The organism is Saccharothrix sp. BKS2, assembly GCF_047689505.1.
GTDB lineage: Bacteria > Actinomycetota > Actinomycetes > Mycobacteriales > Pseudonocardiaceae > Actinosynnema > Actinosynnema lopnurensis.
In genome coordinates this window covers 57333-115003 of the sequence record NZ_JAUQOL010000016.1, presented here as the reverse complement: position 1 = coordinate 115003, position 57671 = coordinate 57333, and the positions used below count along the sequence as shown (strand labels likewise).

Genomic DNA, 57671 nt, shown 5'->3' with positions numbered 1-57671 from the left:
ACCCGCCGGTCGCGCCGGGCCAGCTCCGACAGCAGCGGCCCGAGGACGGCCTCGTTGTGCACCACCAGCCCGGTCACCGGGGGTCGGCGGGCGAACAGGTCGTCCAGGCAGTCGCGCAGCCCGTCGTAGGTGGGCACGCAGGCCAGCGCGGTGGTCAGCGCGCCCCGGTCGGCCGCCTCCCGCTCGAAGCCGCGCAGGAACCGGCCCGCGTAGCTGGTGCCCCGCCGGTAGACGGCGGGGGAGGGGCCGATCAGGGCGACGTGCCGGTGACCGAGGTCGGCCAGGTGCGCCACGCAGGCCGCGCCCGCCGCGGTGAAGTCCAGGTCCACGCAGGTCAGGCCGGCGCAGTCGTCCGGCACCCCGATGAGCACCGCGGGCCGCTCCAGCGCGCGCAGCACCGGCACCCGCGGTTCGCTCGCCTCCACGTCCATCACCAGGATCGCGTCGGCCAGGGCGGAGGCCGCGACCCGGTCGAGCCCCTCCGCGCCCTCGTCCGCGGTCAGCAGCAGCACGTCGTGGTCGTGGGCGCGGGCCGCGGCGGCGGTGGCGCCGACGAACTGCATCACCACGGGCACGTTCAGGTCGGTGCGCAGGGGCGCGACGAGGGCGAGCACGTTGGTGCGGCTGCTGGCCAGCGCCCGCGCGCCCGCGTTGGGGCGGTAGCCGAGCTTGCGGATGCTGCGGTGCACCTTGCGCCGGGTCGTCTCCGAGATCGTGCGCTTGCCGGACAGCACGTAGGACACGGTGCTGGGCGAGACGCCCGCCGCGCGCGCCACATCGGCGATGGTGACCACCTGTGGATCATAGGTGGCCGATGGTGCCGCACGGGCTTCACGCCACCGGCAGGTCGAGGTCCACGGTGCGGCGCTGGGGGGTCACCACCACGTCGGTGGCGTGGGCGACGTCGGAGCCCGGCGGCAGCACGGTGAGGACGTAGCCGCCCAGCGGGGGCAGCGGCAGGGCGTAGCGGCCCTGCGGGTCGGTGCGCGCGTGCTCGGCGGTCTCGCCGGCCGGGCTGGTGAGGGTGACCAGGGCGTCGGCGACCGCGATCCCGTCGTGGCGCACCACTCCGACCAGTTCCCGCCGGTCGCACAGCACGATCCGCTGCGGTCGGTCGGTGCGCAGGTCGAGCACCCCGGAGCGGGGCGACCAGCCGTCGGCCGAGCACACCACCAGGTGGCGGCCCTGGCCCGGCAGCACCGCCGACCACCTGCCGGTGTGGTCGGTGCGCGCCCAGTCGGTCCGCTCGCCGCGCAGGGTCAGCACGGTGACCACGGCCAGGCGCACGGGGTGGCCGTCGGGCGCGACGACCTCGCCGCGCACCACGACCTCCTCGGCCCGGTCGCGGGCCGGCAGGGGGACCTCGGTCACCTCCCGACCGGGCAGGGCGGTGGCCAGCAGGGCGGCCAGCACCGCCGCCGCGGCGGCGATCCAGGAGACCGCGGCGAACGCGGCGGGGGTCGGCACGGCGAGGCCGGCGGCGGTGACCGTGCCGGCGGTGAGCACGGCGGCGACCACGGCGCTGGAGGTGGACGTGCCGATCGAGCGGACCAGGGTGTTGAGGCCGTTGGCGGCGGCGGTCTCGGTGATCGGGACGAAGCGCATCACCAGGATCGGCATGGCGGCGAACGCGATGGCCGTGCCGATCGAGATGATCGTGGTCCCGGCGACGAGCTGCCACAGCTGCCCGGTGAGCAGCGCGCGCACGGCGTAGCCGCCCGCCATCACCAGCGACCCGACCACCAGGGTGGCCCGGGCCCCGTGGCGGCGGGTGACCGCGGCCGAGACCGGCGCCAGCAGCACCATGACCAGGCCGCCGGGGAGCATGGCGAGCCCGGCCGCGGTGGGCGACAGGCCGAAGCCGACGCCGGTGGCCTCGGGCAGTTGGAGCTCCTGCGTGCCGACCAGCAGGTTGGCGTACATGGCGAAGCCCGCGAGCAGGGACGCCACGTTGGTCAGCAGCACCGGGCGGCGGGCCGAGGTGCGCAGGTCGACCAGCGGGTTGCCCACCCGCAGCTCCCACGGCGCGGCCGCGGCGAACGCCAGCACGGCCACCGCCAGGCACAGCAGGGTGGCGCGGCTGGTCCAGCCCCACGCCGCGCCCTTCGAGACGGCCAGCAGCAGGCTGGTCAGCGCCACCGACAGCAGCACCGCGCCCACCAGGTCGAAGCGCCCCGGGCTGCGCACCGCGGACTCCGGCACGACCAGCAGCACGGCGGCCAGCATCACCGCGCCCATCCCGGCCGAGACCCAGAACAGCGAGTGCCAGTCCAGCGCGCTGGCGATCACCCCGCCCAGCGGCAGCCCCGCCGCCGCGCCGATGCCCAGGGTGGCGCTCATCAGCGCCACGGCCGCGCCGACGCGCTCCTTGGGCAGCTCGTCGCGCATGATGCTGATGCCGACGGGGATGAGGGCGGGGGCGAAGCCCTGGAGGGCCCGGCCGACCATCACCCCGCCCAGCGAACCGCTCAGCGCGCACACCACCGAGCCGACGATCAGCACGCCGAGCGCGATGGCCATCACCAGCCGCTTGCCGACCATGTCGGCGACCTTGGACAGGATCGGGGTGGCCACCGCGCTGGTCAGCAGCGTGATCGTGACCAGCCACGAGGCGTTGTCGGCGGTGGTGCCCAGCAGGGTGGGCAGCTCGGGCAGCAGCGGGATGACGAGCGTCTGCATGAGCGACACGACGGTCCCGCACAGGCTGAGCACGGCGATGACGAGTCCGACGGGGCGTTTCACGCCGAGAACATTAGCGTAGCGAACTAACTTCGGCTGCCGGTGGACCGATCGCGCCGCACCCCTGCCCCGGACGGTCGTCGGTCGAACGACCCATCCCGCAGCGTCACCGCACCACTACCTTCCGTGGGAACGACTTCACCCGGGAGGCGGCCGATGGACAACGGCGGCGGCATCACCAGGAGGACCCTCCTGTCCGGCGCGGGGCTCGTCGTCGCCGGTGGCCTGGTCACGATGGGCAACGCGAGCGCCGCGGCGTTCTACCACCCGTTCACCGCCTACCGGATCACCGGCACCTGGGAGCAGCACCGCTCACGCGGGTCGCTGGGCGGCATCGACTACGGCATGGCCGTGGGCACCCGCCTGCCCGCCGCGGGCGGCGGCGTGGTCACCAACACCCCCGACAACGGCACCGGCGGCCACACCGTGACCATCCGGCACGACAACGGCTACCGGACCCAGTACATGCACCTGTCGCGGTTCCTGCTGACCAACGGCACCCGGGTGGACGTGGGCGGAGTCGTCGGCCTGTCCGGCGGCCAACCCGGCGCGCCGGGGTCGGGCTCGTCCACCGGCCCGCACGTCCACTGGCACATGATCGACCCGGGCGGCACCCGCATCAACCCGCTCACCTACCTCGCCGGCATCGGCGGCGGCCTGCCCAAGACCGGCACCGAGCAGGACGGCGTGCCCGGGACCGTGTTCTGGCAGCGGGCGCAGAACTGGCTGCGGCTGGAGGCCGGCTACACCGGTCCGATCGACGGCGCGCCGGGCGCGAACACCTACGCGGCCCTGCAACGCGCCCTGCGGGCCCACGGGTACACCGGTCCGATCGACGGGGTGCCGGGCGCCAACACCTGGGCCGCCGCGCAGCGCCTGGCCGCCCGGTGGGGTTACACCGGGCCGATCGACGGGGTGATGGGGCCCAACTCGTGGCGCGGTCTCGCCCGCTTCCTCAACCAGGACAGGTACGACTGAGCCGCCGCGGCGCCCCCGACGCCACTCCGTTCTGCGGACCGGGGAGCACGTCAAGTACGTTGGTTGCCGTGCGCGACGAGCGGCCGAACGGGCGATGCGGCGGCCGGAACGCCAGGACCAGGGTGTTGCTGGTGTTCACGGCCGTCGGCGCGGTGCTCGCGGCCCTGCTGCACGACCCCGGCGCCCCGGTGGCCGGCCGCCCCGTGGCCGTGCCCGCCCCGTCCGCGGCGTCCCCGGCGTCCTCTTCGGAGCGCCCGACGCGCACCGCCGAGCCCGCCCCCGCCCCCGACCCGTGCGCGGTGAGGGCCGCGGCGCTGCCGCTGCGCGCCCGGCTGGCCCAGCTGCTCATGGTCGGCGTCGACCCGCGCGGCACGGCGGACGCGCTGCGGGTCGTGCAGGCCGAGCAGGTGGGCGGCATCTTCATCGGCGGCGAGGACACCGGCCTGCTGACCGGCGGCCTGGCGGCGGTGCGCGCGGCGGCGGCGGTGCCGCTGGTGGTCGCCGTGGACGACGAGGGCGGCCGGGTGCAGCGGGTGGAGGCGCTGGACGGCCCCCTGCCCAGCGCGCGGCGGATGGCCGCGGACATGTCCCCGGAGCAGGTGCGCGCGGTGGCCCGCGACCGGGCGCTGGCGCTGCGCGGGCGGGGCGTGAGCATGGACCTCGCGCCCGTCGTGGACACCAGCGGCCAACCCGACCGCACGGTCATCGGCGACCGCTCCTTCAGCCCCGACCCGGCGGTCACCGCGGCCTACGCCCAGGCGTTCGCCCAGGGGCTGCACGAGGCGGGCGTCACCCCGGTGCTCAAGCACTTCCCCGGCCACGGCAACACCAACGGCGACTCGCACCGCGGCGCGGTCACCTCCCCGCCGCTGGAGGCGCTGCGGCGGACGGACCTGGTGCCCTACCACGACATCGGCCGCTACGGGCGGGTCGTGGTGATGCTGGGCCACATCGACGTCCCCGGCCTGACCGGCGGCCGCCCGGCGACGCTGAGCGCGGAGGCGTACGCCCTGCTGCGCGGCGAGTTCGGCTTCACCGGCCCGGCGATGACCGACGACCTGGGCGCGATGCGCGCGGTGACCGACCTGGTCGACCTGCCCGAGGCGGTGCGGCAGGCGCTGGCCGCCGGCGCGGACATCGCCCTGTGGTCCTCCGGCGGGCGCACGGGCGAGGTGCTCGACCACCTGGAGGCGTCGGTGGCCTCGGGCGCGCTGCCCCTCGCCCGGGTCGACGAGGCCGCGCGGCGGGTGCTGGGCGCGAAGGACGCCTGCTGACCGACCGGCCGTTCCGGACGCCCCTCGGGCGGCTCTCGCGGGGAGCGTGACGAACCGCTTACCTACTCGTTGGTAGGTCGATACCGCCGACGGAAGGGGCAGGGCATGGTGACCGAGCGGTTGCTGCTGGAGGACGGGGCCGAGCTGAACGTGGTGCGCGTCGGCCCGCCCGAGGCCGAGCTGACCGCCGTGCTGGCGCACGGCTACGCGCTGGACCACCGCAGCTGGCACCGCGTGGTGGCGGCGCTGCCCGGCTCGGTGCAGGTCGTCGCCTACGACCACCGGGGGCACGGCGAGTCCTCGCCCGCCGACAAGTCGACCGCGACGATCGAGCAGCTGGGCGACGACCTCGGTCAGCTGATCGAGCGGCTGGTGCCGCACGGCCGGGTGGTGGTCGTCGGTCACTCGATGGGCGGGATGGCGGCCATGGCGCTGGCCGAGCGCCGACCCCGGCTGTACCGGCAGCGGGTGGCGGGCGTGGTGTTCGTGTCCACCGCCTCGACCGGGCTGGCCGAGACGTCGCTGGCGTGGCCGAAGGCGCTGGGCAAGCTGGTGCGCGAGCTGGAGCGGGCGTTCGGGCCGCTGGTGCGCACCATCCGGGAGAAGATCGAGCCCGCCAAGACCGCGGGGCTGCGCTGGTGGCTGTTCGGCGACGAGCCGCGGCCCGAGGACGTCGACCTGACCGCCGACATGGTGTGGGGGCACTGGCCGGAGACCATCGCGCTGTTCCGCCCGGCCGTGGACCGCTACGACCGGGAGGCGGCGCTGACCGTGGCGGGGGAGCGGCCGGTGATCGCCATCGTGGGCGACGAGGACCGGCTGGTGCCCGAGTCCAATGCCGAGGAGCTGGCCGCGGTGGTGGGCGGGGAGTCGGTGGTGGTGGAGAACGCCGGGCACATGCTGCCGCTGGAGGCGCCGGAGGCGGTGGCCGCGCAGGTGGTGGCGCTGGGGTCGTGAGGCGTGGCGCTCGGGCCGGGGGGCGCCCGACCCGAGCGCGGACGGCGCCCCGCAGCAGTCCACCGCAGCAGTCCACCGCGACGACGGGGAACCTTGACCCGTGCCGGCGACGGCTGCCACGATGCGGCCACGGGCCGAGAGGCGCTGCGACGGACCAGGTCCGCCACGCTCGGTCCGGCTCCTCCCGCGGTAAGGGCGCCTCCGATCCCCTGGAGGCGTGGTGGTCGTGGTCGGTCGGGTGGTCGCCCTGTACCGGTACCCGGTGAAGTCGATGGCGGGCCAGGAGCTGGACCACGCCGACGTGTCGTGGCACGGGTTGGCCGACGACCGGCGGTGGGGGTTCGTGCGCGAGGGCCGGGAGCGGGACGGGTTCCCGTGGTTGACGCTGCGGCAGCGCCCGGACCTCGTCCTGCACCGGCCGCGCCCGGTGGGGCGGACGGTGGTGGTGCGCGCGCCGGACGGGCAGGAGCACGACGTGGCCGACCCCGCCCTGGCGGCGTCGCTGGGCGCCCGGCCGATGAGGCTGGACCGGGGCGCGTTCGACTCCGCGCCGGTCTCGTTGCTGACCGCGCAGAGCGTCGCGGCCGCGGGCGCGGTCGACGCGCGCCGGTTCCGGCCCAACGTGCTGGTCGAGTCGGCGGGGGAGTTCCCTGCCGGGGGGTTCCCTGCCGGGGGGTTCCCGGAGGACGCCTGGGTCGGGGGGACCGTGGCGGTGGGCGGGGCGGTGCTGCGGGTGGACCGGCCGGATCGGCGGTGCGCGGTGGTGGGTGTCGACCCGGACACCGGTCAGCGGGACCGGGAGGTGTTGCGCGCCATCGCGCTGGGGCACGGCATGACCCTGGGCGTCTACGCCTCGGTGGTCGTGCCCGGTCGCGTCGCCGTCGGTGACACCGTCGTGCTGGACCACCCGGTCACGGCGCCGGAGGCGACGCCGAGCAGCCACGCCGTGCGCGGCGGGCGGTGAGGCCCGCGACCTCGCGGGGGTGCGCTCGGCGGTGCCCGGTGGCTACCCGCCCTTGGCGAACCGGTCGTTGAGCCGCACCGCCAGGCCCGGGGTGAGGCCCCCGGCCGGCAGCGGGTGGCCCAGCGCGGTGGCCAGCACGTCCAGGTGGGTGTCCACGGTCGCCTCGATCAGCACGGCCAGGGCGTCGGCCGCCGTGCGGGCCCGGCGCCAGCCCACGACCGCCACCACCGCGCCGACCACCGCCGCCGGGTACCAGCGCGGGCCCAGGGCCGCGTACAGCACGCCCCAGCCGGTCAGGGTGGTGGCGCTGTGGAACCTGATCTCGGCCGCCTGCACGGGCAGCCGCGCGGGTTCGGGCACCAGCAGCCACAGGCGCGGCCACAGCGGGCCCAGGCGCAGGCCCTGGTACTGGGCCGCGATCCTGGTGTCCAGCAACCGGAAGCGCTCCCCGATCCAGGTGGCGCGCCGAGGGCGGTACGCCGGGACCGGGTCCACGCCGGCCCTGGCGGCGGCCCGGTCGAACCGCCACCGGCGCACCGCGACCACCGGCCGCGCCACCCAGGCCGCCGGCCCGCGCCAGGGCTTGACCCACACCGCCTCCGCCAGCGCGCCCAGCGCCTGGGCGGCCACGACCGCGGCGGCGGCGCCGAGCAGCAGGCCGATCGCCGCCACCGCGACGGGCAGGCGGGGGAACGCCGCGACGACCTCGTTGCCCAGCCGGACGACGTCCAGGGCGTCGCGGTGGCCGAGCCGGACCGCGCACACCGCGGCGGCCACGAACAGCGCGCCCGGCAGCACCAGGGTGGCCACCCACCGCTCCGCGAGCTTGCCGCCCAGCGACGACAGGAACGGGTTCACGCCGGCGACCCGGTCGGCCGCATCGGCTCGCCGTCGAACAGCGCGCAGACCGGCGGCCTGCCCTCCTCGTCGCGGCGGTCGTGCCGGTCGCACACCCCGCGCGGGCACCGGTAGTCGCCGCGGCCGGTGCCGGGCGGGCGCGGGCCGCGCGGGTCGGGGTAGGCGGAGGAGACGCCGGGGGGCTCGCCGACGCCCCGCGTCGGCTCCTCGGGGTCGTCGTCGGCGATGAGCTCGAACCGCCGGCACGCGTCGAGCGCCGAACCGCCGTCGCGCACCCGCGCGGCCGCGCGCTCCAGCCGGTCGGACCAGCGGCCGGTGGCCGCGGCCCGGCGCAACCCCGGTAACAGCAGGCACCACAGCACCAGTGCCTGCCCTTCGTCGATCTCCACCGCCACGCCGTTCCTCCGTGTGCCACGCTGGGTCGTTGATCGAACCGTAACGGTGCGCCCCGCCGGGCAGGCGGGGTTCGACGCGAGAGCGGGGTGCGGCATCTCCTTGGACGAACGGATCACGCTCGCCGTCCGCGACGGCGACCCGGCCGCCGCCGTCGCTCCCGACGCCCTGGTGGAGGCCGCCCGGCTGGCCCGGCCCGCCGTCGACGGCCCGGCGGACCCGCGGGTGCTGGCCCTGCTGGCCTCGCTGCACTGGGTGCGCCACCACGCCCTGCCGCCGGAGGAGGCCGGGGCCGACCTCGACGTGTGCCTGAACCTGTCCGGTCCCCTCACGCTGGTGGCGCCGGGGTCGGTGCCGCGGCCCGTGCTCGACTGGTTCGCGGCCAACCCCGCCGTGCCGGTGCTCGCGCTCGACGTGGTCGGGCGCTACTACGCCACCGTGATCACGCGGGCCGCGCTGGCGATGGGCGACCCGGAGCTGGTGGACGCCGGGGCCGAGCTGTGCCGGGCGGCCGTCCGGCACGGTGCCGAGCGCGGTGACGAGGACGTGGACGCGCACCGGCTCAACCTGCTCGTCCTGCTGCGCGTGCGGCACGAGCAGCGCGGCGAGCCGGCCGACCTGGACGAGGCCGTCGAGACCGGCCGGGCGGTCCGCGTGCCCGCCGACCACCCGCTGGCCCTGCCCGTGGCGCTGAACCTGGGCCTGGCCCTTCAGTACCGGTTCGAGGCCGCCGGGCAGGTGGCGGACCTGGACGGGGCCGCGGACCTGCTGCGTCGCGCCAGGTCGCTGCCGCCGGAGGACACCGACCGGCTGTCGTGCCTGTTCGCGCTCGGCGCGGCGCTGGCCGCCCGGTGCGGTCGCGGCGCGCCGTTGACCGAGGTGGAGGAGTGCGTCGAGGTCGCCCGGGAGGTCGCGGCGGCCTGTGGACCGGACCAGCCCGGCCGCCGCGCCGTGCTGCTGCTGCTCGGTGAGGCGCTGAGGATCAGGTTCGTGCGGACCGGCGAGGCCGCCGACGTGGCGGACGTCGACGAGAGCGCCCGGTGCGCGGCGGAGGCGCTGGCGATCGGCGGCGCGACCGAGGAGGAGCACGTCACGGCGCTGCTCAGGCTCGCCACCGCGCTGGTGCTCCGGTTCGCGCACGCCCGCGCCTTCGGCCGGCCCGACGAGGAGGGCCTGATCGGGGCAGACCTGGCCGGGGCGGACCTGGTCGAGGCGACCCGGCTCTCCGCGCTCGCGGACGACGCGGTCCCCGCCGGCCACCCGCTGCGGCCCGAGGTGGACGCCGTGCTGTCGACCGTGCGGCGCGCGGGGCGGCGCGACCCGGCCGGCGCGGAGCAGGCGGCACGGGCGGCCCTGGCCGCGTCGACCGGCTCGCCGGCGGACCGCGTCGGCCTGGTGTTCTCCCTGGCCGACGCGCTGCTGATGCGCTACGACGACACCGGGAACCCGGTCCTGCTGCACGAGGCGGCGGACCTGCTGCGACGGGCCGCGGCGGACGCGGACGACCGCGTGCCGGCGCCGGTCCTGCTGACCCTGGCGAAGGTGGCGCGGGAGCGGTTCGGGCTCTCCGGGGCCGAGGACGACCTCGACGAGGCGGTGGAGGCGATGCGCGCGGCCGCCCTGGTCGCGCCGGACGACGTCCTGCGGGGCCACCACCTGGGTGAGCTGACGCACCTGCTGGGGCTGAGGCACGACCGCACCGGGCGACGGGCCGACCTCGACGAGCGGATCCGGGCGCTGCGCTCGCTCACCCACCTGGCCGCCGACGATCTCGTCCGCGCGGAGTGCCTGCACCGGTTGGCCACCGCGCTGACCCGCCGGGCCGAGCTGACCGGGGACCGGGCCGACCTGGACGGCGCGGTCGACGCGGCGGACCGCGCCGCCGACCTGCTGCCCGACGACCACCCGGCGCTGCCGCGCGTGCTGACCGCGGGTTCGGTGGTCCGGCACCTGCGCGCCGATGTCGGGGATGAGCCGGGTGCCGGGGATGAGCCGGACAGCCGGGTGGTGCTGGACAGCCCGGTGGGGGCGGACCACCCGGCGGTGCCGGACGACATCACCGCAGCGGTCGCCCTCGCGCGCCGCGCCCTCGACCTGTGCCCGGCCGACGACCCGCACTTCCCCTTCGCCCAGGTCGCCCTCGCCGCCGTGCTCGGCGCCCGAGCCCGCGCGAGGCACGACCCGGACGGCACGACCGAATCCATCGCCCTGTGCCGCGAGGTGCTGGCGCACGACGACGGGCCCACCGCGTTCGCGGTGATCACCCTGGGCCGGGTGCTGGTCGGGCGCTACGCCCACACCCGGGCCGCGGCGGAGCTGGACGAGGCCGTCGAGGACACCGTCCGGGCCGCCGAACGCGTGCTGGCCGAGCTGCCGCCGGGGCACCGCCACGTCGCCGGCCTGGCCGTGAACACCGCCGCCCTGCTCGCCGGCCGGTACGAGCGCGAACGCGATCCGGCCGACCTGGACCGGGCGGTCACCCTGCTGCGGTCCGCTCCGATCGGCGCCCGACCCGACCACCCCGCGCCGCCCGAGGTGCGGCTCAACCTCGGCGTGGTCCTGCTCCTGCGCTTCCAGCGCACCACCGAGGCGACCGACCTCGACGAGGCGATCGCCTCCCTGCGCGCCGCGGCGGCCGGCGGCGGGCGCGGGTCCGACCTGGTGGTGCTCCAGCTGGGGGCGGCACTGCTGGCGCGCGCCCAGTGGTCCCCGACCCCGGAGGCGCACGAGGAGGCCGTCGCCCTGCTGCGCCACGCCCGCACCCGCTTCCGCCGGGGGACCCCGGCCCACCTCATGGCGCTGGTGCACCTGGGCACCGCGTTGCAGCTGCGCTACAACGACACCGGCGACCCCGCCGCGCTCGCCGAGGCGGTCGAGGTCGCCCGGACCGCGGTCCGGACCGGCCCACCGGACTTCGCCTACCGGGTCGGGATGCTGACGCTGCTCGGCACGGTGCTCACCCAGCTGTTCGAGCGGACCGACGACCCCGCCGCCCTGGCCGAGGCCGTCGAGGCGCACCGCGAGGCCGTCGCCACGCCGGCGGCGAACCCGGCGGCGTCGGCCACGGCCCTGGCCGAGCTGTCGAACTCCCTGCGCGCCCGCCACCACCGCCTCACCGACCCGGCCGACCTCGACGAGGCCATCGCGGTGGCGCGGCGCGCGGCGGAGCTGCCGGGCCTGACCGGGGTCGAGCGGGCGTCCACCACCGCGACCCTGGCCGACGGCCTGCTGGCCCGAGGCCGGCGCACCGGCGCGCCGGCCGACCTGTCCGCCGCCGTCGACCTGAGCCGGACCGCCGTGGCCGGGGTGCCCACCGGCTACTTCCTGGCCCCGGCCCACCTGACCACGCTGGGCGTCGCGCTGTGGACCAGGTTCGAGCGGACCGGTTCGCTCGCCGACCTGCACGAGGCGATCGACGTCCTGGGCGCCGCCGCGACCAACCGGGCGGCGGGCTCGCTGCGGTCGCTGACGCTGTCCAACCTGAGCAACGCGCTGCGGGCCAGGGCGGGCCTGCTCGGTTCCTCGGGCGACCTCGACGCCGCCGTGGACACCGGCCGGGCGGCGGTCGCCGACGCCACACCCGCGTCCGCCGTGGCGTGCCTGCTCAACCTCTCCGTCGCCCTGCACGTCCGCGCCGCGGAGCGCCAGGACCCCGCCGACCTCGACGCCGCGATCCCGGTCGCCGCCCGCGCCGTCGAGCACTGCCCGGAAGAGCACCCGCACCGGCCGCAGGTCCTGTCGAACCTGGCCGGGCTGCTGCGCACCCGGGCCGAGTCGCACCCGCGCCCCGGGGACCTGGACCGCGCGGTCGAGCTGCTGCGGGAAGCGGTCGCGCGCACCGACCCGGCACACGCCACCGCGCCCGTCCACCGGCTCAACCTGTCGGTCGCGCTGCGCGCCCGCTACGCCGACAGGGGGCGGGAGGAGGACGCGGCGGAGGCCGTGGACCTGGCCCGCCGGGCGGTCGAGGCGCTCCCGGTCGACGACCCCCGCCGGGCGGTGGTGTGGACCAACCTCGGCTGGGTGCTGCGCCTGCGGCACCGACGCCGCCGCGACCGCGACCGGTCCGATCACGCCGCCACTACCGCCACCGATCGCTCCACCGGTCACGCCGCCGCTGCGGCCGACTACTCCGCCGCCGGTCACACCGCCGCTACCGCCACCGGTCACGCTGCCGCCGACCACACCGCTGCCACTACCGCCGCCGCCACCACCGACCCCCTCGCGGCCAACCACGCCGCTGCCGCCGGCCATGCCACCGCCGACCACATTGCCGCCACCGCTGCTGCCGCGGCTGACCGCACCGCCGCCGCTACCGCTGCCACGGACCACGCCGCCGCCACCGCCGCCTACCGAGCCGCCGCCCAGTTCACCGCGGCCCCGGCCCTGGTGCGGGTGCCCGCCGCCGCGGGCTGGGCCCTGCTGTCGGCCGACCGCGCCGACTGGGCGTCGGCGGTGGAGGGGTTCGGCACGGTGGTGGCGCTGCTGCCGCAGCTGGCCTGGCACGGCGCCGAGCGCGGCGCCCGCGAGCGGCGGCTGGGTCGCTGGCAGGGCCTGGCGGCGGCGGGCGCGGCCGCGGCGGTGGAGGCGGGCGACCCGGACCGCGCGGTGGAGCTGCTGGAGCAGGGCCGCTCGGTCCTGTGGGCGCAGGTCCTCCAGACCCGCACCGACATGTCGGTGCTCCACGAGCGGGACCCGGCCCTGCACGACCGGCTGCGGGCCGTGGCGGCGGAGCTGGCGGACGCGGACGCCCCGGACGGACCGACCGGCCTGTCCCCGGTCCTGGCCCCCGGCTTCCCGCACGACGACGCCCGGCACGAGCAGGCGCACCGCATCCGGCTGGCCGGGGAGTGGGACCGGCTGCTCGCGCGGGCGCGGGCGCTGCCCGGGTTGGCGCACCTGCTGCGCGTCCCACCACTGGCCGACCTGCGCGACGGCCTGCCCGACGGGCCTGTGGTCCTGCTCAACCTGCACGAGAGGAGGTGCGACGCGCTGGTGGTGCACCGGGACCGGCCGGTGGCGCACGTCCCGCTGCCCGACCTCTCCCTGTCGGAGGCCACCGAGCGGACCAACGCCTACCTGCACGCGCTGCGGGTGCTCGACGCCCCGAACTCCCCGGGCGGTCGCGCCGGCGCCAGGCAGACCCTGCCGGCCACCCTGGAGTGGCTGTGGGACGCGGTGGCCGAGCCGGTGCTCGACCACCTGGGCCCGACCGGCGGGGAGTTCCGGCTGTGGTGGTGCCCCACGGGACCGCTGACGCTGCTGCCGCTGCACGCCGCCGGCTACCACGACCCGGCCGACACCCCGGCCGGGCGCACCGTGCTCGACCGCGTCGTCTCGTCCTACACCCCGACGCTGCGCGCGCTGGCCCGCGCCGGCACGACCGGGCCACCCACCACCGCGGACCGGCGGGTCCTGGTGGTCAGCCTGCCCGAAACGCCGCCCACGCCCGGGACCGAGGCGCTGAGCCCGCTGCCGGGGGCCCGCGCGGAGGCCGAGTTCTTCCGGCGCGTGCTGCCCGGGGCGCACACCCCGCGTGTGGGGGAGGAGGCCACGCGCGCGAACGTCACCGCCGACCTGAAGACCCACGCGTACGCGCACTTCGCCTGCCACGGGGGACAGGACCTGCGCGACCCGTCCACCGGCGCGCTGTACCTGCGGGACGGGCCGCTGACCGTGCTCGACGTGGCCGGGCTGGACCTCGCGCACGCCCAGCTGGCCTACCTGTCGGCCTGCCGCACCGCCGTCGGCGGCACCACCCTGCCCGACGAGTCCATCCACCTGGCCGCGGCGCTCCAGCTGGCCGGGTACCGGCACGTGATCGCCACGCTGTGGACGGTGGCCGACCGGACCGCGGTCGAGGTGGCCACGGCGGTGTACTCCGCGCTGCTCGGCGACGCGGGTCCCCACGGTGCCGGTGCCGGTGCCGGAGCCGGTCCCCGCGCCGCGGACCTCGACCTGACCGACACCGCGCACGTGCTGCACCGGACCGTGCGGGCCCTGCGCGACGCCGCGCCCCGCGACCCGACGAGGTGGGCGCCCTACGTCCACTCCGGGCCGTGATCGGACGGCGCCACGCCCGCGCGCAGGCCGAGAACCGGGCCGGGTACGACGGCTTCACGGGCACGGCACCGACGGCCGGTTCGCGCGGACGTGCTCGGCCACCGCCGTGCGCGAGGGCGAGCGCAGCTTGTCCAGCACCCTGGACACGTGCGACTGCACGGTCCGCCGGGGCAGGGCCAGCTCGCCCGCGATGTCCGGGTTGGACAGGCCCTCCGCGACCAGGCGCGCGACGCGCACCTCCAGCGGCGACAGGGCCTGCCAGCCCGACCGGGGCCGGCCGGTCGCCTGCGGCGCGTCGCCCCGGACGCCGCAGGCCCGCCGGAGCCGTTCCGCGCGCCGCACGTCCCACCGCGCCGACAGGCCGGTGAACAGCTCCAGCGCCTCGCCGAACGCCGAGGTCACCTCCTGCGGCGACCCCGCGCCGCGGGCCAGCAGGACACCGGCGTCCACCAGCGCGGAGGCCAGCTCCAGCGGCCGTCCCACCGCGCGGTAGTGCGCGGCCGCGGTCAGCACGGCACCCGGGTCGCCGTGCACCAGGCCCCGGCAGTGCGCGGCGGCGGCGTGCGCGCGGGCCGGCCGCACCTCCTTGGCCGCCTCCTCCTCGCACACCTCCAGCGCCGTGCGCGCCACCTCCCGGTTCCCGGAGTCCAGCGCCAGGCGCGCGGCGTGGGGCAGCCACTGGTGGCGCAACATCATCCGGGCGAAGTCCGGTCGCAGCACCGGCCCGAGCAGCCGCAGCGCCTCGTCGGGCGCGCCCCGCTGCTCGGCCGCCAGCGCCGCCGCCACCAGGTAGAAGTCGCAGCTCTCCCGTTCGGCGCTGGTGGTCGGCGCGTGGGACTCGGCCGCGCGCAGGTGGGCGGCCGCCGCCCCGCGGTCGTCGCGGCGGCCCGCGATCAGCGCGGCCACGCCGTGCAGCAGCAGGGCGGCCGGTCCCGGCTCGCGCATCCCGAAGAAGGTGATGGCCGGGCCGTCCTCGGTCACCGTGTCCAGCTCCACCAGGGCCTCGTCCCAGCGCCCGGTCCAGTAGTGGTGCACCGCGGTGGACACCTGGAGGCCGGTGGGCAGGTCGTGGCGGGCGGCCACCACCCGCGCCGAGTCCAGCGCCTGCTCGGCCTCGGCCAGCCGGTCGAGGTTCTGGAGGGTGAACACCCTGTTGTCCAGCAGGTCGAAGCGCAGCTCGGCCAGGTCGGTGCGGTCGCCGACGATCACCAGCGCGTCGTCCACGTGGCGCAGCGCCCGCTCGTGGTCGCGGCGGATCGAGTCGAGCAGCCACAGCGTCTGCGAGACGTGCGCGACGGGGTAGGGCTCGCCCTCGGCCACCGACTCGGCGCGCACCCGGTGCGCGGTCCGCTCGGCCTCGTCGAGGTCGGCCAGGTCGCCGCGGCGGAAGTCGGCCAGCAGCGACAGGTGGCGGGTGCGCCAGATCGCCGGCAGGTCGGGCACCTCCAGGCCCTCGCGCAGCAGCGCGATCGCGGCCGCGGTGTCGCCGCGCCGGCGCCGCACGGCCGCCAGCAGGTGCCGCACCTCCGCGCGGTCGTCCGGGTCGGTGGCCAGCGCCAGCGCCTGCTCCGCCTCGCGCTCGGGGTTGCGCTCCAACCGGAACAGCACCCTGACCAGGGCGGTCAGCAGGCTCGCCCGCTGCGGCCCGGTGGGCAGCGGGCTGTCCACGGCCTGCCGCAGCAGGTCGACGGCGATCAGCGGCGCGCGGTTGGCCACGGTGGCGTGGTGGCGGACCAGCCAGCCCACCACCCACTCGTCGGGCGGCACCGGTTCGGCGGCCAGGTGCTCGGCCACCCGCTCGACCGGCGCGCCGATGCCGGCCAGCGCCTCGGCGGCGTGCCGGTGCAGCGCGGCCCGCACCGGTCGGGCGATCCCCTCGTACAGCGCCTGCCGCAGGTAGGGGTGGCGGAACGCCAGCTCGTCACCGGCCTCGACCAGCACGGTGGCGCTCACCGCCTCGTCGAGCACGCCCACCAGGTCCAGCGCCGACCGCCCGGTGACCGCGCACAGCGCGTCGACGCCGAACGCCGCGCCCAGCAGCGCGGCCGACCGGAGCACCTCGCGGGTGGCCGGGGACACGGGGGCCAGCGTGCGGTCCACCGCGCCCAGCAGCGACGACGGCACCTGGTCGATGGCGGCCCGGTCGACCTCGGCCACGCCGTCCACCACGCGCACGGCCCGGTTGCGGACCAGGGCGTGCGCGACCTCGTGGGTGTAGAGCGGGTTGCCCCCGGTGCGGCGGGCCACCTCGCGCAGCACCGCGTCGGGCCGGGCCCCCACCACGCGCCCGATCAGCTCCTCGGTCTCCCGCACCGCCAGCGGCTCCAGCAGGAGCACGTGCCCGCGCCGGGTCTCCACGCCGCGCCGCAGCTGGGCCAGCTCCCGCCGACCCGGGTCGGGGCGCGTCGCGGCCACCAGCAGCAGGGGTAACTGGCGGGTGGCTGCGGCCAGCCGGTGCCACATCAGCACGCTGGCCTCGTCGGCCCAGTGCAGGTCGTCGATGACCAGCAGCAGGGGGCCGCCCGCGCAGACCCGGTCCACCAGGGCCAGCAGCCGGTCGACCGCGACCGGCACCGGGTCGGCGGGGCCCCAGCCGCCGTGCGCGGGCTCGCTGCGCAGCCGCACGGCCGGGTCGGCGCGGTGCCGGTCCGGGGAGGTCGGGCTGACGTCGAGGCAGTCCATGATCACCTGGAGCGGGAACCGCCTGCCCGGCTCGTCGGCGACGGCCCACCCCACCTGGCAGCCGAGCCGAGCCGCGTCCGCGAGCGCCACGGTCAGCAGCTCGGACTTGCCGATCCCGGCCTCGCCCTCGACCCACACCGGCGCGCCCCGGCCGGCCAGCACCTCGGCGACCAGGTCGCGCAGCAGCGCGGTCTCCTCGGCGCGGCCGACGAACGCCTCCGGCGAGACCCCGTCGCGCAGCACGCGCGCCACGTGCGGTGGTACCGAGAACAGGCGGCGGGGCGCGTCCGCGTCGCCGGCCCGGGAACCGCGCGACGGCTCGGGCCCGCCGGCGGGCCAGGGCTCGCCCGCTGACCGGGGCTCATCGGCTGCCCGGACCCCCGCAGCCGTGGCGGACGGGCGCGGCCGCTCCGACGAGCCGGTCACGATCCGCTGGTGCAGGTCCCGCAGCGCGGGCCCCGGCTCGACGCCCTGCCCGTCCACCAGCGCCCGGCGCGCGTCCCGGAACGCCTCCAGCGCCTCCGCGTGCCGCCCGGAGCGGTCCAGCGCCAGCATCAGCACCTCCCACAGCGACTCGTGCCACGGGTGCTCGCCCACCAGCCCGGTCAGCTCGGCCACCACCTCCCGGTGCGCGCCCAGCTCCAGCGCCGCGCGGGCCCGCATCTCCAGGGCGCTGAGCCGCAGCTCGTCCAACCGCCGCCGCTCGACCTCGGCGAAGGGCCCCGGCACCCCGGAGTACGCCTCGCCCCGCCACCGGTCCAGCGCCTCGTCCAGCGCGACCCGGGCGGCGTGGTGGTCGCCGGAGTCCACCAGCAGCCGGGCGCGGGACCGGGCCCGGTCGAACACCTCGGCGTCCACCGCGCCCCCGGCCAGCCGCAGCGAGTACCCGGAGGTCTGCGACACCAGCGCGTCCCGCGCCGGGCCCAGCGCCCGCCGCAGCCCCGACACGTAGGTGTGCAGGCTGCCGACCGCGCTGGCCGGCGGGGCGTCGCCCCACAGCCCGTCGATCAGCTCGTGCCGGGAGACGACCCGGTTGGCCCTGGCCGCGAGCAGCGCCAGCACCGCCCGCTGCCGGGCCGGGCCCAGCGACAGCTCGTCCTCGTCGAGCCAGGCGCGCACCGGTCCCAGCACGCTCACCCGCACCCCGCCACCAGAAGTGGTCGACATCCCGATCCCCGATCCACCGCGATCCGCTCGTCAGCCCCTTGCACGAGGCCCGTCCCGAGTTGGTTCAAATTTCAAGGGTTCGTTCACCCGGCCGGCGGACACGATTCGTCGCCCTCGTTGTCGCGCGAGGGCAGAACAGGGGTAAGGACGGGCAGAACCGAGCGCCCGGTCTTCTCCCACCGCGCGAGGCGTGGTGGGGTCGGGGGACATCCCCGGTACCGGGGCGAACCTGGGGGGCTGGGACCCACGCGGTGCCGGTCCCCACGCGGAGGGTGCGATGGACGTGCGGTCCGATGGCGAGACGGGTGGCCTGGGGCGCACCTCCCCCCCGGAGCGCTTCGCCGGCGACCTGTTCCTCCAGCTGGCCCGGCGCGGCTGGCTGGTGCTGGAGCCCGTCCAGGCCCAGGGGGTGATCGGCGAGCTGGAACGCACCCTCGACGAGGTGCGGTCGCGGCTGCGCAAGCTGGACCTCTCGCGCAAGCTGCGCGACGCCTCGGGGGACGACGTCGCGCCCGACGTGGACCGGCTGGTGGTCGACGCGGTGTTCGCCGGACAGCTCAACTCCGACAGCTGGGAACGGGCGCTGGTCGAGCTGCCGAAGTACATCGAGGCCCTGCGGATCGCGGGGCGCAACTCCGGGAGGCGGCGGTGACCCCTCCGGAGCCCTTGCTGCCCGAACCACCCGTGCCCGAGCCGGTGGTCCCGCTGCCGGCCGTGCCCGGCACCGCGCTGCCCGGCGCCGAACCGGCCCGGGTCGACCTGGGCCGGGTCGACCTGGGCGTCGAGCTGGCGGACGCGCGCGCCGAGCTGCGCGACCACCTGGCGTGCGGCGACCACGAGATGGCCGACCTGCTCGGCGCCTGGATCGACGCGCTGCTCGACGAGTGGAACCGCCGCCGCTGCTGAGGTGTCCCTTCGGGCGTCGCCGGCACTGCCGGCGCGGCCGGGACGGTCGTTCGGGAGTGCTGTTGGCGGTGGTGGGCGACCGGTTCGCCGAGCGGGTCCTCGACGCCGACTTCGCCGATTCCGCGGGCACGATCTACGCCGCCGTGCTGAACCAGGCCCGGGAGAACTGCTTCGCCGAGGCCGACGACTCCTTCATGGGCGGCACCAACCCCACCGTGCGGCGGGCGTTCGGGATCGCGGGCTCCGTGGGCGCCAAGGGGCGAACCGCGCGGGTCGCCCGTTCACCCCGGACTGGGACGTGGCCGTCGACCAGGGCCGCTTCGCCGCCACCACCTGCCCGGTAGCGGCGGCAACTGGGGCGGCTCCCACCTGGTGGCGCCCGCACAGGGCGGCCACCAGCGGGAGGCGTACCGGGTAGCCGAGTGGCTGACCGCGCCCGAGCAGCAGAAGAGGCTGTTCGTCGACGACGGCATCCTGCCCACTACCGGGGACTGCGCGACGCCGAGGTGCGACCGGTGTTCGGCGTGTTCGGGCCCTACCCGGCGGCGCACACCGCGTGGCTGTCGCTGCACGACTGGGACCTGCTCGACGGGCCCACGGCGTTCATCGGGTGGGCCAACTACGCGGCGCTGTTCACCGACCCCGGCTTCTACAACGCGCTGGGCAACACGGTGAGCATCCTCGTGGTCGCCACCGTGCCGCAGCTGCTGGGCGCGCTGGCCGTCGCCGTGCTGCTGGACCGGCCGCTGCGCGGCAGCGCGGTGTGGCGCGCGGTGGTGCTGCTGCCCAACGTGGTGCCGGTGGTGGCGGTTGCGCTGGTGTTCACCCAGCTGTTCGGCCGGGACCAGGGCCTGGTCAACTGGGCGCTGGCCGGTCTCGGCTACGCGGCCGCGGTGTCGTGGGTGCTGTTCGTGCTGTGCGCGGTGCTCTCGCTGGTCAGCGCCGCGCTGCTGCGCCGCGTCGTGCGGGCGGGGTGCGCTCCAACGGGGCTCGTGCCACCAGGTCCTGTGCCGGCCGGGTCCGGCGGGGGCCGCTCCACCGCGCCCTGGCCCTGGCGGCGCTGCTGGTCGTCGTGGCGGCCTCGGGGTCCCCGCTGTACTGGTCGGTGGCGGTGGCCTCGCACGACAACGCCGCCATCTCCGGCCGCGTCCCGCCGCTGCTGCCCGGCGGCGAGTTCGCCCGCAACGCGCGCGAGGTGTTCGAGGCGGTGGACTTCTGGCCGGCGCTGCGCAACTCCGCGCTCGTGGCCTGCACGGTCACCGCCTCCAACGGGCTGCTGTCGACCCTGGCCGGCTTCGCCTTCGCCCACCTGCCGTTCCGGGGCCGCGACGCGCTGTTCGCCGTGGTGGTGGGTTCGGTGCTGGTGCCGGTGCAGCTGACCGGCGCGGTGCTGGGCACGCTGCCCGTGGTGCCGCTGTTCGTGCCGACGGCGGGACGCATCGTGGGCGGGGTCGTGCGGGGCGCGGTCAACGGTTGACCGCGCCCGGCGGGCGGAGCGGTTCGCGGCAGTCGGGACGGTGCCGCCGCGCGCCGCGCCGGGCGCACCCCCGCCCGCTCAGCGCGGCACGTCCGCGAGCGCGCCGCTGACGTTGAGCAGCTGGAGGCAGTTCGGCGCCTGCCGCCCGCTGGCCGGGGTCCCCGGCCTGGCGCAGGTGACCGTCGCGCTGACGGCGCTGTTCTCCGGCACGTCGATCGGCGTCACCCAGTGGTAGTCCTGGTTGCGGATGGTCTCCAGCGCGATGGTGGTCACCGTGCGCTCGCCGAAGACGATGGTCAGCACCCCCTCGTCACCCTGGTGGTTGGCCAGCACGAGGTCGGTGATGCGGAAGACCTTCCCGGCGGGCACGACGTAGCTGCCGGTGCCCTGGTCGCCGGTGTTGGTGCGGATCTCGATGGTGTTGGACATCTGCTCGCCGACGCCGGTGGCGTCGCCCTGGCCGGGCTGCTCCTGCTGCTGACCGCCCGGCGGCTGCTCGCCGGCCTGCTGCCCGGCCTGCTGCTGCCCGGCGGGCGGCTCCTGGGCCGCGGCCTGCTGCTCACCGGCCTCGACCAGCTCCGCGGCCCGGTCGTCGGCGGCCTCGCGGGCGGCGCTCCGCACGGCCGGGCGGACCAGCAGCAGCCACGCCAGCAGCAGGGCGAGCAGCAGCGCCAGCAACGCCAGCAGCCATTTCGGGAACACCGGCAGCTGGAGGAACTCGCCCTCCAGCTCCTCTGCCTGCGCGGCCTCGGCCGAGGCGGGCAGGGCGGTGGGCGTCGTGGACCCGGCGGTCAACCGCACCGGCCACGGCACCGGCGCGCCGAACCACAGCACCTTGCCGACGCGCACCCGCACCGGCAGCTCCACCAGCGTCCCCGGCTCGACGGGCTCGGGCCGCGCGGGCACGGTGGCGCGCAGCTGGTCGTCGGACTCGGCCGCGACCAGGGCGACCGCGATCGGGGTGTTGCCCTCGTTGCGCACTTCGACGTGGTAGCGCGCGCTGCGCCAGGCGCGGCGTCGCTCGGGCACCAGTTCCGCGCGCTGCTCCAGGAACGGCTCGACGACGACGGTGGTCTCGCTGACCACCACCGACTCCGGGCGCTCCGCCGGCAGCACGCGCACGCCCAGCGGCACCTCGCCCGCGCGCACCTCCGGCGACCTCGGCGGCCGGAGCAGGACGGTCACCTGCTCGGAGGTGCCGGGGTAGAGCGAGAGCCGCGCGGGCTCGACCGAGGTCCACGGTGCGCACTCGCCCACCACCTGGAACTCGTACGCCTCGACTATGTCGCTGTCGTTGCGCACCGTCAGCTTCGTGCTCGCCTCCGAACCGGGCGTGACAACCACGGTCGGGAGACCGAATTCGGTCGTTGTGGTCACCGGTCGAACGGTAGGCAGGGCCCAACCCCCCGCGTCAGGGAGGAAAGGGCACACCGCGGGCAAACAAGTGCACCGGCGACCTCCGCGTCCCCCGCGGTCCGCGCCGGGTGCGCAGGATGGCGGCACGAGGACCGCCGGGGCGGTCCCGCTCTCGCCAGGGAGGCGGTCATGACGAGGATCCCGGTCGCGGTGTACGCCGAGGACCCGGTGCTGCGCACGGGTGTCACGCACCAGTTGCGCCCGCGACCGGAGGTCGAGGTGCTCGACCCGCGCGAGCACGAACGCGCGCAGGTGTCGTTGGTCGTGGTCGACGAGGTCGACGACGCGGCGGCGTCGCTGCTGCGCCGCCTGCGGCGCTCGTCGGGCACGCGCACCGGGGTCGTGGTCGGCCGCTTCGACCAGGACGCCCTCCAGACCACCATCGACTGCGGCGTGGTGGCGGTGGTCCGCCGCGCCGAGGCCGACCAGGACCGCCTGGTGGCCACCGCGGTGGCCCTGGCCCGGGGCGAGGCGGTGCTGCCGGGCGACCTGCTGGGCAGGCTGCTGGACCACGTGAGCCGGTTGCAGCGCGGCGTGCTCGACCCCAACGGGCCGACACTGTCCACTTTGACCACTCGCGAGGCGGACATGCTGCGGTTGGTGTCGGAGGGGTACGACACCGCCGAGATCGCGACGCGGATGTCGTTCTCCGAGCGCACGGTGAAGAACGTGCTGCACGAGGTGACCACCCGCCTCCAGCTGCGCAACCGGGCCCACGCCGTGGGTTACGTGATGCGCCAGGGCCTGATCTGAGCCCTCCCGGAACCGCCGCCCACAGAACCGCCGCCCCAACCGAACCTCGTTGCCCGAACAGCCCAGGGGTCTTCCCGGACCCTGCCCGACCGGACCTCCCCGGCGCCCGCCGCCCGCGGCGACGATCGCCTGCGACAGGCCCGCAACCGGAGGTGGAACCTTGTCCAGAAGGGCGCGTACCCGCACCCTCGCCGCGGTCGCGGCGGCCCTGGTGGCGTGCGGGGGGATCGCGGTGGTGCGTGGTGTCACCGACCCCCTCGAAGCGTCCGGCCAGCCGGGTGAGCCGGTGTCCGGCCGCATCGCCTACGCGGGCACCGGGCACCGCAGCCTCGGCTACGCGGTCGACCCGCAACCCGACCGGCTCGGCCCGACCGAACCCGTGACGGGCGAGGGGCCGGCCCACCAGGACGACCACGTGTCCGCCCGGGGCGACCTGCTGGTGTTCACCAGCCTGCGCGACGAGCCGCGACCCCAGGTGTACGTGCGCGCCGCGGACGGCGGCGTGCGCAGGCTGACCGAGGGCCACGACGCGGCGCACCCGCAGCTCTCGCCCGACCTGCGGACCGTGGTGTTCGGCTCGCGCGGCGACCTGTGGCTGGTCGGCGTGGACGGCGGCGAGCCGCGGCAGCTCACCGACACCGGCTCGGACGAGTCGTGGCCGACGTTCTCCCCGGACGGCACGGAGGTCGCCTACTCCGGCGACCGCGACGGCGGGCGCGAGGTCTACCGGGTGCCGGTGACCGGCGGGACCGGCGCCAGGGTCACCGACGAGCCCACCGGTGACGCCGGCGAGCCCGCGTGGAACCCCGTCGACGGCCGCATCGCCTACACGCTGTGGGTGGGTGACGTGCCGCAGGTCCGGGTGCTGACCGGGACCGGGGTCGGCACCCCGCTGCTGGGCGGCGACCAGGCCGCGTGGCGCGGGCACTGGCCCGCCTGGCTGCCGGACGGCTCGCGCCTGCTGTTCCTGAGCCTCGACCAGACCTGCTCCTGCCCGGCCGACCCCAACGCGGTGAAGGTCTACCGGGCCGACACGGCACCGGGACTGCCGCTCACCGCCCCACCCGACCTCCTGCTGGGGGAGAACCGGCACCTGAGCTCGCCGAGCTGGCAGGTCGACGGCCCCGCACCCCGGCTGCTGGTCTCCCGCACCAGCGCCCCGACCTGGTTCACCGCCACCCTCCAGGACATCCGCCCGGACGGGTCCGACCCGCGCGACCTGGGCGTGGCGGTGCTGCGCGAGGACCCCGGGGCGGTCGACGACCCGAACCTGCTGTTCCACCCCGGGCCCGGCTTCGACCCGTGGGCGCACCGCCAGTCCTACTCGCCGGACGGGCGGCGGATCCTGCTGAGCCGGTTCGAGGACGAGGGCGGACTGCGGGTGCAGCGCCTGTGGCTGGTCGATGCCGACGGGGGCAACCCGCGCCGGGTGCCGGTGGCCGACCGGCAGCCCGCCGACTGGGAGTTCGACGCCACCTTCTCGCCGGACGGCCGGTTCATCGCCTTCGCGCGCCGCTCGCCCGGCGGGGTGCGGCCGGAGGGCTCCGCGAGCCGGATCGTGGTCGTCGACGCGACCACGGGCGCGGTGGCCGGTGTGCTGCGACCGCCGCCCGAGGTCGCGGAGCGCGAGGACACCCAGCCCTCCTGGTCGCCCGACGGGACCACGATCGCGTTCACCAGGGGCACCACCACCGACGGCCCGACCGGCGAGGTCCGCGACAACCACATCTGGACCACCCGGGCGGGCGCGCTGGACCGGCAGCGCGACCTGAGCGCGCTGGTGTGCGGCGGCGACTGCCGGGTCACCGACGACAGCCCGGCGTTCAGCCCGGACGGGCGCGAACTGGTGTTCAACCGGGAGTTCGACGGCCTGCTGCGGGTGACGCCGGCTGACCTCGGCTGCGAGGTGCTGCTCGGCGGCGGCTCGTGCGCCGGGCCGGTGAACGACCCGGCCGGGCCGTTCCAGCCGCGCGACGCCGCGTTCGCCCCGGACGGCCGGATCGTGCTGACCACCCGGCGGCAGGGCGACGCCCGCTCGCCGGAGGAGCTGGCCGTGCTCGATCCCGGCACCGGGGTGCTGGAGCGCGTCGCCACCGACCTGCCCGGCCGGCAGAAGGAGCCCACCTGGCAGCAGTCGGTCGACCTCGCGGTGGACGCGCCGCCGACGGCGTCGGTCGACGCGGGCGGGACCGCCTCGATCCCGGTGATCGTGCGGAACCGCGGCCCGGCGGCCTCGCCCGGCACCGCGCTGACCGCGGCCGTGCCCACGGGGCTGCGGCTGGTCGGGCTGCGCACGTCGGGCGGCGGGTGCGCGGCCGGCGAACCGCGCTGCGACCTCGGCGTGCTGGACCCCGGCGCGTCGGTCGAGGTGGTCGCCGACGTGGTGGGCGTGGTGCCGGGAGCGCACCGGCTGGGCTGGTCGGTCGCCGGCGCCGTGCTCGACGCGCTGCCCTCGGACAACGCCGACGACACCGTGCTGACCGTCGGCGAGCCGCCGATGACCACGACGACGCCCCCGTCCACGACCACCACGACCACCACCACGGCCACGCTGCCGCCGCCCCCGCCCGTCCCCGCGGCCGGTCCCGCCCTGACCGTCGCGGTGCAGCCCGACCCGTCCTACGTGGGCGGCCGGGCGGTGGTGACCTACACCGTGCGCAACGGGGGCGGCGCCCTGGCCACCGGCCTGCGGCTGGACCTCCTGCTGCCCGCGCGGGTGCCGGTGGCGACCCCGCCGCCGGGGTGCGCGCCGACCAGTTGCGCGCTGCCCGACCTCCCGGTGGGCACCACGCAGGTCGTGCGGGTGGTGCTCGCGCCCGACGCGGCGGTGCGGACCGAGGTGCGCGGCGTGCTGCGGACCACCGGCACCGACGCGAACCCCGCCGACAACACCGCGGCCGCGCCGATGACCGTGCTCCGGCCGAGGATCGTGGCGGTGCCGCCGATCGGCGAGCCCGGGTTCGTCACCTCGGTGCGCGGCGAGGACTTCCCGCCCGGCACGCCGGTCCGGCTGGACTGGTCGCCCGGCATCACCGCGGCGGCGGCGCCGGCGGTCCCGCGCGCGGACGGCCGGTTCACCGCGCAGCTGCTGATCCTCGCCAAGGACCGGACCGGGCCGCGCACCATCACCGCGACCGGCCCCGGCTTCAGCCCGGCCACCACGCCGTTCCTGGTGGTCGCCGGGTCCATCGGACCGCCGGACATGGTGTCGCGCCGGTGAGCCCCACGACGAGCAGGAGGTGATCGTGATCCACGAGGTGGACGAGGCGATCCGGCGGATGCTGACCGCTGCGGGCGTGCCCGGCGGCGGGGGCGAGCTGTCGTTCGACGCGCCGACCAAGGACTGGTCCGCGCGGCGCAACGCGCCCACGGTCAACGTGTTCCTGCACGACATCCGCGAGGACGTGATGCGCCGCCACGCGGGCGGCGCGGAGGTCCACGACGACGAGGGCGTGCTGACCGGGTGGCGCGGCCCGGCGCGGTGGTTCGAACTGGCCTACCTGGTCACGGCGTGGACCAACCGGCCGCAGGACGAGCACCGGCTGCTGTCGGAGGTGCTGGCGTGCCTGGTGCGCGTCGAGCGGATGGCGAACGACTGGCTCACCGGCACGCTGGCGGAGCTGGGGCTGGGCGTCATCCTCAACTCCGCCCAGCCGCCGGACGGGCGGGCGACCTCGGAGATGTGGTCGGCGCTGGGCGGCGAGCTCAAGCCGTCCATCGACCTCAAGGTCATCGCGCCGCTGGCCGGCGAGTGGACGCAGGCCGGGCCGCCGGTCACCGAGGGCGTGGTGCTGGAGGCGGCGGCGCAGGCCGGCGAGCGCTCGCGCCGGTTGCGCTACGAGGGGCCGTCCACCGCGGCGGGCGACGGGTTCGCCGCCACCCGTCCCCGGCCCGTGCCGGGCCCGCGGCGGCGTCGCGGCGGGGCGATCCGGTGACCGGGCTGGTCGTCGACCCGGCGCTGTCCGGGGACGCCGCGCTCGCCGGGAACGCCGTGCACGCCGGTGAGGCCGTGCCTGCCGGGGACGCGGGGGACGCCGTGCCTGCCGGGGGCGCCGTGCCTCCCAGGGACGCCGCGCCTGCCGGTGGCGCCCCGACCCCCGGGAACGCCGTGCCCGCCGGGGACACCCAGCCCCCCTGTGACGCCGCGCCCGCGGCCCCGGAGAGCGCGGACCTGGTCTACCTGTGGGCGCGGTTGAGCGCGGTCGAGTGGCGGGTGCGGCGGGCGGTCGAGGCGCGGCGCGCCACCGACCCCGCGCCCGACGACCCCTACCGCGGTCTCTACCTCACCCCCGAGGCCGTCCAGGCGGTGCTGGCCGCGCCGCGGCAGCCGCCGCTCCAGGCGCCCCGACCCGACCCGGAGCTGGACGCCCTGGCCGCGCTCGTGCCCCACCCCGGACCCCGGCTCACCGCGCTGGCCCGGGACTTCGGCCTCGACCCGGTCGACGTGGAGTTCCTGCTCGTGGCGATGGCCCCCGACGTGGACGCGCGCTTCGAGCGGCTCTACGGCTACCTCAACGACGACGTCACGCGCCGCCGGGCCACGGTGGGGCTGGCGCTCCGGCTGTGCGGCGTGCCGGTGGCGGGTCCGGGGCGCTTCCGCTTCACCGCCACCTCGCCCCTGGTGGCGGGCGGCCTGCTGGAGGTGCACGACCCCGGCTCGCCCGCGCTGTCCCGGGCGCTGCGCTCGCCCGACCGGGTGGTGGCCCACCTGCTCGGCGACGACGCGCCCGACCCGCTGGTGGCGGGCCTCGCGCGCCTCGTGCCCCGCGACGACGCCCCGGTGGCGGAGCTGCCCGGGCGCCTCGGCGCGGGCCTGCGGGCCGGGGTCACCCCGGTGCACCTGCGGGCCGCCGGCGGCGACGCGGGTCCGGTGGCGGTCGCCGCGCTGGCCGCCGCCGGTCGGGGCGCGGTGGTGCTCGACGTGGCGGCGCTGGCCGACCAGGAGCACCCCGAGCTCGCCGCGGTGGTCCGCGAGGCCCGGCTGCGCGGGGCGGGCGTCGTGCTCGGCCCGCTGGAGCCCCTGGTGCCCGAGCGGACGCGGCTGCTGCGGGAGCTGGTGGCGCTGACCGGCGACCTGCCGGTGGTCCTGCACAGCGGGCGGCACTGGGACCCGAGGTGGACCGCGCGGCCCGTGCTGTCGGTGCCGGTGGGGTCCCCGCTGCCCGCGCAACGGGCCGCCTGGTGGACGCGCGCGCTCGGCGGCGAACCCGCGTTCCTGCCCGACCTGGCCGGGTACCGGCTCGGCCCGGGGGAGGTCGACCGGGCGGTGGCGGTGGCCGCGGACCTGGCCACCGTGGAGGGTCGGCCGGTCGGCCTGGACCACGTGCGCGCCGGGGTGCGGGCCCAGAACGGGGCCGGCCTGGACCGGCTGGCCAGGCGGATCGTGCCGGCCGTCGGCTGGGACGACGTGGTGCTGCCCGCGCAGACCCGGCAGCAGTTGGCCGAGCTGGTCGTGCGGGCGCGGCACCGCGAGCGCGTGCTGGGGGAGTGGCGGATGCGCCCCGGCGGCGGTCGCGGTCGCGGCGTGGTGGCGCTGTTCGCGGGCGAGTCGGGCACCGGCAAGACCATGTCCGCCGAGGTCGTCGCGGCCGAGATCGGCATGGACCTGTACGTGGTGGACCTGTCGACGGTGGTGGACAAGTACGTCGGCGAGACCGAGAAGAACCTGGAGCGGATCTTCACCGAGGCCGCGGGCGTGCACGGGGTGCTGCTGTTCGACGAGGCCGACGCCGTGTTCGGCAAGCGGTCGGAGGTGCAGAGCGCCCACGACCGGCACGCCAACGTCGAGTCGGCCTACCTGTTGCAGCGGGTGGAGTCCTTCGACGGCATCGCCGTGCTGACCACGAACCTGCGGTCCAACGTGGACGAGGCGTTCACCCGCCGGATCGACGTGATCGCGGACTTCCCGGTGCCCGACGCCGAGCAGCGCCTGGCGCTGTGGGACCGGTGCCTCGGCCCCGCGGCGCCCCGGTCCGACGACCTGGACCTGGCGTTCTGCGCCGAGCGCTTCGAGCTGGCCGGCGGGTCGATCCGCGCCTGCGCGGTGACCGCGGCGTACCTGGCGGCGGCCGCGGACCGCCCGGTGACCATGGCCGACGTGGTGACGTCGGTGCGCCAGGAGTACCGCAAGCTCGGCCGGCTCCTGCTGGAGAGCGAGTTCGGGCCGTGGCACGCGCCGCGGTGACCCGTCCGACCCCGATGCGGAGGTTCCGATGCACGCCCACGACCACGGAGAGCGGGAACGGGGCCGCCACCCCGTCCGGCGGGTTCCGGCGGACGAGCCGGTCCGGCGCGGGCCGGAGGAGGTGCTGGAGCTGCAACGCGCCCTGGGCAACGAGGCGACGAGCAGGCTCGTCGCCCGGGGGCGGGAGGGGCTGCCGGTGCAGCGGGCCTCGCCGGACACCGCGGCGCGCGAAGAGATGCAGAGCAGGATGCGCGAGCGGGACGCGGCGCTCGGCGTCACCGGTCCGCCGAACATGGCGGAGACGTCGGAGTCCGTTCCGGTCGAGGGCACCGGCCTCACCTACGACGAGGTGATCATCCTGTGCGACCTGATGGGCGTCGACGCGCGGGCGGAGCCCGTCGCGCGGCCCGCGCCGCGGTTCGCGCCACCGGACCGGGACGCCCTGCGCGACGAACGCGGCATGCCGGTCGAGAACCAGGAGTGGTTCCAGGAGTTCGCCGACACCATGGGGCTGTCGATCTACGTGCGCCCGACCAACCCCGCGAGCACCGGGTGGTTGCGGGGCCTGGCGGTCCCGAAACCGCAGAAGATCAAGGCCAAGACGATCAACAAGCTGGACGTCGAGCTGGGCGCGGCCGCGACCAACGTCGGCCTGGTGGGGCACTTCCGCCCGCGGCAGCCGGTCCGGGGGGACGGCATGACCGACGCCCGGTGGAACGAACTCGTGAAGCGGCACGAGGATCGTGCGGAGCAGTTCGCGCTCCTGGAGAAGCCGATCGAGGCGCTGGAGGCGGAGGGGACCGTTGCGGTGCACAACGGGGTGCTGGGGTACCGCAAGGGCACCGGCGGGAAGTTCTGGCCGATCACCGGGGACCACGACGTGTTCGACATCCGCCACGCGGTCGGCGGGGACACGGCTCCCGACCAGGACCAGCCGATCCGGGAGCCCAAGCTGTCCGAGGAGGCATACCAGGCGTCCGTGCGCCTGATGACCAAGGCGGACAAGGGCGTGATGCACGGCGCGCACATGAGGTGGGAGCGCGGGAGCCCCGAGGACGAGAAGATGTTCGACAAGATCGTCACAGGCCACCTGCGGGGTGGCGAGCCGCTGATCTGCTTCTCACCCCACCGGCCCCCGCAGCTCGTCTGGGCGCCCGACCGCTGACCCCGGTGCCCCGCTCGGCGTCGGTGCCCCCGACAGGCGCCGGCGCTCCGCTCGACCCGCGCCCCGTTTCGACCCGCGCCCTGCTCGACCCGCGTCCCGCTCGACCCGCGCCCCGACGCGCATCGCGTCGGGGCGCTCCGGTGGTGGACCACCGCCCGGCGGGGTCGCGGAACCGTGCCCGGAGCCCGGTGGGCGATCAGGGGCCCAGCCCTTCCTCCTGGTTCCGCGTGCCGCCCCGGGGGGAGTCGGTGAAACGACACGCCGCCAGGTGCACGTTGCCCATGTCGGGTTCGATCAGCTGGGAGAGCGTCAGCTGCCCGTCGACCGTGATCGAGTGGCCCGCCAGAACCGGGTCGCTCAGGCTGGCCACCGAGACCGTGTTGGCGTGCGCCGATCCGGGGTTGAGCTCGACGTCGTACCCGGCCGCCGTGGGGGTGACGACCACCGGGTCCCCCGACACGGTGAGCTCGAAAGGCGTCTCCAGCACGACGTTGGGAGCCGACCTGCCCCCGACGTAGATCTCCGCGCTCCCGGCGGTCCTGCCCTGTTCGACGTTCGAGCCCGAGGCCCGTCCCTCCTCGATCTCCTGCCCGAGGCCGTCGGTGATCGTCTGACCGAGCAGGGTGTAGAAGTGGAGCCGGGTGCCGGCCGGCACCCTGAAGTAGCCGTCCGCCCGGCTCCAGCTGCCGTGGCCGCTGAGCACCACGCCGTCGGTGCGACCCGGGGTGGTGTTCGCGAACCACCTGTTCGCCGGGGCGGCGGCGGCGTTCGGGACCCACGGCCGCCGCTGGTCGTCGTTGCCCGACGACGGTGCGCGCTGGATCGCGCCGGAGTCGCCGGCACGTGTCCCGGTGTCGACCCGGCCCGCGGCCTCGGTGGCCGGTGGCGCGGACATGACCCGGGTCGCGTTCGACTCGGCCTCCCGCTCGAACCGGTCGGACGGGTCGGACAACCGCAGGCCGTTGCCCGCGTCGGTGCCGGCGACCGGCCCCGAGCGCTGCTGGACGACGTGGGTCAACTCGTGCGCCAGCGTGTGCGGATCGGTCCCGTCGGCGCCGATGACCACGTGGTTGCCCGAGGTGTAGGCGCGGGCTCCGACCTGCTGCGCCGAGCGCTGCGCGACGGTGTCGGTGTGCACCCGCACCTCGCTGAAATCGGCTCTGAACCTGGCTTCCATGTCCTGGCGCACGGGCTCGTCCAACGGGCGGCCGGCCGAGCCGAGGACCGACCGGACCTGGTTCTCCTGCTGCTGCTCGTCCTCTGCGGCGGGGGAACCGCTCGACGCGCGCAGGACGTCGATCATGCCCGCCACCGCCGCGTTGCCCACCTGGCGTTGCAGGGCGAGCAGGCCGCCCAGGGCGGGCACCGGGGGCGCGGGGGTCCGCTGCGCGTGGTTGCCGCACAGCTCGGAATCGTGTCGGTGGATGCTCAAGTGGTCGCTCCGCTCATGTGTGGACCGCACGGGCGTGATCACTGTCGCCCAGCCCGCGGTGTCGACCAATGCCTGCGAGGGCAGGGTCGGGTGCAAAGTCGCGGTAGGACGGGGTACGGATGTCCTTCCGGGCAACGGCTCTGCCCCCGGCCGGGGGCCGCGGGACCTGCCCGCGCGGGCGCGCCCGCAGCAGGCTGGTGGGGCAGCCGAGGACCGCAGAGCGGACGAGACAGGGGAGCGACCATGCCGCAGTACCTCTCACCAGGCGTCTACGTGGAGGAGGTCCAGTCCGGGGCGCGCCCGATCGAGGGCGTCGGCACCGCGGTGGCCGCCTTCATCGGCTTCGCCGAGCAGGGGCCCTTCCACCGGCCGACGCTCGTGTCGAACTGGAACCAGTACGTCCAGCTCTTCGGCGGTTTCACCGAGGACGCCTACCTGCCGCACGCCGTCTACGGCTACTTCGCCAACGGCGGCGGCGCGGCGTACGTGGTGCGCGTCGGCGGTGCCGCGACGGACGCCGACGCCGAGCCGCCCGCGCCCGCGCCGGCCGAGCTGGGCGGCCTGCACGTGGCGGCGCTGCCCGGCGCGGGACCGGACCTCTCGGTCGAGGTGGCCGACGCCGACGGCGAGAACCAGCCGGAGGACCGCTTCAAGCTGGTGGTCAGGCAGGGCGGCAAGGTGGCGGAGACCTACGACGTCTCCACGAAGAAGAACGTCAAGAACTACGTCGTGACGCAGGTGTCCGAGCGGTCCGGGCTCATCCGGGTCACCGAGCGGACCGGCGGCGCGCTCGCCCGCCCGGACAAGCAGCAGGTGGCGCTGTCCACCACGCCCGAGCCGGCGAAGGCCCTGGCCGAGCTGGACGCCCAGGAGTACCTGGGCGACCCGGAGGCCCGCACCGGCGTGGGCGGCCTGGAGAGCGTCGACGAGGTCACCATGGTGGTGGCGCCGGACCTGATGGGCGCCTACCGGCGCGGCCTGATCGACCTGGAGGGCGTCAAGACCGTCCAGCTGGCCATGATCTCGCACTGCGAGCAGATGGGCGACCGGGTCGCGCTGCTCGACGCGCCCCCCGGCCTCACCGCGCAGAAGGTCCGCGCCTGGCGCATGGAGGGGTCCAACTACGACTCCAAGTACGCGGTGCTGTACTACCCGTGGATCAAGGTCTTCGACCCGGCCAAGGGGCGCAACACCCTCGTGCCGCCCGCCGGGCACATCGCGGGCGTGTGGAGCCGCAACGACAACGAGCGCGGCGTGCACAAGGCGCCCGCCAACGAGGTCATCCGCGGCGCGGTGGACCTGGAGATCAACATCAGCAGGGCCGAGCAGGACCTGCTCAACCCGATCGGCGTCAACTGCGTGCGCGCCTTCCCCGGTCGCGGCATCCGGGTCTGGGGCGCCCGCACGCTGTCCTCCGACCCGGCCTGGCGCTACCTCAACGTGCGCCGGCTGTTCAACTACCTGGAGGAGTCGATCCTGCTGGGCACGCAGTGGGTGGTGTTCGAGCCCAACGACGACCGCCTGTGGGCCAGCATCCGGCGCAACATCACCGGCTTCCTCACCGAGCAGTGGCGGCGGGGCGCGCTGTTCGGCCGCACGCCCGCGGAGGCGTTCTACGTCAAGTGCGACCGGGAGAACAACCCCCGGGAGTCGATCGACCTCGGCCAGGTCGTGTGCGAGATCGGCGTGGCCCCGGTCAAGCCCGCCGAGTTCGTGGTCTTCCAGCTGGCGCAGTTCTCCGACAGCACCAGCCTCGTCAGCGAATGAGCCGCCCCGAGGGGGCGCGTGAACCAGAGAGGCGGCACCACCCATGGCAGAGGGCGATGCTCTTTCCACCCACATCTTCGGCGTCCAGCTCGGCGGGTTCACCGTCGAGTCCCTCCAGGAGGTCAGCGGGCTGACCGTCGAGGAGGACGTGGTCGAGGTCTCCCAGGTCACCGAGACCGGCAAGCCGGTGCTGCGCAAGCAGCCCGGCGCGCAGAAGGGCGGCGAGGTGACGCTCACCAGGGGCCTGGACCAGAGCGTCACGTTCACCAACTGGCTCAAGGAGACGCTGGAGAAGGGCGCGGTCACCGCGGCCCGGCAGGACATCACCATCGAGGTCAAGGACACCGAGGGCAACACGGTCCGCCGCATGACGCTCTACCGCGCGTGGGCCAGCAAGTGGGAGGGCCCCTCGTTCAAGGCGGGCGAGTCCAGCGCGGCCACCGAGAAGGTGACCCTCGTGTTCGAGGAGATCACGGTCGAATGAGGCGGCGGACGATCGCGCTCGACCAGCTCGACGAGCTGGTCGACCCCAGGGACGAACCGGAGCGCGCGACGGCGGCGGTTCCGAGCGGGCGCGGGGGCCTGCGCACCGAGTTCGACTTCGAGCTGCCCCGGGGCTACGTGGACCCCGACGGCGTGGTGCACCGGCACGGCCGAATGCGCCTGGCCACGGCCCGCGACGAGCTGCGGCCCCAGATCGACCTGCGGGTCAAGGAGAACCCCGGCTACCTCAGCGTGGTGCTGCTCAGCCAGGTCATCACCCAGCTCGGCGGCGTCCGCGAGGTCCACGCCGGGGTGGTGGAGCAGATGTACGCCACGGACATCGCCTTCCTCCAGGACTTCTACCGGCGGATCAACAGCGAGGGCCACACCAGGGCGGGCGTGTCCTGCCCCTCGTGCGGCACCGCGTTCGAGGTCGACCTCGCCGGTGGCCGCCTGGGGGAATCGTGACGTACGCGGCCGACCGGCTGCTCGAAGAGGTCGCGTACGTGGCCTACCACTTCCACTGGCCGCGCGAGGAGATCCTCGACCTGGAGCACCACGAGCGCCAGGGCTGGGTCCGCGAGATCGCGCGCATCAACACGAGGGTGAACGAGGGGAGGTGACCCGGTGGGGATCTGGGACCGGTTGCGGCGCGGGAAGCGCGTGGAGGAGGGGCCGGTGGCCGCGCCGGTCACCGCTCCGGGCGGTCCGGCGCGTCCCGCGTGGGACGGGGGGTGGCGTGCCCTGCCGCCGCTGGGTGGGGTGATCCGGCCCGGCGGTGTCGCGGTCGGGGACGGGTTGCGGTTCCGGGACGGGTTGACCTCGTGGCGGGACCACCGGTCGGTTGGTGAGCTGGGGCACTCGGTGAGCGCGAGCGCCCCGTCCGGGCTGGTCGGCGGGGTGACCGGCGCGGAGGTGGCGGAGCGGTCGCGGTACTCGGGCGGCGGGCCGCTGCTGGTGGCCTGGCGGTTGAGGGCCGGGCAGGAGGCCGGGGCGGTGGCCGGGCAGGCGGCTGGTCAGGTAGCCGGGGCGGTGGCCGGGCCGGTGGGGTCGGGGGCACCGGGTCCGAAGGCGGTGGGGTCCCGGGCTTCTGGAACCCGGGTTGCCGGGGTTCCGGCGGCGGGGGTTCCGGCGGTCGGGGCTCGGGTTTCCGGGTCTGAGTCTGTCGGAACTCGGGCTGCCGGAACTCGGGCTGCCGGTTCACCGGCTGCCGCGCCGGGAGCTGCCGGTGCGGGTGCGAAGCCGGTGGTGCAGAGGAGCGCGGTTGCCGGTGCGGCGGTGCCAGGGCCGGAGGCGGCTGGTGAGGTGGCGGCCGGTACTGCCGAGGTGGTGCGGCTGCGACCGGTTCCGTTGCGACCGGTCCGGCCACCGCTGACGGTCGCCAAGAGGCCGGTGACGCCGGTTCGGTCGCTCCCGGTGGTCGGGGTGGTGTCGCCGAAGGGGCCGGCCGGGGTGGGGGAGCGGCCGGAACCTGCTGCTCCGGCCAACACCGCCCGGGTCGCCAACACCGCCAGGTGTACCGACGCCACCAAGACCACCAACGCCGCTAAGGCCACCGACGCCGCCAAGAGCGCCGAGGGCACCAAGAGCGCCAAGGCCGCCGAAACCGCCAAGGCCCCTGGGGCGGCCGAGTCCGCCGTGCGGTCGGCATCGACCGCGCCCCGGTCCGCGCCGGTTCTGGGAGAGCCGTTGACGGCGATGCCGCCGACCGCCGGTGCGCCCTCCGGTGCGAAGGACCGCCCGGCGGCATCATCGCCTGCCGGAGGCCCGCCACCGGTGGTGCAGCGCAGCGCAGCCCCGAAGCCCGACCCGACGACCCGGCCCAGGCGGGGTACCGGCATCGGTGAACCCCTCTCGCAGCTGCCGTCGACCGCAGCACCGCCGGACACGGCGAAGGCACGTCGGTCGCCCCAGAGCGGCAGGGCGGGTGACGGCCCGGCACGGCCCTCCGGCCCGGAGGTGGTGCCGCCGCTGGGGCTGGACCGCCCGGTGCGGCGTTCCCTCGACAGCACCGCGTCGGCGGAGGGGTCCGGCCCCGCGCCCACGCCAGACCGGGCACCGGCCACCCCGAGCCCGGTCCGACTGCCGGTGGTCCCGATGACCCGCCTGCCGTCGCTGGGGCAGGCCACCGTCCAGCGGTCGGCCGCGCCCGACCCCGGCCGGAGCACGTCCCAGGACGAGGCACCGCGTCCACGAGTGCTGCCCCTGATCGCCGAACGGCCCCTCGCCACCAACACCGGAACGGGCCTGCCCCAGCCGGTGCAGCGCGCGGCGGCGCGGCGCGTGGTGCGCCCGCAGTGGGCGGGTACCGGGCGGGAACCGGCTGGTCCGGACCCCGCACCGGCGACCAGGCGACGGGTGGACCCCGGCACGGGAGGTGGTGTGCCGAAGGCGACCGGTTCCCGTGAGGCGTCCCCGAGGACGCGGTGGTTCGGGCGCTCTGAGGTGAAGCCGGTGGCTCGCGGACCGGTTGGTCCCGACCAGGCATCGCCGGCGGTGAGCCGCCGCAGGTCCGCGAAGCCCGACCCGGTGCAGCGGGGCACGATCCGGAAAAGCGGTCCGGCCCCGGCATCAGCGACAGCACCACCCACGGCCGTGCAGCGGGCAACAGCTCCGGAAGCGACCTCGACCACGTACGTCCAGCGGCACACCGGCGACCCGCCCGCGCCGGGGACCAGCGGAAAAGCGGTGGTGCGACCGACCCCGCCCCGCCCCCTCGACAGCGGCCCGACATTCCCGCCGATCGCCCACCCGAACCCCGACGGCGCGCCGACGGCTCCGACCCGGCACCGGACCTCCACCGCTCCGGGGCCCATCGCCAAGCCCGTCCCGGTGGTGCGGTGGACGTCGGACACGGTGGTGCAGCGGACCCGGAACGGCCCCGAGACGACCACCCCGCAGCGACAGCCACAGCAGCAGCCAACGCCGCAGCACCCGGTGAACGCACCCGGCCACCAGCCGACCCCACCCCACTCCGCCACCCACCCCGCCACCCCACCCCGGACCGAGGAGCGCGGCGACGACGGCAGGCCCGCCGTCCCCCTCGACCTCGACGACCTGGCCCGCAGGCTGCTCGAACCGGTCGGCCGACTGCTGCGCGCCGAGCTGCGCCAGGGCCGCGAGCGCGCCGGCCGACTGCACGACCGCCGCCGCTAGCCCGGCCCCGGCCCCAGGCCCTGCCCCGGCCGACCCGACCAAGGAGCACCCATGAGCGACGACGTCTTCGCCAGCAGCGTCTTCTTCCGGCTGACCATCGCCGACGACGACCTCGGCATGTTCCACACCTGCGAGGGTCTCGGCGCGCAGGTGGAGGTGGAGCAGTACGCCGAGGGCGGCAACAACGGGTTCACCTGGAGCCTGCCCTCGCGCATCACCTGGTCGAACATCACCATGACCCGCCCGGTGACCGGCGACTCGACGAAGGTCCTCAAGTGGTTCAACGAGGTCCTCAAGGAGGCCGACCGCGAGGACGGCGAGATCGTCGCGCTGGCCCCCGACCTGACCCCGATCGTCAGCTGGCAGGTCATGGGCATCATCCCGGTCCGCTGGCAGGGCCCCTCCTTCGACCCGAACCAGTCCCAGGCCGCCGTGGAGACGCTGGAGTTCGCCCACGAGGGCCTCCAGGCGTCCAGCGACGACTGAGGCGCGGGCAGCGGGAGGAGGACCGGACCGTGGCAGCGAAGTTCCAGGCCGGCGTCGCCAAGGCGGGCAAGGCCGCGAAGGCGTACTTCGGCTCCGGCCTCGTCAAGGCGCAGCTGGTGATCATGGAACCGCCGGCCAGGAGCGGCGCCAAGCCGGGTGGGCGGCTGGCCACGGTCAAGTTCCAGTTCAACCCCAACCGGTTGTCCCTGAGCAAGAGCGTCGAGTGGCGGCGCAAACCGGCGCGGATGGCGGGCCAGGCGTCACTGCCGGAGTTCGTCGGCAGCGGCCCGCGCTCGTTGAGCGTGGACGTGTTCCTGGACGCGACCTCCGAGCACGACAACTCGGTGGAGGAGGGGGTGGAGAAGCTGATGATCGCCTGCGTGCCCACGAAGGCCAGCCTGCGCAAGAAGAAGCCCGCCAGCCCGTGGGTGCGCTTCGAGTGGGGCACCGCCAAGTCGGTGTCCTTCGACGGCGTGCTGTCGAGCCTGTCGGTGGACTACTCGCTGTTCGACCCGGACGGCAAGCCGCTGCGCGCCACCTGCTCGCTGTCCATCGAGGAGGCGGGGGCCGACACGCCGGGCCAGAACCCGACCTCCGGTTCGCGCGAGGCCCGGCGCACGCACCGGGTGGTCGCCGGGGACAGCCTGCCGCAGCTGGCCTGGCGGGAGTACGGCGACGCCACCGCGTGGCGGGTCATCGCCGAGGCCAACGACATCGACGACCCCATGGTCCTGGAGCCCGGCAGGGAGCTGCTGGTCCCGGGCACGGTGGGCGGACCGGAGGAGGAGCGGTGACCACGCCGAACGAGCAGGGCGACAACCTCGCCGCCAGCGCGGTGATCAGCGTGAACGGCAAGGAGCTGCTGGACCGGGCGGGCCTCCTGGTCCGCTGCGTGGTGGACGAGAACGTCGGCCTGCCCGACAGCGCGGTGCTGACCTACCGGGACGACAAGCGGGAGCTGCTCCGGGCGGCCGGGATCTCCATCGGCGATCCGGTGGCGGTGTCGTTCGCGACGTCCGCCGTCACCTCCGCCGAGCGCGTGTTCACCGGCGAGGTCACCGGGCTGGAGCTCGACCACGACGGCACCGGGGTGTTCGTCGTGGTCCGGGCGATGAGCCGGGCGCACCGCCTGCTGCGCGGCCGCAAGGTGCAGGCGTTCCGCAACATGTCCGCGTCGGCGGTCGTGCGGAAGGTCGCGCTCGGCGCCGGGCTGACCGTGGGCAGGCTCGACCTCGCCAACGTCACCTACCGGCACCTCAGCCAGGCGGGCGTGTCGGACTGGGACTTCCTCCAGGTGCTCGCCCAGGAGCACGACGCCGTGGTCCGGGTGGACGCGCGGGGACGCCTGGAGTTCGTCAAGCTCCAGCCCGCGAGCAAGGCGCCGAAGGCGTCGGCGGCGGGCGACCCGCACGTGCTGAGGTTCGGTGACAACACCGTGGCGCTGCGCGCCGTGCTCACCGGCACCGACCAGGCCAACGGCGTCGAGGTGCGCAGCTGGGACGTCGCCGCCAAGGCGGCGCTGGTCGCGGTGCAGCCCAACACCCCGAGCCGGACCGTCAAACCCGGCCTGAGCGCGGGCCGGGCGAACGCGAGGTTCCCCACCAAGGCGCCCCTGCTGGTCACCGACACCCCCTACGCCACCCAGGCCGAGGCGACCCGCGCGGCGCGCTCGCTGGAGGCGTCCACCAGCGCCGGGTTCGGTGAGCTGGAGGCCGTGGTCAACGGCAGCCCCCGGCTCCGCGCGGGCGACCCCGTGTCGGTCGCCGACTACGGCGAGGACTTCAACGGCACCTACACCGCGACCGGCGCGCGCCACGTGCTGGACCCCGAGACCGGCTACTACACCACGCTGACGGTCAGCGCTTCCCCCGACCGGTCCCTGGCGGGCCTGGTCGCGGGCGGCAGCGCGCCCGCCCGCGGCCCGCGGATGCCCGGCCTGGCCACCGCGGTCGTCACCGACATCAAGGAGCCCGGCCGGGACCAGCGCGGCTGGGTGCGCCTGAAGTTCCCGTGGCTGGACGACAAGTACGTCACCGACTGGGTCCGCACCGTGCAGTGGGGCGGCGTCGGCGGCGGCGGGGTGTTCAGCCCCGAGGTCGACGACGAGGTGCTGGTGGGGTTCGAGCAGGGCAGCCTGGACCGCCCCTACGTGATCGGCGGGCTCTACAACGGGGTCGACAAGCCCTCGCCGCACGGCCGCCCGCTGGTGGACCGGATGCGCGGCAAGGTCAACCGCCGGTCCGTGGCCGCCCGCAACGGCAACCGGCTGGAGCTGCTGGACAGCCGGGCGCAGTCGGGCCTGCGGCTGGTCACCGGCGACGAGCGGCTGGAGGTCGTGCTCGACGACAAGCTCAACCGGATCGGCGTGTCCGTGCGCGGTCCCCGGGGCGCCGGGGTGATCAGCTCGCTGACGATGGACGCCGCCGGTATCACCATCGACGCGGGGATGGGCGTGCTCACGCTCAAGGGCAGCTTCATCAGGCTCAACTGACCACGTGAGGAGAGTGCCACCATGCCCCCGGTACCCGTCGCCCGACAGGGCGACAAGACCTCCCACGGAGGCACGATCGGCCCGCCGGTCGGCCCCGCGGCGGCCAGGCTGCCCACGGTGCTGGTCGAGGGCAGGCCCGTCGCCGCGGTCGGCGGCGTGCACGCGTGCGTCAAGCCGCCGGACCCCCTGCTGGGGCCGGGCAACCTCGTCATCCCGGACCCGCCGGTCCCACCCCGCACGGTGCTCGTCGCGGGCCTGCCCGTCGCGCTGATCGGGGACCGCACCACGTGCGGGGCCAAGATCGTGCCGCGCCTCGGCACGGTGCAGGTCGGGGGCCTGCTGTGAGCGCCGACTTCGTCGGCCGCGGCTGGGGCTTCCCGCTGCGGGTCGGCCCCACCGGCGGCATCGGCATGGTCGACCGCGACCAGGAGATCCAGGAGGCCATCCGGCTGGTCCTGGGCACCGCGCCGGGCGAGCGCCCGATGCGGCCGGAGTTCGGCTGCGGCATCCACGACCTGGTGTTCGCCGCGGCCGACGGCGCGACCGCCGGGCACGTCTCGCGCGAGGTGCGCGCCGCGCTGGACCGCTGGGAGCCGCGCATCGACGTGGCCGACGTGGTGGTGGCCTTCGACTCGGTCGACGTCGGCACGCTCTACATCGACATCCGCTACACCGTGAAGTCCACCAACGACCAGCGCAACCTGGTCTTCCCGTTCTACACGATCCCGTCCGAGGAAGGGGAGGCCGACTGATGGCGATCCCAGCGCCCAACCTGGACGACCGGCGCTTCCAGCAGTTCGTGGACGAGGCCAAGCGCTACGTCCAGCAGAGCTGTCCGGAGTGGACGGACCACAACGTGTCCGACCCCGGCGTCACGCTCATCGAGACCTTCGCGCACATGGTCGACCAGCTGGTCTACCGGCTCAACCGGGTGCCGGAGAAGAACTACCTGGCGTTCCTCGACCTGCTGGGCGTGCGGCTGTTCCCGCCGACGGCGGCCCGCGCGCGGGTGACGTTCTGGCTGTCCGCGCCGCAGGCGGAGACCGTGTCGCTGCCCGCGGGCACCGAGGTGGCGACGGTGAGCACCGAGTTCGCCGAGGCCACCGTGTTCGCCACCGCCGGGGAACTGCCGATCGTCCCCTGCGGGCTGGCGCGCCTGGTCACCCGCTCGGCGGCGGGCGAGCACGCCGACCGCACGCGCGACCTGGAGGCGGGCCAGGACGTGCCGTGCTTCCAGCCCGCGCCCGCGCCCGGCGACGCCACCCTGTTCGGGCTGAGCGCCGCGGTGCCGAACTGCGCGGTGGTGCTGAGGCTGGAGAGCCGCGTCGAGGGCATCGGCGTCGACCCCCGGCAGCCCCCGCTGGTGTGGGAGGCGTGGGACGGCGCGGACTGGGCCGCCTGCGAGGTCGACGAGGACGGCACCGGCGGTCTCAACCGGCCGGGCGAGGTCGTGCTGCACGTCCCCGGCGGGCACACCACCTCGGTGGTCGCCGGGCACCGCGCGGGCTGGCTGCGCTGCCGGGTCACCGAGCCGGTGCCCGGCCAGCCGTTCTACTCCGGGTCGCCGACGGTCCGCGAGGCCGAGGTCTACACCATCGGCGGCACCACCACCGCCGAGCACGCCGAGACCGAGGCGGACGTGCCGCTCGGCGAGTCCGCCGGCGTGCCCGGCCAGCGGTTCCGCGTGCCCAGGGCCCCGGTGCTGCTCGACGGTGACCCGGTGGTCGTCCAGGTCGCCGCGGGCGAGGGCTGGGAGGACTGGTCGGTCGTCGAGGACTTCGGCGCGTCCGGCCCCGACGACCGGCACGTGGTGCTCGACGCGTCGAGCGGCGAGTTCCTGTTCCCGCCGGCGGTGCGGGAGGCGGACGGGACGCTGCGCCGCCACGGCGCGGTGCCGCCCAAGGGCGCGGCGCTGCGGGTGCCGCGCTACCGCACCGGCGGCGGCCGGTCGGGCAACGTCGCGCGGCGGGCCATCTCGGTGCTGCGCAGCTCGGTGCCCTACCTCTCGGCGGTGGAGAACCGCGAGGCCGCGACCGGCGGCGTGGACGCGGAGACGGTGCCCGAGGCGAAGCTGCGCGCGCCCCAGCAGCTGCGGGTGCAGGACCGCGCGGTGACCGCCGAGGACCACGAGCTGATCGCCCGGCAGGCCGCGCCGTCGCTGGCGCGCGTGCGCTGCCTGCCGGTGGAGGGCGAGGTGGGCGCGGCGCGGGTGCTGGTGGTGCCCGACGCGGTGGCCGACGAGGGCGACCGGTTGCGGTTCGAGCAGCTGCTGCCCTCCGACGAGGTGCTGGCCGCGGTCGCCCGCCGGTTGGACGAGCGGCGCCTGCTGGGCACCCGGCTGGTCGTGGAGCCGCCGCGCTACCAGGGTTTGACGGTGGTGGCCCGGCTCACCGCGACCGACGTCGACCGGGCGCGCGAGGGCGCCCTGGCCGCGCTGTACCGGTACCTCAACCCGCTGCGCGGCGGGCCGGGGGGGACCGGGTGGGGCTTCGGGCGGCCGGTGCAGTTCGGCGAGGTGTTCTCGGTGCTCCAGGCGGTGCCCGGGGTGCGGCTGGTGGAGGAGATCCGGATGTTCCCGGCGAACCCGATCACCGGGGCGCGCGGCACACCGGTGGACCGGCTGGAGGTCGCGCCCAACGCGCTGGTGTTCTCCCACCAGCACCAGGTCGTGGTCGGTGCGCCGTGACCAGGGCCGCGCTGCCGGAGCTGCCGAGCAGGCACCCGCTGGGGGAGATGCTGCCCGCGCTGTTCGCGGAAGACGACCTCGCGCAGCGGTTCACCGCCGGGCTGGACGCCGTGCTGTCGGCGGTGCTGTCCACGCTGGACAACCTGCCCGCCTACCTGGACCCGGCGCTGGCGCCGGAGGACTTCCTGGCGTGGCTGTCGTCGTGGGTGGCGGCCGGGCTGGACCCGGCCTGGCCGGAGCCGCTGCGGCGCGCCCTGGTGCGGCGGGCGGTGGAGCTGCACCGGCGGCGCGGCACGGTGTCCGGGCTGGTGGATCGGCTGGAGCTGGCGCTGGGGGTGCGCGCGGAGGTGGCCGACGGGCCCGGGGTGGGCTGGTCGGGCACGCCCGACGGGCCGCTGCCGGGTCCGGCGGTGGGGGTGGTCGTGGTGCGGGTGTGGGCCGGGTCGTCCGGCCCGGTGGACCGGGGTCGGGTCGAGGCGCTGGTGGAGGCGGTGTGCCCGGTGCACGTCAGGTGCGTGGTCGAGGTGCTGGAGGGGCCGCCCGGGGGTGAGGGGGGATGACCGTGCGCTCGTGCCCCCAGTGCGGGGCGTCCGTCCAGGACGGCGACGAGTTCTGCGGCAACTGCGGGACCTACCTGGGGTGGTCGGCGGGTGGGGTTGATCGGGTTGCGGGGGACGACCGGGCTGTGGGGGACAACCAGGCTGCGGAGGCCGACAGGGCGGCGGGGTCCGACCGGGTTGCAGGAACCGACAGGGCTGCGGAAGCCGACCGGGCTCCAGCGGACGACCGGGCGGCGGAGGGCCTGGCCGCCGTGCAGGACCTGGTCGCCGGGCGGACCCCACCGGTCGAGGACCTCCTGGCGGGCGGCGTGGAATCGCTCTCGGACGGTGCGCGGGCGGGTTCGGCGGCCGGTGTCGGACCGGCGGTCGGGGAGTCGGCCGCCACCCGGCCGGGCCTGTGGGCCCGCTGGCGGGCCTGGGTGCGGTCCCGGTTCGGGAAGGACCCGGGGACGACCGCCGACCAGGGCACCGGAGCCGCGTCCGTGCCGACGGACTCGGCGGACGCGGCCCGGGTCCGGACGGGCGCCGGGTCGGCGGCCGTGGTCGCGGCGGGGCCCTCGGACGTGGTGCTGGGACCGGTGCTGCCGGGCCGGCCGGAGGCCAGGCGCCCGCTGCCCAGCACCGGCCCCGGGGTCGCGGTGGACGGCCCGCCGTGCCCGGTGTGCGGCACCACCAACCCGCCGGGCAGGCGGTTCTGCCGCCGGTGCGCCACCCCGCTGCTGCCGGCCGGACCGGCGGCGCGGGCCGCGCGCCGCCGCGGGCGGCCGCGGCGGCGAGGCGACACCTCCCGGTGGTTGCGCAGGCTGGCCGCGCTGCTCGTGGTCGCCGCGCTGGTGGTCGCCGGGGTCCTGTTCGCCCCGAGGGCGGTGGGGCTGTTCGAGGACCTGCGCGACCGGCTGGCCAAGCCCGCGCCGATCGCGCCCGCGCGCACCTCGGCCACCGTCGAGGTGCCCGACCACCCGGCCGCCGCCGCGGTGGACGGGCTGTCGAACCGGTACTGGGGCGCGCCCGCCGTGGGCGACGCGGTCGAGTTCACCTTCGACCGGCCGTTCCGGCTGCTGTCGGTGGTCGTGCACACGGGTGCCTCGGCGCAGCCCGAGCAGTTCCGCGAGCAGGCCCGGCCCACCGCCCTGGACGTGGTGGTGACCAGCGCCGGCGGTGCCACCCGCACGATCGCGGTGGCGCTGAACGACCAGCCGGGCCCGCAGCGCACCGACACCGGCATCAGCGAGGTCGTGGCGGTGCGCCTGGTCGTGACGTCCGCCGCCGGGTTGGGCGCCGGCCGGCACGTCGCGCTGGGCGAGGTCGAGTTCTTCCGCCGCCCGTGACCGCGGTCGGCGCGCAGGGGTTGACGCAGAGGGTTGACGCAGAGGGTTGACGCACGGAGGGAGCACACGTGGACATCGCAGTGGTCACCGGCTCGGCCGGGCTGGTCGGCGGCGAGGCGGTCCGGCGGTTCGCGCCGAGGTTCGACCTGGTCGTCGGCCTGGACAACGGGATGCGGCAGGAGTTCTGCGGCCCGGCCGGGTCGGTGGCGCGCGGCCTGGCCGAGGTCCGGCGCGTCGAGAACTACCGGCACCACGCGGTGGACGTGCGCGACCAGGCGACCGTGGACGAGGTCCTGCGCACCCTGGGCGCCGACGTGCGGCTGGTGGTGCACGCGGCCGGGCAGCCGAGCCGGGCGTGGTCCGCCCGGCAGCCGCTGGTCGACTTCGCGGTCAACGCGGTGGGCGCGCTCAACGTGCTGGACTCGGTCCGGCGGCACTGCGGCGACGCGGTGTTCGCCCTGGTCTCCGCCACCCAGGTGTACGGCGACGTGCCGGACGCGCTGCCCCTGGTGGAGACCGCGACCCGGTGGGAGCTGGACCCGGCCCACCCGTTCCACGAGCACGGCGTGGACGAGTCGATCCGGCTCGACCGGGCCGACCGCGCGTTCCTCGGGGTGTCGAAGCTGTCGGCCGACCTCGCCGCGCAGGAGCACGGCCGCCAACTGGGCATGAAGGTCGGCGTGTTCCGGTGCGGCAGCGTCACCGGTCCCGGCCAGGCGGGCGTGCCGGAGCACGGCTTCGTGTCGCACCTGGTGCGCAGCGCCGTGCGCGGGGTGCCCTACCCGGTGGTCGGCCACGGCGGCAAGCAGGTGCGCGACGTGCTGGACGTCCGCGACCTGGTGGACGCGCTGTGGGAGTTCTCCCTGGACCCCCGACCCGGCGAGGTCTACCACCTGGGCGGCGGGCGGGAGCGCGCCGCCTCGGTGCTGGAGCTGATCGCCCGCTACGAGCACCTGACGGGCGTGGAGGTGCGGTTCGACTACTCGTCCCGGCCCCGCTTCGCCGACCCCCGGTGGTGGATCAGCGACACCCGCAAGTTCCGGCGCGACTACCCGGGCTGGGCTCCCGCGCACGACCTGGACGACGTGCTGTCGACCCTGCACCGGCACTGGAGCGGGGTGCAGGAGGTCGTCGCCCCGGGGTGAACCGCGCCGGGGTGCGCGAGGGCGCCAACCTTGCGCAACTCCGGGAACACCCCCTTGACCAGGGGATCTTGCGGGGTGTTGAGTGATCGGCGGGCCCCTCTCCGCGCCCCCTCCACGCCGTCCGGGCTTCGTGAAGAAGTTTTGTAGACGCGTTTGAGAGCACGTGAAGCCACGCCTTCCACACTCGAAATCGGGGAAGCGGATCTGTGGGAGGCAGCGGTGGAACGAGTGCGGGTCGTCGTCCAGTCGGCGGATCACCTGAGCATGGCCGGCTTGACCAGCTACCTCGGCTCGCGGGCCGAGATCGTGGTCCTGGAGTGGGACCAGCGGGCGCGCGCCGACGTGGTCGTGGTCGCCGTCGACCGGATCGGCCCCGAGGTGCTGGCGGCCCTGCGCCGGGTCGCCGCCGACGCGGCCGCGCCGATGGTCCTGGTCCTCGACGAGGTGGGGGAGAAGGACGTGCTCGCCGCCGTGGAGTGCCGGGTGGTGGCCATCCTGCCCCGCAGCGCCGCCACCGGGGAGCGGGTGCTGCGCAGCGTCCTGGCGGCCGCCTCGGGCGGTGGTGTGATGCCGCCGAGCCTGGTGGCGGAGCTGCTCAAGCACGTGGAACGCCTCCAGCGGGAGCTGATCTCGCCGGACGCGAGCGTGCCGAAGCTGACGCCGCGCGAGGCGGACGTGCTGCGGTTGATGGCCGACGGCCTGGACACCGCCGAGATCGCCGGCAGGCTGTGCTACTCGGAGCGCACGATCAAGAACGTCTTCTACGGGTTGACCACCCGGCTCAACCTGCGCAACCGGCCGCACGCGGTCGCCTACGCACTGCGGAAGGGGATGATCTGAAGTGGACGAGACCCTGGTGGCGGAACGGGACCGGGCCAGGCTGCGCCGGGTGGTGGACCAGGTGCGGCGGGGGTTGAGGGGAGCGTCCGGCGCGCGTGGTGGCCGGTCGGAGACGGGCTGGGTGATGTCGGCGGACGGCGTGATCGGCGCTCCGGCGGGGGACGAGTAGACACCCCTGCCCGGGGGTGAACCGGGGGTGCGCCGGGGGTGCGCCGGAGGGCCGCGCGGTGGGGACGCGGTCCAACCGCCCCCGGAAGCCGTGCCCGGTGCCGGCCGTGTCAGGTGCCCGCCGGGCCAGGTGCCGACCGCGTTCGGGACCGGCCGGGCCGACCCGGCGTCAGCCGACCCGGGCGGTGGCCCGACGAACGTCCCACGCCGCGCCCAGGTCGCGGTAGAGCCCGACGGCTTCGCGCAACGCCACGCCGGCCTCCGACCCGCGCCGACCCCGGGCCAGCAGGACCGCGCGGTCCTCCAGCGTCTGCGCCAGCTCGAACACCCGCCCCACCGAGCGGTAGTGCGAGGCGACCTCGGCGAGCCCGTCCGGGTCCTCCGCCAGCACGCAGCGGCAGCGCCGCGCGGCGGCGGCCGCCCTCGCCTCGGTCGACTCCCGCGCCGCCTCGGCCTCGCACGCCTCCGCCGCGGCCCGCGCCGTCGCCCGGTCGCCACCGTCCAGCGCGATCCGGACCAGCTCGGGCAACCACTGGTGCCGCAGCATCATCTGCGCGTAGCGGGTGTCGAGGATGCCGCCCAGCAGCTCGATCGCCTCGGCGTGGTTCCCGTCCCGGTAGGACGCCGTGGCCCGCGCCACCACCAGGAAGTCGCAGTTCTCCCGGTTCGCCGCGGTCACCATCGGCACCGTGAGCCCGGCGTGCAGGTGCCGCCTCAGCGCGAGCCCGTCGTCGCGGTGCGCGGCGATCAGCGCGGCGACGCCGTGCAGCAGCACCAGCCCGCCCTCCCGCAACCCGAACCCGGTGATGCCGGAGTCGTCCCCGAGCACCGCGCCGAGCCGGTCCACCGCCTCGTCCCACCCGCCGAGCCAGAACCGGTGCACCGACGCGCCGACCTGGAGGGCCGCCACGGGCGCGCCGTGCCCGGCCACCTCGAACGCCAGCCGCAGCGTGTCGGTCGCCTCGTCCAGCCGGTCCAGGCACTGGAGCGTGAACACGCGGTTGTCCAGCAGCACCAGCCTCAGGTCGGTCAGGCTGAGGTCGGTGCCCACCACGTCCAGCGCCCGGTCCAGGTAGCCGAGCGCGCTCACGTAGTCGCGGCGGGCCGCGTCCACCTGCCAGAGCACCTCCAGGGACTGCCCGATGGCGAACGGGTCGGCCCCGCGCTCGCCCGCCTCGATGGACTCGCGCGCGCTCGCCGCCGCCGCGTCGAGGTCGTCGAGCCCGGCGCGCTGCACCAGCGCCTGCAACGACAGCAGCCGGGCCCGCCACGCGTCCGGCAGCACCGGATCGGCCAGCGCCTCCCGCAGCGAGGCCAGCGCCTCCTCCGGCCGCGACGCGCGGAAGGGCCCGTAGGCCATCGTCCACCGCGCCTCGGCGATCCGGTCCGGGTCGCGCAGCCGCGGCAGGGCCCGCCGGGCGTGGTGCTCGGCCTCGACGTCGCGGCCGATCCGGAACAGCACGGTGCTCAGGTGCGCGCGCAACGTCGCGGCGTGCTCGTCGGGCACCGCCGTGGACCGCAGCGCCCGCTGGAGCAGCTCGACCGCCACCAGCGGCGCCTCGTAGACCAGCGCGGGCGCGCGGGCCAGCAGCCAGTCCACCACCCACGACCCGGCGTCGCCGGGCGCGGCCAGCAGCTGCTCGGCCACGTGGTCGACCGGCGCGCCGGCCCGCGCGAGCGCCTGCGCGGCCTGCTGGTGAAGCGCGTTGCGCAGCGCCGCGGGCGTGCCCTCGTACAGCGCCTGCCGCAGTACCGGGTGCCGGAAGGCGATGCGGTGCCCGGCGTCGCGCAGCACCCCCGCCGCGGCGGCGTCCTCGAACGCGGGCACCAGTTCCGGCACCGGGCGGCCCAGCACGATCGCCAGGTCGTCGATCGCGAACTCACCGCCCAGCAGCGCGGCCCACCGCAGCACCTCGCGCGTCGGGGTGGCCACGAAGTCGAGGCGCCCGCCGACCGCCGACACCAGCGATCCCGGCGCCCGGTCGAAGGCGTGCTCGCGCGCCTCGGCCACCCCGGTGCCGACCACCACGAGCCGCTCGCGCAGCAGCGCGTCCGCGACCTCGCGCACGTACAGCGGGTTGCCGCCCGCCCGCGCGGCGATCTCGCGCAGCCCCGGTCCGGGCGGCGCGCCGACCAGCCCGGCGACCATGCCCGCCACGTCCGCCTCGCCCAGCGGCGCCAGGTCCAGCACCGTGCCGCCGACGGACTCCGCGACGCGCCGGAGCCGGGCCACCTCCGGCCGGTTCGGCACCGGCCGCGCCGAGCCCACCAGCAGCAGCGGCAGGCGCCGGGTCAGCCCGCCGAGCCGGTGCCACACCTCGGTGCTGCCCTCGTCGGCCCACTGGAGGTCGTCCAGCGCCAGCACCAGCGGCCCGTCCGCGCAGAGCTGCTCCACCAGGGCGACCAGCCGGTCCACCCCGCCCGTGACCGGGTCGCCGTCCGCGAAGATCGACCCGACCGGCTGCCGCTCGCGCAGCGCCCGCGCCACGGCCGCGCGCCGCGGTTCGGTGGCGGTGGTGTCGACGCCCAGGGCGTCCTGCGCGAGCCGGAGCGGGAAGCGGCGGTCCAGCTCGTCGGCGACGGCGTGGGCGACGGGGTGCCCGGCCGTCCCGACCCGTGCCAGCACCGCGGCCAGCAGCGCCGACTTGCCGATGCCCATCTCGCCCTCGACCCACAGCGCCCGACCGCGCCCGGCGGACAGCTCGTCGACCGCGCGCGCGACCTCGGCCAGTTCCGCGTCGCGACCGACCAGGACCGGCTCGTCGACCACGGCGGCGGTCGTCGGCTCCGGGTGGTGGGGGAGGACGTGACCGGTCGTGGACGCCCGCGGTGGCGCGGTGCGCGGGGCGGCGGGCCCACCGCCCGTGCCGGTGAGCACCAGCCGCTGCGCGGCGCGCAGCCCCGGTCCCGGTTCCACGCCCAGCTCGGCGGCCAGCACCCGGCGGGCGTCGCGGAACACCTCCAGCGCCTCCGCGCCGCGCCCGCTGCGGTGCAGGGCCAGCACCAGCAGCTCGCGCGCCCGCTCCCGCAGCGGCTCCTCGACGACCAGCGCGCCGAGCCCGGCGATCACGTCGGTGTGCGCGCCGACCGCCAGGGCGGCCTCGGCGCGCAGTTCCCGGGCGGTGGTGCGCTCCGCGGTCAGCTCGCGCCGCCGGGTCTCGGCGAACGGCCCGCTCAGACCCGCCAGCGCCTCGCCCCGCCACAGCTCCACGGCCGAGTCCAGCGGGTCGAGCGCGGCCTCGGCGTCGCCCTCGGCCAGCCGGCGCTGCCCCCGCGCGCGCAGCGCCCGGAATTCGGCCAGGTCCGAGGCGGCCGGGTCCCAGCGCAGCCGGTAGCCCGAGCCGGTGGACTCCAGCAGCCGCGAGGCCACCCCTCGGGTGCGGTCGGGCTCCAGGGCCTTGCGCAGCAACGAGATGTAGGTGTGGACGCTGCCCTCCGCGGTGGCCGGCGCGTCCTGCCCCCAGACGCCCGCGACCAGTTCGTCACGCCGCACCACCAGACCCGTGCGCAGCGCGAGCATCGCGAACACCGCCCGGGGACGTGCCGAGCCCAGCGGCACCTCCCGGTCCCCGACCCACGCGCGCACCGGCCCCAGCACGTCCAACCGCAACGACGTCATCCCGTCCCCTCCCCAAGGCTCCCCGATCACGCGGTGCGCCCCGCTCCCGCACCGCGACCGCCCTCCCGTCCCCGCCGCGCCCCCGCCCCTCCCCGAAGTCCCTCAGGCGGCGCGGCACAACCACGCCGCGGCCCGCCGCGCGTCCCACTCCGCGCCGAAGCCGCGGTAGAGCGCCACGGCCTCCTGCGCCGCCGCGGCCGCCGCCCCGCCGTCACCCAGCCCGCCCAGCAGCACGGCGGCGTCCTCCAGCGACTCGGCCAGCTCCACCGGCCGCCCCGCCCCCCGGTACCGCGCCGCCGCGTCGAGCACCGGGGCGGGGTCGCGGTCCACCAGTCCCCGGCAGCGCAGCGCCACCGCGACCGCCCGTGGGTCCGCCCGCGCCCGCTCGACCGCGCGCGCGGCCAGGTGGTGGTCGTCCGCCAGCAGCGCCAGCCGCGTCAGCGAGGGCAACCAGGGGTGCTCGGGCGCGATCCGGTGGGCGGCCAACACCCCGGACAGCGCCACGACCGCGTCGTCCACGCGCCCGTCGCGCTCGGCGAGGGCGGCCTCGGCGGCGGCCAGGTAGTCGTCCAGGAACTCGTCCCGCTGCCCGGCCGCGACGCGCAGGTGCCGCAGCGCCACGTCCACCCGGTCCTGGCGGGCGGCGATGAGCGCGGCCACGCCGTGCGCGGGCGGCACGGGCCCCCGGTCGCGCGGCCACGGACCGGGCGCGGGCTCCCGGTGGGCGTCGACCAGGTCGAGCGCGTCCGCCCAGCGCCCGCGCCAGTAGTCCTGCGTCGCGGCGGCGTGGTGGGGCCGCGCCACGCGCAGCAGCCGGTCGGCCTCGGTCAGCCGGTCGAGCTGCCGGAGGGTCAGCACCTTGTCGCCCACCAGGTCCGCGTGGACCTCCGGCTCGACCGCGACGGCCAGGGCGAGGTCGACCTGCCGCAGCGCCTCCGGGTGGTCGCGGTGCGCGGTGGCGATCCGCCACAGCCCGCGCCGGGCCTGGGCCGCGGCGAAGTCGTCGCGCACCTCCCGCGCCAGCCGCAGCGCGCGGTCCGCGGCGGCGCTCGCCTCGTCGCCGGGCAGCACGCCCGCCGCCAGCGCCTCCAGCCGCGCCCGCCAGACCGGGGGCGTGCCGGCGTCGGCGAGGGCGGCCCGCAGCACCTGCGCGGCCTCGGCGGCGCGGCCCTCGCGGTGGTGCGAGGCGGCCAGCACCCAGCGCGTCTCGGCGACCAGGTCGCGGTCCCGGGCGCGGGCCAGCGCGTAGCGGGCGTCGGCCTCGGCCCGGCCGCCGAGCCGGAACACCAGGCGCGCCAGCCGGGCGGCGAGCCGTTCCCGCGCCCCGGCGGGCACGTCCGACCGCCCGAGGACCGAGCGCAGCACCGCGATCGCCAGGTCCGGGTCGCGCGCCGCGACCGCCTCGGCGTTGGCGGTCAGCCAGTCCACCACCCACGGGTCCACGGCGGTCGGCGCGGTCGCCAGCTGCCGCGCGACCAGCTCGACCGGTGAGCCGGCCGCGGCCAGCGCCTCGGCGGCCCGGCGGTGCAGCGCGGCCCGGACCGCGGCCGGGGTGCCGCGGTAGAGGGCGTGGTGGATCAGGTGGTGCCGGAAGGCGAACTCGGCGCCCGCCTCGACCAGCACGCCCGCCGCCGTGGCCTCCTCGACCGCGGCGACCAGCTCGGAGACCGGCCGGCCCGCCACGACCGCCGCGTTCCCGGGCGCGAACCGGGTGCCCAGCAGCGCGGCCCGGCGCAGCAGGTCCAGGGCGTCCGCGGACAGGAACGCCAGCCGCCTGGTCAGCGCGCCCACCAGCGACGTCGGCATGTCCTCGCCCACCAGGTCCGCCTCGGCCACGCCGTCGCGGAACTCGACCGCGTTCTCCCGCAGCAGGGCGTCGACGACCTCCCTGAGGTAGAGGGGGTTGCCGCCCGCGCACCCGGCCACGCGGTCCAGCCCCTCGCCCGGCGCGGCGCCCACCAGCCCGGTCAGCAGCGCGGTCACCTCGTCCTCGGCCAGCGGCCCCAGGTCGACCAGGACGCCGGTCCGCACGACCGCGCGCCGCACCCGCGCCACGTCGTCGCGGTGCGGCACCGGCCGCGCCACCGCGACCAGCAGCAGGGGCAGCCGGTGCGCCAGGCGCAGCAGCCGGTGCCACAGCAGCACGCTGGCCTCGTCGGCCCACTGGAGGTCGTCGAGCGCCAGCACCAGCGGGGTGTCCGCGCACAGCTCGCCGACCAGCTCCACCAGGCGGTCGATCGCGGTCAGCACGGGGTCGTCCGGCGCGGGGGAGTCGCCGGCCGGGTCGAGCAGGTCCCGGGCCAGCCCGACCCGGCGCGGGTCGGCCGAGGTGACCGACACGTCGAGGGCGTCGAGGACCACCCGGAGGGGGAAGCGCCCGCCCAGCTCGTCGGCCGCGGCGCGGGCCACGCGGACGCCCGCGTCCGGCGCGCCGGCCAGGGCGGTGGTCAGCAGCGACGACTTGCCGATACCGGGTTCGCCCTCCAGCCACGCGGCGCCGCCGCGCCCCCGGCCCACCTCGGACACCGCGCGCCGCAGCAGGTCCAGCTCCCGGCGCCGGCCGACGAAGGGCGACAGCGCCGGCCGCGGCGGTGGGGTCGGGTGCGCCCGGGGCCGCGGCGCCCGGTGCGCGGCCACGTCGCCGTCGAGCACCCGGCGCTGGACCTCGCGCAGGACGTGGCCGGGCTCGATGCCCAGCTCGGTCGCCAGCACGTGCCGGGCCCCGCGGAACACCTCCAGCGCCTCGGCCTGCCTGCCGCCCTGGTGCAGCGCGGTCATCAGCAGCGCGTGCAGGCCCTCCCGCAGCGGGTGCTCCACCACCAGCCCGGACAGCTCGGCCACCACGTCGGCGTGCCGGCCCAGCCGCAGTGCCAGCTCGGCGTGCCGCTCCACGGCGGCCAGCCGCAGCTCGTGCAGCCGCGACCGCTGCGCCTCGGCGAACCGGCCGGGCACGGCGAACAGCGCCTCGCCCTCCCACAGCGCCAGCGCCGCGCCCAGCTCCGCCGCGGCCCGCTCCGGGTCGTGCCGCGCCAACGCCTCCGCCCGCTCGCGGTGCCGGTCGAAGCGGTGGACGTCCAACCCGTCCCGGTCCAGCCGCAGCGCGTAACCCGCCCCGGTCGAGGTGAGCACCACCCCGGCCGACCGCTTGGACCGCTCGGGCTCCAGCTCCCGGCGCAGGCCCGAGACGTAGGTGTGGAGGCTCGCCCCGGCGCTCGCGGGAGCCGCGTCGCCCCACACGCCGTCGATCAGCTCGTCCTTGGAGACCGCCTCGTTCGCGCGGAGCGCGAGCAGGGTGAACACCGCCCGCCTGCGCGCGGTGCCGAGGTCGACCTCCGCGCCGTGGCGCCAGGCGCGCACCGGGCCCAGCAACCTGACCACCAGCGACGCGGTCGTGCTCATCGACATCGGATCACCCCTTTCGTGGAAATAGGGGCCGGGTGGCGTGCTCTTGCTGATGGCGTACCTGCTCCGCTGTGCGCCGGTTGCTATCGAGGATGTGCCCGTTCGGCCACGTTATCACGGGAACGGATCGGGAAGAATGCTCACAACCTGCGTCTCAAAAGGAGGTTTCCGCAGATCAAATCCGTGTGTTCGGAAGTCCGGCCCGGTCGCGGCGATACTCTCGACGATAGTTTTACAGAAAACTCATCCGATTCCCCCGGGCTTGGAATCGGTAGGATGACCGTTTGACCGGGCACCTGCGGGAGATTGTCGGAATGGCCCCGGAACACCGGTTCGCGGGTGCCCCGACCGCGCGTCGCGCCTGCTCGAACGCTCGGTCGAGGCGATCGTCGGCGGCGACTCCACCACCCGGGTGGATCGGCGCGGAAGTCGGCGGCGGCGGCCACCTCCCCCGGTACGATCCCGCGCCGGGGAGCTTCGGGGGGAGCGGTCATGGGGCGGGATGTCCGGATCAGGGTGCTGGGGCCGTTCGAGGTGGAGACGGCGGACGGGCCGGTGGAGGTGCGGGGGCGCCTGCGGGTGCTGCTCGCCTCGCTCGCGTTCTCGGCCAACGAGGTCGTGCCGGTGTGGCGGCTGCTCGACCACGTGTGGCCGGGCGAATCACCGCAGGACCTGCGCAACGGGGTGCAGTCGTTGGTCAGCAGGTTGCGCCGCAAGCTCGGTCCGGGTCTGGTCGAGACCGGCGAAGGTGGTTACCTGCTGCGCGTCGACGCCGAGCAGCTCGACCTGCTGCTGCTGAGGGAGTTGGTAGCCTCGGCGGCGCGGGCGGCGCGCGACGGCGATGGCGCGCGCGAGTCGGCGTTGCTGCGGGAGGCGGTCGCGCTGTGGCGGGGCGGGCCGCTGGAGGACGTCGCCTCCCCGGCGCTGCGGGCCGAGGCGGGGCCGGCGGTCGCCGAGCTGTGGTTCGCCGCCCGCGAGCGCGTCCTGGACATCGCCCTGGCGGAGGGGCGCGAGCACGAGGTGATCGCCGATCTGCGCGACCTCACCGCCCGGCACCCGTTGCGCGAGTCGCTGTGGACCAGGCTCATGCTCGCCCTGCACCGGGTCGGGCGGCGCGCGGAGGCGCTGGAGGCGTACCGGCGGGTGTCCACCTCGGTGCGCGACGAACTCGGGCTCGACGTCGCCCGCGCGACGGCCGACCTGCACCGGGCGATCCTCGCCGACGACGAGGCCCTCGGTCCGGCGCCCGCGATCACCACCGCGGTGCCCCGGCAACTGCCCGCCGGCGTGCGCGGGTTCGTCGGCCGTGCGGAGGAGCTGACCGGTCTGGACCGGCTGATCGGTTCGCCGTCGACCGGCCGCGGCGCGCCGCCGATCGTCATCTCCGCCATCGACGGCACGGCGGGCATCGGCAAGACCACCCTGGCGGTCCACTGGGCGCACCAGGTCGAGCAGCAGTTCCCGGACGGGCAGCTGTACCTGAACCTGCACGGCTACGGACCCACCCCGCCGGTGGACGCGGCCGACGCGCTCGACGTCCTGCTGCGCTCGCTCGGCCTGGCCGCCGACCGGGTGCCGCAGGACACCGACGAGCGCGCAGCGCGGTGGCGCACCGAACTGGCCGCGCGCCGCGTCCTGGTCGTGCTGGACAACGCCCGCGACAGCGCCCAGGTGCGACCGCTGCTGCCGGGCAGCGGCTCGGTGGTCGTGGTCACGAGCAGGCGGAGGCTGCGCGGCCTGTCCGCCCGGGAGGGCGCTCACCACGTCACCCTGGGCCTGCTCTCGCCCGCCGAGGCGCTGGAGCTGTTCGCCGACAAGGTCGGCGCCACCCGCGTGGCGGCCGAGCCGGACGCCGCCGCGGCCATCGTGGAGCTGTGCGCGCGGCTGCCGCTGGCGGTGCGGCTGGCCGCCGACCACGCGGCCCGGAACCCGGAGTGGCCGCTGGCGTCGCTGCGCGACGAACTGGCCGGCCGTCGCGATCGGCTCGACGTGCTGTCGGCCGGCGACGACACCGACACCGACCTCCGCTCCCTGTTCGACTGGTCCCACCGCGCGCTCGACGCGGACGCGCGCGCGATGTTCGACGTGCTCGGGCTGCACCCCGGCGAGGCCGTCGGCAGGCACGCCGCCGCCGCGCTCGTCGACGCGACCCCGGGCGAGGCCGCGGCCGCCCTGGGGCGACTGGTCGAGGTCAGCATGCTCCAGCAGCGGTTGCCCGACCGGTACGAGTCGCACGACCTGCTCAAGCAGTACGCCCGGGACAGGGCCCGGACCCTGCCCGGCGCACCCGCCGCCGTGTCCCGCCTCATGGCGTTCTACCTGCGCACCGCGGAACTGGCCCGCTCCCGCATCAGCGCGGTGCCGCACCGGATGCGGGTCACCTGGGACCTGCCCGGCGCGCACACCCCGGACCTGGTCGACCACCACGCCGCCGTGGCCTGGTTCGACCGCGAACACGACACGATCGCCCACCTGGTCCTCGGTGCGGAGGACCACGGCCTGCACGACCAGGCCGCCACCCTGTTCCAGCTCTCGTGGCACCACCTCTACATGCGCGGGCACTGGCGCCGGATGGCCCTGATGGGGGAGGCCGCGGTCCGCAGCGCCGTCGTGGCGGGAGACCTGTTCCTCGAGGGCAAGTGCGCCAACGGCGTGAGCACGCCCTACGGCCACCTGGGGCGCGGTGACCGCCAGGTCGCCTCCTGCCTCGCCGCGCTCGCCATCTTCGAGGAACTGGGCGACGTCCACGAGCAGGCCACCTCGCTGCTCAACCTCGGTTCCGCCTACAACGGCATCCGCCGCTTCGGCGAGGCCGTGGAGCCGCTGCGCCGGGCCGCGCGTCTCTACGAGCGCTGCGGCGAGGAACTGTCCGTCGGCATGGCCCGCAACAACCTCGCGGACTCGCTGGTCGGCCTGGGCCGGCTCGACGAGGCCCGCGAGCCCGCGGTCGAGGCGTTGCGCACCTTCCGGCGCGGCGGGGAACCGGCACGGGTGATCTCGGGCCTGGAGACGCTGGCCGAGATCAGGGCGGCCTCCGGCGACCACCACGCCGCCATCGCCGGCTACCGGGAGGCGGTCGCCCTGGTGGACGAGATCCACGTGACCAGGCTGGCCGTCCCGTTGCGCGTGCGGTTGGGGCAGGAACTGGCCGCCGTGGGTGAGGTCGCCGAAGCGCGGCACGTGTGGCGCGAAGCCCACGAGCGCGGCTTGGCGAGCGGCGACCAACCTTCCGCCGACCAGGTCCGGGCGCTCCTGGCCGCCCACCGCTGACACCACGCCGGTCGCGCGAACAGCGCGGTGTCAGCGCCGTGCCGGCACCTCGCCCCCGATCCTCCCTAACGTTCCCCTCGAACGGTTCGGACCGAGGATCTACCAAGGGGAGGAACACATGCGTTTTCGCCGCACCGCAATCCTGCTGGGCGCGATGTCCGCGCTGGTGTCGACCTTGCTGACGCCCGGCGCCCAGGCGTCACCGCCGTCGGCGTCGGCGACCTACTGGCAGAAGTGCAGTCCCGTGAACGACGAGGCCAACAGGCACATGGGCACGCTCTGCATGGACGTCAAGGGGGCGATCGGTACGCAGGGGGTCGTCGGCATCGGCTACTGGCACGCCAACGGCGTGCAGAAAGCGGTCGACCTCGGCATCACCTACGTGGGCAACCCCAACCCGCCGCTGGTCGTCTACCGGGGTGTCGTGGGTGCCGGTGGCAACACCGGCACCCACACCCGCTCCAGCCACATCGGCTCGGGCTGCGTGGCCTACCCGGTCATGTGGTTCTCGTCCGGCTCCGGGATGGTCCGCCGCACCGGCAGCTGCGTGCACGTCTTCTGACCCGTGCGGGGGGCTCGGGGACGACGTGGGGGGTGTCGTCCCCGAGCCCCCGTGCGGCACCATCAGGGCGCGGTGCGGTAGCTCTCGGTGTAGTAGTCGCCGAGGCGGGCGCGGAACTCGTCGGCGTCGAAGGTGTCCGGGTCGTACTCGGGCCCGCTGGTCACCTGCTCCTTGGTCCGGTCGACGTGGATCATCCTGCCGTCGTGGTCGATGCGGGCGACCGCGCCGACCGGCAGCACCACCTGGTGGCTGGTCAGCCAGGTGCCGGTGTCGACCAGCAGGCAGTCGGCGGGCACCCGG

General features: G+C 76.1%; 43 protein-coding genes and 1 riboswitch (2 of these 44 cut by a window edge). Of the genes, 32 read left to right on the top strand and 11 right to left on the bottom strand.

Annotated elements, in window-relative coordinates; all coding sequences use genetic code 11:
* Positions 1-794, bottom strand: partial view of a LacI family DNA-binding transcriptional regulator gene (locus Q5530_RS30455; protein ID WP_415366270.1) — the 5' portion only. The gene continues 211 nt to the left of window position 1, outside the view; 794 of the gene's 1005 nt are visible here — the first part of the coding sequence; it begins with the start codon at positions 792-794; the stop codon falls past the left edge of the window.
* A gap of 37 nt (positions 795-831) precedes the next feature.
* Positions 832-2742 (bottom strand): MFS transporter, encoded by a 1911-nt coding sequence (locus Q5530_RS30450; RefSeq protein WP_415366268.1) that lies wholly within the window; start codon positions 2740-2742, stop codon positions 832-834.
* 153 nt (positions 2743-2895) lie between these two features.
* On the opposite strand from Q5530_RS30450, the gene Q5530_RS30445 reads away from it, so the two are divergent.
* The 4 genes from Q5530_RS30445 to Q5530_RS30430 all read left to right on the top strand — a co-directional run bounded on the left by Q5530_RS30445 (position 2896) and on the right by Q5530_RS30430 (position 6912).
* A complete protein-coding gene (locus Q5530_RS30445) occupies positions 2896-3717 on the top strand; it encodes a peptidoglycan DD-metalloendopeptidase family protein (protein WP_415366267.1) in 822 nt (273 codons plus the stop codon).
* Positions 3718-3785: 68 nt separating this feature from the next.
* Positions 3786-4991 carry a glycoside hydrolase family 3 N-terminal domain-containing protein gene (locus tag Q5530_RS30440; RefSeq protein ID WP_415366266.1) on the top strand — a complete coding sequence of 402 codons (1206 nt, stop codon included), beginning with the start codon at positions 3786-3788 and terminating at the stop codon, positions 4989-4991.
* A gap of 105 nt (positions 4992-5096) precedes the next feature.
* Positions 5097-5948, top strand: a complete 852-nt coding sequence (locus Q5530_RS30435; protein ID WP_415366265.1) for an alpha/beta fold hydrolase — start codon at positions 5097-5099, stop codon at positions 5946-5948.
* Between the two features lie 130 nt (positions 5949-6078).
* A riboswitch (S-adenosyl-L-homocysteine riboswitch) is annotated at positions 6079-6156 on the top strand.
* A gap of 9 nt (positions 6157-6165) precedes the next feature.
* On the top strand, positions 6166-6912 hold the full coding sequence (locus Q5530_RS30430; protein ID WP_415366264.1) for an MOSC domain-containing protein: 747 nt from the start codon (positions 6166-6168) through the stop codon (positions 6910-6912).
* A gap of 42 nt (positions 6913-6954) precedes the next feature.
* On the opposite strand, the gene Q5530_RS30425 is transcribed toward Q5530_RS30430, so the two are convergent.
* Both Q5530_RS30425 and Q5530_RS30420 read right to left on the bottom strand, forming a co-directional pair.
* Positions 6955-7770 (bottom strand): hypothetical protein, encoded by an 816-nt coding sequence (locus tag Q5530_RS30425; protein ID WP_415366263.1) that lies wholly within the window; start codon positions 7768-7770, stop codon positions 6955-6957.
* The gene (locus Q5530_RS30420) at positions 7767-8165 is read right to left on the bottom strand and encodes a hypothetical protein (protein ID WP_415366262.1); all 399 of its coding nucleotides are present in this window, start codon (positions 8163-8165) and stop codon (positions 7767-7769) included. The genes Q5530_RS30425 and Q5530_RS30420 overlap by 4 nt, the downstream gene beginning before the upstream one ends.
* Positions 8166-8265: 100 nt before the next feature.
* Here Q5530_RS30420 and Q5530_RS30415 point away from each other — a divergent pair, with 100 nt between their 5' ends.
* Entirely contained in the window at positions 8266-14226 is a 5961-nt protein-coding gene (locus Q5530_RS30415) for a CHAT domain-containing protein (RefSeq protein ID WP_415366261.1), read from the top strand.
* 54 nt (positions 14227-14280) lie between these two features.
* Here Q5530_RS30415 and Q5530_RS30410 read toward each other — a convergent pair whose 3' ends face one another.
* Entirely contained in the window at positions 14281-18075 is a 3795-nt protein-coding gene (locus Q5530_RS30410) for a BTAD domain-containing putative transcriptional regulator (RefSeq protein WP_415366260.1), read from the bottom strand.
* A 277-nt stretch (positions 18076-18352) separates the two neighbouring features.
* On the opposite strand from Q5530_RS30410, the gene Q5530_RS30405 reads away from it, so the two are divergent.
* The 3 genes from Q5530_RS30405 to Q5530_RS30395 all read left to right on the top strand — a co-directional run bounded on the left by Q5530_RS30405 (position 18353) and on the right by Q5530_RS30395 (position 19325).
* Complete coding sequence (locus tag Q5530_RS30405; protein WP_415366259.1) at positions 18353-18727, top strand: hypothetical protein; 375 nt, start codon at positions 18353-18355, stop codon at positions 18725-18727.
* Entirely contained in the window at positions 18724-18981 is a 258-nt protein-coding gene (locus tag Q5530_RS30400; protein WP_380638522.1) for a hypothetical protein, read from the top strand. Before Q5530_RS30405 ends, Q5530_RS30400 begins: the two co-directional genes overlap by 4 nt.
* A 62-nt stretch (positions 18982-19043) precedes the next feature.
* Positions 19044-19325, top strand: coding sequence for a hypothetical protein (locus tag Q5530_RS30395; RefSeq protein WP_415366258.1), 282 nt, complete (start codon positions 19044-19046; stop codon positions 19323-19325).
* Between the two features lie 305 nt (positions 19326-19630).
* Here Q5530_RS30395 and Q5530_RS30390 read toward each other — a convergent pair whose 3' ends face one another.
* Complete coding sequence (locus Q5530_RS30390) at positions 19631-19807, bottom strand: hypothetical protein (RefSeq protein WP_415366257.1); 177 nt, start codon at positions 19805-19807, stop codon at positions 19631-19633.
* A gap of 147 nt (positions 19808-19954) precedes the next feature.
* On the opposite strand from Q5530_RS30390, the gene Q5530_RS30385 reads away from it, so the two are divergent.
* A complete protein-coding gene (locus tag Q5530_RS30385; RefSeq protein WP_415366256.1) occupies positions 19955-20458 on the top strand; it encodes a hypothetical protein in 504 nt (167 codons plus the stop codon).
* A 78-nt stretch (positions 20459-20536) separates the two neighbouring features.
* Here the strand turns inward: Q5530_RS30385 and Q5530_RS30380 are convergent, their stop codons facing one another.
* The gene (locus tag Q5530_RS30380) at positions 20537-21835 is read right to left on the bottom strand and encodes a hydrolytic protein (RefSeq protein WP_415366255.1); all 1299 of its coding nucleotides are present in this window, start codon (positions 21833-21835) and stop codon (positions 20537-20539) included.
* A 168-nt stretch (positions 21836-22003) separates the two neighbouring features.
* On the opposite strand from Q5530_RS30380, the gene Q5530_RS30375 reads away from it, so the two are divergent.
* The 5 genes from Q5530_RS30375 (at position 22004) to Q5530_RS30355 (ending at position 29976) form a co-directional block, all read left to right on the top strand.
* A complete protein-coding gene (locus Q5530_RS30375; RefSeq protein WP_380638513.1) occupies positions 22004-22627 on the top strand; it encodes a helix-turn-helix transcriptional regulator in 624 nt (207 codons plus the stop codon).
* A gap of 160 nt (positions 22628-22787) precedes the next feature.
* The gene (locus Q5530_RS30370; RefSeq protein ID WP_415366254.1) at positions 22788-25847 is read left to right on the top strand and encodes a hypothetical protein; all 3060 of its coding nucleotides are present in this window, start codon (positions 22788-22790) and stop codon (positions 25845-25847) included.
* A gap of 25 nt (positions 25848-25872) precedes the next feature.
* Entirely contained in the window at positions 25873-26562 is a 690-nt protein-coding gene (locus Q5530_RS30365) for a DUF4255 domain-containing protein (RefSeq protein ID WP_415366253.1), read from the top strand.
* Positions 26563-26735: 173 nt separating this feature from the next.
* Positions 26736-28811 carry an ATP-binding protein gene (locus Q5530_RS30360; protein WP_415366348.1) on the top strand — a complete coding sequence of 692 codons (2076 nt, stop codon included), beginning with the start codon at positions 26736-26738 and terminating at the stop codon, positions 28809-28811.
* Positions 28812-28839: 28 nt separating this feature from the next.
* Positions 28840-29976, top strand: a complete 1137-nt coding sequence (locus tag Q5530_RS30355; protein WP_415366252.1) for a hypothetical protein — start codon at positions 28840-28842, stop codon at positions 29974-29976.
* A gap of 196 nt (positions 29977-30172) precedes the next feature.
* On the opposite strand, the gene Q5530_RS30350 is transcribed toward Q5530_RS30355, so the two are convergent.
* The gene (locus tag Q5530_RS30350) at positions 30173-31408 is read right to left on the bottom strand and encodes a DUF4157 domain-containing protein (protein ID WP_415366251.1); all 1236 of its coding nucleotides are present in this window, start codon (positions 31406-31408) and stop codon (positions 30173-30175) included.
* A 243-nt stretch (positions 31409-31651) separates the two neighbouring features.
* Here Q5530_RS30350 and Q5530_RS30345 point away from each other — a divergent pair, with 243 nt between their 5' ends.
* From Q5530_RS30345 to Q5530_RS30270, 16 genes are all read left to right on the top strand, one after another.
* The gene (locus tag Q5530_RS30345; protein ID WP_415366250.1) at positions 31652-33175 is read left to right on the top strand and encodes a phage tail sheath family protein; all 1524 of its coding nucleotides are present in this window, start codon (positions 31652-31654) and stop codon (positions 33173-33175) included.
* A gap of 43 nt (positions 33176-33218) precedes the next feature.
* Positions 33219-33659 carry a phage tail protein gene (locus Q5530_RS30340; protein WP_233815714.1) on the top strand — a complete coding sequence of 147 codons (441 nt, stop codon included), beginning with the start codon at positions 33219-33221 and terminating at the stop codon, positions 33657-33659.
* Entirely contained in the window at positions 33656-34126 is a 471-nt protein-coding gene (locus Q5530_RS30335; RefSeq protein WP_415366249.1) for a hypothetical protein, read from the top strand. Before Q5530_RS30340 ends, Q5530_RS30335 begins: the two co-directional genes overlap by 4 nt.
* Positions 34123-34281 carry a DUF6760 family protein gene (locus Q5530_RS30330; RefSeq protein WP_380638506.1) on the top strand — a complete coding sequence of 53 codons (159 nt, stop codon included), beginning with the start codon at positions 34123-34125 and terminating at the stop codon, positions 34279-34281. Before Q5530_RS30335 ends, Q5530_RS30330 begins: the two co-directional genes overlap by 4 nt.
* Before the next feature lie 2065 nt (positions 34282-36346).
* Positions 36347-36814: a hypothetical protein gene (locus Q5530_RS30325; protein WP_415366248.1), complete on the top strand. Its 468-nt coding sequence runs from the start codon at positions 36347-36349 to the stop codon at positions 36812-36814.
* Positions 36815-36865: 51 nt separating this feature from the next.
* Positions 36866-37300 (top strand): phage tail protein, encoded by a 435-nt coding sequence (locus tag Q5530_RS30320; protein WP_415366247.1) that lies wholly within the window; start codon positions 36866-36868, stop codon positions 37298-37300.
* A 29-nt stretch (positions 37301-37329) separates the two neighbouring features.
* Positions 37330-38094 (top strand): LysM peptidoglycan-binding domain-containing protein, encoded by a 765-nt coding sequence (locus Q5530_RS30315; protein WP_415366246.1) that lies wholly within the window; start codon positions 37330-37332, stop codon positions 38092-38094.
* Positions 38091-39791 carry a VgrG-related protein gene (locus tag Q5530_RS30310; RefSeq protein WP_415366245.1) on the top strand — a complete coding sequence of 567 codons (1701 nt, stop codon included), beginning with the start codon at positions 38091-38093 and terminating at the stop codon, positions 39789-39791. The genes Q5530_RS30315 and Q5530_RS30310 overlap by 4 nt, the downstream gene beginning before the upstream one ends.
* 21 nt (positions 39792-39812) lie before the next feature.
* Positions 39813-40136: a PAAR domain-containing protein gene (locus tag Q5530_RS30305; RefSeq protein ID WP_415366244.1), complete on the top strand. Its 324-nt coding sequence runs from the start codon at positions 39813-39815 to the stop codon at positions 40134-40136.
* A complete protein-coding gene (locus tag Q5530_RS30300) occupies positions 40133-40543 on the top strand; it encodes a GPW/gp25 family protein (protein ID WP_415366243.1) in 411 nt (136 codons plus the stop codon). Before Q5530_RS30305 ends, Q5530_RS30300 begins: the two co-directional genes overlap by 4 nt.
* Positions 40543-42477, top strand: coding sequence for a putative baseplate assembly protein (locus Q5530_RS30295; RefSeq protein ID WP_415366242.1), 1935 nt, complete (start codon positions 40543-40545; stop codon positions 42475-42477). Before Q5530_RS30300 ends, Q5530_RS30295 begins: the two co-directional genes overlap by 1 nt.
* On the top strand, positions 42474-43037 hold the full coding sequence (locus Q5530_RS30290) for a phage tail protein (RefSeq protein WP_415366241.1): 564 nt from the start codon (positions 42474-42476) through the stop codon (positions 43035-43037). Before Q5530_RS30295 ends, Q5530_RS30290 begins: the two co-directional genes overlap by 4 nt.
* Positions 43034-44365, top strand: coding sequence for a zinc-ribbon domain-containing protein (locus Q5530_RS30285; RefSeq protein WP_415366239.1), 1332 nt, complete (start codon positions 43034-43036; stop codon positions 44363-44365). The genes Q5530_RS30290 and Q5530_RS30285 overlap by 4 nt, the downstream gene beginning before the upstream one ends.
* Before the next feature lie 68 nt (positions 44366-44433).
* Positions 44434-45510: an NAD-dependent epimerase/dehydratase family protein gene (locus Q5530_RS30280; RefSeq protein WP_415366238.1), complete on the top strand. Its 1077-nt coding sequence runs from the start codon at positions 44434-44436 to the stop codon at positions 45508-45510.
* 219 nt (positions 45511-45729) lie between these two features.
* Positions 45730-46350 (top strand): response regulator transcription factor, encoded by a 621-nt coding sequence (locus Q5530_RS30275; RefSeq protein WP_415366237.1) that lies wholly within the window; start codon positions 45730-45732, stop codon positions 46348-46350.
* A 1-nt stretch (position 46351) separates the two neighbouring features.
* The gene (locus tag Q5530_RS30270; RefSeq protein WP_380638493.1) at positions 46352-46519 is read left to right on the top strand and encodes a hypothetical protein; all 168 of its coding nucleotides are present in this window, start codon (positions 46352-46354) and stop codon (positions 46517-46519) included.
* 168 nt (positions 46520-46687) lie between these two features.
* Here the strand turns inward: Q5530_RS30270 and Q5530_RS30265 are convergent, their stop codons facing one another.
* Complete coding sequence (locus Q5530_RS30265) at positions 46688-50137, bottom strand: BTAD domain-containing putative transcriptional regulator (RefSeq protein WP_415366236.1); 3450 nt, start codon at positions 50135-50137, stop codon at positions 46688-46690.
* A 102-nt stretch (positions 50138-50239) separates the two neighbouring features.
* Entirely contained in the window at positions 50240-53536 is a 3297-nt protein-coding gene (locus Q5530_RS30260; RefSeq protein WP_415366235.1) for a BTAD domain-containing putative transcriptional regulator, read from the bottom strand.
* A gap of 495 nt (positions 53537-54031) precedes the next feature.
* Between Q5530_RS30260 and Q5530_RS30255 the strand changes: the two genes are divergently transcribed.
* Both Q5530_RS30255 and Q5530_RS30250 read left to right on the top strand, forming a co-directional pair.
* Positions 54032-56809, top strand: a complete 2778-nt coding sequence (locus Q5530_RS30255; protein ID WP_415366234.1) for a BTAD domain-containing putative transcriptional regulator — start codon at positions 54032-54034, stop codon at positions 56807-56809.
* Between the two features lie 118 nt (positions 56810-56927).
* A complete protein-coding gene (locus tag Q5530_RS30250) occupies positions 56928-57371 on the top strand; it encodes a hypothetical protein (protein ID WP_415366233.1) in 444 nt (147 codons plus the stop codon).
* A gap of 62 nt (positions 57372-57433) precedes the next feature.
* Here Q5530_RS30250 and Q5530_RS30245 read toward each other — a convergent pair whose 3' ends face one another.
* Positions 57434-57671, bottom strand: partial view of a PRC-barrel domain containing protein gene (locus tag Q5530_RS30245; protein ID WP_415366232.1) — the 3' portion only. Its footprint extends 179 nt past the window's final position; the window shows 238 of its 417 coding nt (coding positions 180-417); its start codon lies off the right edge, out of view; its stop codon occupies positions 57434-57436.

Coding starts and splice junctions, on each gene's coding strand:
- Q5530_RS30355 (WP_415366252.1), top strand. CDS start 28,840: ATGCACGCCCACGACCACGGAGAGCGGGAACGGGGCCGCCACCCCGTC.
- Q5530_RS30375 (WP_380638513.1), top strand. CDS start 22,004: ATGACGAGGATCCCGGTCGCGGTGTACGCCGAGGACCCGGTGCTGCGC.
- Q5530_RS30265 (WP_415366236.1), bottom strand. CDS start 50,137: ATGACGTCGTTGCGGTTGGACGTGCTGGGGCCGGTGCGCGCGTGGGTC.
- Q5530_RS30335 (WP_415366249.1), top strand. CDS start 33,656: ATGAGGCGGCGGACGATCGCGCTCGACCAGCTCGACGAGCTGGTCGAC.
- Q5530_RS30295 (WP_415366242.1), top strand. CDS start 40,543: ATGGCGATCCCAGCGCCCAACCTGGACGACCGGCGCTTCCAGCAGTTC.
- Q5530_RS30345 (WP_415366250.1), top strand. CDS start 31,652: ATGCCGCAGTACCTCTCACCAGGCGTCTACGTGGAGGAGGTCCAGTCC.
- Q5530_RS30305 (WP_415366244.1), top strand. CDS start 39,813: ATGCCCCCGGTACCCGTCGCCCGACAGGGCGACAAGACCTCCCACGGA.
- Q5530_RS30445 (WP_415366267.1), top strand. CDS start 2,896: ATGGACAACGGCGGCGGCATCACCAGGAGGACCCTCCTGTCCGGCGCG.
- Q5530_RS30250 (WP_415366233.1), top strand. CDS start 56,928: ATGCGTTTTCGCCGCACCGCAATCCTGCTGGGCGCGATGTCCGCGCTG.
- Q5530_RS30320 (WP_415366247.1), top strand. CDS start 36,866: ATGAGCGACGACGTCTTCGCCAGCAGCGTCTTCTTCCGGCTGACCATC.
- Q5530_RS30405 (WP_415366259.1), top strand. CDS start 18,353: ATGGACGTGCGGTCCGATGGCGAGACGGGTGGCCTGGGGCGCACCTCC.
- Q5530_RS30410 (WP_415366260.1), bottom strand. CDS start 18,075: ATGTCGACCACTTCTGGTGGCGGGGTGCGGGTGAGCGTGCTGGGACCG.
- Q5530_RS30340 (WP_233815714.1), top strand. CDS start 33,219: ATGGCAGAGGGCGATGCTCTTTCCACCCACATCTTCGGCGTCCAGCTC.
- Q5530_RS30260 (WP_415366235.1), bottom strand. CDS start 53,536: ATGAGCACGACCGCGTCGCTGGTGGTCAGGTTGCTGGGCCCGGTGCGC.
- Q5530_RS30435 (WP_415366265.1), top strand. CDS start 5,097: ATGGTGACCGAGCGGTTGCTGCTGGAGGACGGGGCCGAGCTGAACGTG.
- Q5530_RS30285 (WP_415366239.1), top strand. CDS start 43,034: ATGACCGTGCGCTCGTGCCCCCAGTGCGGGGCGTCCGTCCAGGACGGC.
- Q5530_RS30255 (WP_415366234.1), top strand. CDS start 54,032: ATGGGGCGGGATGTCCGGATCAGGGTGCTGGGGCCGTTCGAGGTGGAG.